This is a genomic window from Streptomyces sp. NPDC037421 (genome assembly GCF_055602105.1).
The window spans coordinates 55,933-105,740 of sequence record NZ_JBVJWV010000029.1 but is presented as its reverse complement, the minus strand read 5'-3'; the positions used below and the strand labels follow the sequence as shown (position 1 = coordinate 105,740).

Here is a 49,808-nt window from a genome sequence, read left to right as displayed (position 1 = left end):
CCGGCTCTGATCCGGGCCCAGGGGCTACCGCTCCCCACCCCCCGGCCCGCAGACGAGGGGGCGGGTGGGCAGCCACCGCCCCGCCCCACGGGGTCCAGGGGGAGATAGCGGGCCCGCGCCGCAAGCCCCGTACGTCCCCCTACCCCAGGATCCGGGGGCTCAGGGCCCCGCACGGGAGCAGCTCCACCTCCGCGCCCGCGTCGCGGAGGTCGGTGAGGACGAGCTCGTCGTACATCAGGAGGCCCGTCTGTTCCGGCCAGACGATGGCCCACAGCCACAGGCCGCGCGCCTCCCCGGCGAAGACCGCCCGGTCGTCCGGGGCGCCCTTGACGTGCCACAGCGGGGTGGGGCGGCCCGCGGCGACGACCTTGGTGTGCGGCGGGGCGGAGACGTCGATGTAGGGGCCCGGGTCGGGGGAGTCGATGCCGGCGAAGCGGGAGCCGAGGCCGACGCCGAGCTCCTCCGCGACCAGCAGCAGCTCCCCGAGGCCGCCGAGCGGCCCCGGGCCGGTGCAGGCCACGGCGGTGGCGCGGCCGCCGCTGCGGTCGTCGCCGGCGCTCGCGACGCCGGTGAACAGCCAGCCGACCGGCAGCGGCCACGGCATCCACACGGGCACTTTCGCCCGGTTGGCGACGACCTCCAGCCCCTCGACGCTGGGCGGGATCACAGGCTGTAGCGGATGGACGGCGCCGTGCACCGCGCACTGCCAGGAGTCGGAGAAGAGGCCGGGCGCGCGCACCCGGCCACCGCACTTCGGGCAACTCGGTTCGCCCCTCATAAGAAGCACGCTCCTCCCCGCCCGGGGCGTCGTCAAGACGCGATCACCCGTCCGGGCTCAGTCCAGTGCGACGGCCGTACGCAGAGGGTCCCGCAGATCCGTGCCGCGCGCGAGCCAGCGCTCCTGGAGCGCGGCGGCTCCGTGCACCCGCTTCCAGGCGGCCTCGTTCGCCGTCATGGGGAGCAGCGGGAGGAAGCGGACGGGGTCCATGGGCTCGTCGAGCTCCAGGTCCTCGACGAGTCCGCCGGGCTCGGCGACGAGTACGGAGCTGAACGGGGCGCCGTCCCAGAGCGGTTCGCCGACGTCGAGGGAGGCGCCGGGGGCGACGATGAGCCCCTCAACCATCGGGGAGGCCGCCAGTACCGCCAGCGGCCGCAGCAGCTTGTCGGTGGGCGCGAGGCCCGCCCGTACGGTCAGCACCAGTTCGGCGCGCGGGCCGCGCACCGGGTCGGCGACGACGGCGGTGGGGTCGGTCATCGGGTGGGCGGACATGCCGAGGGTCGCGTACCGGACGAGGTCGCCGTCGGTGAAGCGGAGGACCTCGATGCGGTCGGTGCCAAGGAAGGTGACGGAGGCGCGGGCGTCGGGTTCGCCGAGCGTGCTGCGCAGCCGGGCTTCGACGAGGGCCAGAATTTCTGCCATGCAGCGAGCATAGAACTCGTATCCGCCGGGTAAAGGGCGGGTCTTGACCATCCGTCGGCTGATAGTGTTGACAGCTGGTCGGGGCCGCACTCAGAAGAGTTGTTTCAGGGCTCCGGCGACAGGACGTCCCCCACGGGGGACCGGCCGGAGGAGGTGGGGCTGCGATGGACCGAAGTCGATCGTGCAGTACCAATCGCTCTTCGGCGTCCGTCAAGGGCGGCTCCAGCCACCTTTGATCTTCTGATCAGCAGAAGAGCGACGGCAGAACTTTGTCCTCCCGTCCTGTTTCCCTCGGCCGGCCCCGGGCTGCCCGCCTCCGGTCCGCAGAGGGCCTCCCACCCGTACGGTCCGCAGCCGTGCGCGAGAAGGAGCCTGCCATGTCGATGCTGCCCTACCTCCGTGCCGCCGTCCGTCCGGCACTGCGCAAGTCCACCCCCGTACAGCCCGGCTACGACACCACCCGCGACCCCTCCGCCAGCAGTGCGGTCGTCGACTGCGCCGTGTACCGCGACGGCCGGCGCGCGCAGGGGGACTGCCTGACGCCCCGTGAGGCCCTGCGCCGGGTCCGCGAGGACGGCGGCTTCGCCTGGATCGGACTGCACGAGCCCACCCACGACGAGTTCGCCGGGATCGCCGCCACCTTCGGGCTGCACCCGCTCGCCGTGGAGGACGCGGTGCACGCGCACCAGCGGCCGAAGCTGGAGCGGTACGACGAGACCCTCTTCACCGTCTTCAAGACGATCCACTACGTGGAGCACGCCGAACTCACCGCTACCAGCGAGGTGGTGGAGACCGGCGAGGTGATGTGCTTCACGGGCCCCGACTTCGTCATCACCGTCCGGCACGGCGGCCAGGGGTCCCTGCGGAGTCTGCGCCACCGCCTCCAGGACGATCCGGAGCTGCTGTCGCGGGGCCCCTCGGCGGTGCTGCACTCGATCGCCGACCACGTGGTCGACGGGTACATCGCGGTCGCGGCGGCCGTGCAGGACGACATCGACGAGGTGGAGAGCGCGGTCTTCGCCGCCCCCGCCAAGGGCGTCGCCCGGGGCGGTGACGCGGGCCGCATCTACCAGCTCAAGCGCGAGGTGCTGGAGTTCAAGCGGGCGGTCTCGCCGCTGCTGCGGCCGATGGAGCTGCTGAGCGAGCGGCCCATGCGGCTGGTGGACCCCGACATCCAGAAGTACTTCCGGGACGTGGCCGACCACCTGGCCCGGGTGCACGAGCAGGTCATCGGCTTCGACGAGCTGCTGAACTCCATCCTCCAGGCGAACCTCGCGCAGGCCTCCGTCGCGCAGAACGAGGACATGCGCAAGATCACCTCCTGGGCGGCGATCATCGCCGTGCCGACGATGATCTGCGGCGTGTACGGGATGAACTTCGACCACATGCCGGAGCTGCACTGGAAGTACGGCTACCCCCTGGTGATGGCCGCCATCGTCGGCAGCTGTTTCGCCATCCACCGCACCCTGCGCCGCAACGGCTGGCTGTAGCCGCCGGGAGCGCACCGCCTACGCTGTGCGCATGACTCTCAGCGCGCTCGACCTGGCCCTCGTCGAGGAGGCCTCCAAGAAGTCCGGCCTGATCTGGGTCCGCGGCACCGGTGCCGACAGGGCCCTGTGGCACGCCTGGGTGGACGGCGCCGCGCACGTGCTCGGTGACGGCCCCGGTGAGCAGCCCTTTCCCGGGCTCGCCGACGGCACCTCGGCGGAGGTGACCGTACGCAGCAAGGACAAGGGCGGCCGGCTCGTGGCGTGGACCGCGGCCGTACGGGAACTCGTGCCCGGCAGCGAGTCCTGGGAGGCCGCCGTCGCCGAGCTGAAGGGCAAGCGGCTGAACGCGCCCGACTCGGAGCGGATGACGGAGCGCTGGGCCCGCGAGTGCCGGCTGCTGCGCCTGGAGCCGGTGGCGGTGGCCGACGGGCTGCCGACCGGTTCGCTGGCCGCGCGGCCGGTGGGCTCCCCGGCCGTCACCCGCGGGCCGATCCCGGCGGGCCTGCCGAAGCTGCTGCTGAAGCGGAAGAAGGCCAAGGGCTAAGGGCTCAGCCCGTGGGGTCGGAGCCCTGGCCGGGGGACTTCGACGGCGCCGGAGAGGCGGTGGGGGCGGTGCCCTTGCCGTCCTTGGTGGTCGGCAGCTGGCTGCCGTAGTCCACGGTCTGGTCCTGCGCGGGCGCCTCCAGCGGGAAGGGCTTGCCCCACTCGGACAGCTCCACCCGGCCGGCGCCGCCCGCCCGCTCCATCAGCAGCGGGTACGGGGTCCCCTCCAGGGACACCGACAGCTTGCCGCCCTTGCCCGCGTCCGCCGAGACGGGGACCGCGCGGGTGTGCCCGACGGTGGTGTAGGCGCCCTTGCTGAGCGTGCCCTGGAGGCCCAGCAGCCCGTCCAGCAGGACGTGCATGTCGGTGAACCCGCGGAACTGCTTGTAAGAGGGGTCGCCCTCGGGCACCTTCACGTACTTGTCGCCGAGCTTGCCCGCCGAGTCCGACTTCCCCCAGAAGGCGGCGCTGGCCTTCAGGTACAGCTGTTCGCCGACCCGCAGCAGCTGGAAGGTGTCCTCGGCCGACTTCACCTCGCCGGAGCCGCCGTCGGCCTTCAGCCGCATGTCGAGGGTGAAGGTCTTGCCGCCGGTGACGAGCGTGCCCGACAGGTGGACCGAGTTCGCCGCGGTCGCGGCGGCCTTCGCCTGGCCCTCGATCTTGTCGGCGGTGAGCTTGCCGACGCCGTTCGTGCCCTTGTCGGGGTCCTTCTTCTCCGCGCAGCCCGTTCCGGCGACGGCGAGGCCCGCGCAGAGGGCACCGATGAAGGCGGCCCGGCGCAGCCGTACGGCGGGGGTGTGGGCGGTCACGGGCGTGTGCCTCTCGTCGGGGGTCGGCGGCAGCAGGCAGCGTACCCGTCCGGGGGCACGGCCCCGGAGGACCCCCGGACGCACCCCGGCCGGACGGCCCCACCAGGACGCCTTCCCCCGCCACGGGCTAGCCTGAGGCACGGCACGACTGTTGATGGACGCTCTAGGAGGCGCACGGATGGCTGCAGGCGCCCCGCGGATCTTCGTCTCGCATCTGTCGGGTGTGCCCGTATTCGACCCCAACGGCGACCAGGTCGGCCGCGTCCGCGACCTCGTCGCGATGCTCCGGGTCGGCGGCCGCCCGCCCCGGCTGCTGGGCCTGGTGGTCGAGGTCGTAAGCCGTCGGCGGATCTTCCTTCCCATGACCCGGGTGACGGGCGTGGAGTCCGGCCAGGTCATCACCACCGGTGTCGTCAACATGCGGCGCTTCGAGCAGCGCCCCACCGAGCGGCTGGTCCTCGGCGAGCTGCTGGACCGGCGGGTGCGCCTGGTGGACGGCGGTGAGGAGGTCACCGTCCTGGACGTGGCCATCCAGCAGCTGCCGGCCCGCCGGGACTGGGAGATCGACCGGATCTTCGTGCGCAAGGGCAAGGGCGGCGCCCTGCGCCGCCGGGGCGAGACGCTGACCGTGGAGTGGTCGGCGGTCACCGGCTTCTCCCTGGAGGAGGAGGGCCAGGGCGCCGAGAGCCTGGTCGCGACCTTCGAGCAGATGCGCCCGGCGGACCTGGCGAACGTCCTGCACCACCTGACGCCGAAGCGGCGCGCCGAGGTGGCCAACGCCCTCGACGACGACCGGCTCGCGGACGTCCTGGAGGAGCTGCCCGAGGACGACCAGGTGGAGATCCTCGGCAAGCTGAAGGAGGAGCGCGCCGCCGACGTCCTGGAGGCCATGGACCCGGACGACGCGGCCGACCTTCTCTCCGAGCTGCCGGAGGAGGAGAAGGAGCGGCTGCTGACGCTGATGCAGCCGGACGACGCGGCCGACGTGCGGCGCCTGCTGTCGTACGAGGAGAACACCGCGGGCGGTCTGATGACCACCGAGCCGATCGTGCTGCGCCCGGACGCCACCGTCGCGGACGCGCTGGCCCGCGTGCGCAAGTCGGACCTGTCGCCGGCGCTGGCCGCGCAGGTCTACGTCTGCCGGCCGCCGGACGAGACGCCGACGGGCAAGTACCTGGGGACGGTGCACTTCCAGCGGCTGCTGCGCGACCCCCCGTTCACGCTGGTCAGCTCCCTGGTGGACGCGGACCTGCCGCCGCTGCGCCCGGACGCCTCGCTGCCCGCGGTGACCAGCTACCTGGCCGCGTACAACATGGTCGCGGCGCCCGTGGTCGACGAGAGCGGATCGCTGCTGGGCGCGGTCACCGTCGACGACGTACTGGACCACCTGCTGCCCGACGACTGGCGGGAGACGGACTTCCACTCCGAGGAGGCCCTGCGTGGGCACTGAGCGCGGGCGCGGCGATGCGGCGCGCGAGCGGCGCCGGGAGAGGCGCGAGCAGGCCCGGGAGGGGCTCTCGGAGCGCCTGGAGGAGGCTGCCGAGCGGCTCCGCAACGAGCGGACGGAACGTTCCGCCGAACGGTCGAGGAGCGCGGCGCCCGCGGGGGCGAGCGCGCTGACGCGGTCGCGCGTACGGCTGGACCAGCCGCGCCCGGACCGCCGCAAGCTGCTGCCCGAGTACGACCCGGAGGCCTTCGGGCGGCTGTCGGAGCGGGTGGCGCGGTTCCTCGGCACGGGCCGGTTCATCGTCTGGATGACCCTGGTCATCGTGGTGTGGGTGCTGTGGAACATCTTCGCGCCCGACGACCTGCGGTTCGACCAGTACCCCTTCATCTTCCTGACGCTGATGCTGTCCCTCCAGGCCTCGTACGCGGCCCCGCTGATCCTGCTCGCGCAGAACCGGCAGGACGACCGGGACCGGGTCACCCACGAGCAGGACCGCAAGCAGAACGAGCGCTCCATCGCGGACACGGAGTACCTGACGCGGGAGATCGCGGCGCTGCGGATGGGCCTGGGCGAGGTCGCCACCCGCGACTGGATCCGCTCGGAGTTCCAGGACCTGATCAAAGAGATGGACGAGCGGCGGCTGTTCCCCGGTGAAAGTGACGAAGGCGACCGCTGATCGGCTTACCCGAGCCCTGCTACCGAGCCGTACCATCGGGGCATGGCTACCGAGACACCCTCCGCCGCCGTGCCGGAGCAGGACGCGATCCTGGACGCGCTGGCGACGGTCAACGACCCCGAGATCCACCGGCCGATCACCGAGCTCGGCATGGTCAAATCGGTGGAGATCGGCGACGGCGGCGCGGTCGCCGTCACGGTCTACCTGACGGTGTCGGGCTGCCCCATGCGCGAGACCATCACCAAGAACGTCACCGAGGCCGTCGAGAAGGTCGCGGGCGTCACCTCCGTCGCCGTCTCCCTGGACGTGATGAGCGACGAGCAGCGCAAGGAGCTGGCGGCCACCCTGCGCGGCGGCACCGCCGAGCGCGAGGTGCCCTTCGCCAAGCCGGGGTCGCTGACCCGCGTCTACGCGGTCGCCTCCGGCAAGGGCGGCGTCGGCAAGTCCTCCGTCACGGTCAACCTGGCCGCGGCGATGGCGGCCGACGGCCTGAAGGTCGGTGTGGTCGACGCGGACATCTACGGGCACAGCGTGCCGCGGATGCTCGGCGTCGAGGGCAAGCCCACCCAGGTCGAGAACATGATCATGCCGCCGTCCGCGAACGGCGTGAAGGTCATCTCCATCGGCATGTTCACCCCGGGCAACGCCCCGGTGGTGTGGCGCGGCCCGATGCTGCACCGGGCCCTCCAGCAGTTCCTGGCGGACGTGTTCTGGGGCGACCTGGACGTGCTGCTGCTGGACCTGCCGCCGGGTACCGGCGACATCGCCATCTCGGTCGCGCAGCTGGTGCCGAACGCCGAGATCCTGGTCGTGACCACCCCGCAGCAGGCCGCTGCCGAGGTCGCGGAGCGGGCCGGCTCGATCGCGGTGCAGACGCACCAGAAGATCGTGGGCGTCGTCGAGAACATGTCCGGCCTGCCGTGTCCGCACTGCGACGAGATGGTCGACGTGTTCGGCTCGGGCGGCGGCCAGAAGGTCGCCGACGGCCTGACCAAGACGGTCGGCGCGACGGTGCCCGTGCTCGGCACGATCCCGATCGACGTCCGGCTGCGCGAGGGCGGCGACGACGGAAAGCCGGTCGTCCTGTCCGACCCGGACTCCCCGGCGGGCGCGGCCCTGCGCACGATCGCCGGCAAGCTCGGCGGCCGCGCGCGTGGCCTCTCGGGCATGAGCCTGGGCATCACGCCGCGCAACAAGTTCTGAGTACGCGGGCGGGGGCATTCGTTCCGCACACCGGAACGCGCACCCGCAGGGGCCGCGCAGCGTGAAGGGCACCGCCGTCGGGCGGTGCCCTTTCCCGTACCCCGGCCTACTCGTACGCCGAGAGGTCCGCGATGGCGGAGAACCCCAGCCCGTACGCGCTCATCCCCCGCCCGTACGCCCCCAGGTGCACCCCGCACCCGGTGGAGCCGGCCAGCACCCACCCGAACTCCGACTCCCGGTAGTGGAACGGCATCGGTTCCCCGTCCACCGGCAGCGACAGCTTCGACCAGTCCGGCCCCGCGAGGTCGTCGGCGAGCTCCCAGGCGGCCTCGGTCTGCTGGTCGAGCCAGTCGTCGCGCCGGGTGTGGTCCATCTGCGGCGGCCAGCTGTAGGACAGCAGCCCCGAGCCGGCCAGCCAGGCCGCCGAGGAGACCGAGGTGGCCTCCAGGACGCCGGTGCCGTCGCCGCTGCGGCGCGGCGGGTTGCCGGCGACGGTGATCACCACCGCGAAGCGGTCCTTCTCGCCGGTGGCGATCTCGCCCCGGGCGGACGGCTCGTCGCCGTGGCCGGTGGAGCCGTGCTCCACGCTGCCGTCGGCGCCGGTGCCGACCTGCATGAGCCACCGGGGGCCGGTGAAGGCCCCGTCCAGGCCGTACCAGGGGAACTCGGCGCTCAGGTAGCCCGCCGCCCCCCGGCGGGCCGCCGGGACCGGCGCGGCGGCCTCCGGGGGCTGGCCGGGGGCAGCCTGGCCGCCGGTATGTTCCGGGGGCTCGGTCTGCGCGGGTGGTGCGTCTTCGGGGGCTTCGGCAGGCTGCGCGCCTACACGGCTGCTGCTCGTCGTCTCCATGGGCGGCCTCTCGTTCCGTGGGGTCCGGAACGGCCCTCCCCTTCGCTTGGCTGGGGGGACCCCCGCCCTCGGGCGTCCTCGGTCCGGACAGATGGAGGATAGCCATCCGGCCCCGGATCGACGGGCAGGCTGCGGATCAGGTGGCGTCGGCGTCGAAGGGGGTGCGGGGCTCCCGGGCCGGTGCGGCGGGCTTCTTCAGCAGGTCCGGACCGGTGCCGGCGGCGGGCGTGGCGGACGGCGCCGCGGCGGCCTGGGCCGCATCGGCCTCCCGGCCGTTGACCGCGTCGGTGACCTCGTTCAGCTCCTTGCGGAGGTCGAAGCTGGTGCGCAGCTCCTGGAGGTCCTCGTTCTCGGTCAGCTGCTTGCGGATGAAGGTCTTCGGATTCAGGTCCTCGAACTCGAAGTCCTTGAACTCGGGGCCCAGTTCGGAGCGGATGTCCTGCTTGGCGCTGTCCGAGAACGCGCGGATCTTCCGGATGAAGCCGGAGACGTCCTGGATCACCTTCGGCAGCTTGTCCGGGCCGAAGACGAGGATGGCGAGCACCACGATCGTGACCAGTTCGAGTGCGCCTATGTCGTTGAACACCTTGCCGCTCCTCGGCTCTCTCCACATCCGGCCCGGTCAACGGTACCCGGCGTTCCTTGCGCTCCCCTACGCCGGTGCGCGACGGTTCACGGATTCACCCGGGCGTCATCCGGTATTCGTGTCGCGGACCGGCCGCCGGGGGTGCCTCCCCCGGCGGCCCGGGGTCCTCTCAGGAGCCGCTCGCCGAGCCGAGGACCACGTCCAGGGTGCGTTCGGCGCCGTCGCGCAGCACGGTCAGGCCGAGGCGGTCACCGGGCCGGTGGGCCCTGATCTTGATGATCAGCTCGTCGCCGCCGTGTACGCGTACCCCGTCCACCTTGGTGATCACGTCGCCGGGCCGGATCCCGGCGCGGGCGCCGGGCCCGTCGGCCGCCACGGAGGGCTTGCCGTCCTCGCCCTTGGCGTCGACCCGGGCTCCGTCGCCCTTGTACTCCATGTCCAGGGTGACGCCGATGACGGGATGGGTGGCGCGGCCGGTGCGGATGAGCTCCTCGGCGACCCGCTTGCCCTGGTTGACGGGGATGGCGAAGCCGAGGCCGATGCTGCCGCTCTGGCGGGTGGGGTCGTCGCCGTCGTCGCCCTTGTCGGCGCCGCGGATGGCGCTGTTGATGCCGATCACGTGGGCGCGGGAGTCGAGGAGGGGGCCGCCGGAGTTGCCGGGGTTGATGGGGGCGTCGGTCTGGAGGGCGTCGACGTAGCTGATGTCGCTGCCGTCGCGCTTGCCGCCGCCGGCGGTGATGGGGCGGCCGGTGGCGCTGATGATGCCCGAGGTGACGGTGTTGGAGAGGTCGAAGGGGGCGCCGATGGCCACCACCGGGTCGCCGACGCGGACGTTCTCGGAGTTCCCGAGCGCCAGCGGGCGCAGGCCCCGGACCCCGCTGACCTTCACCACGGCCAGGTCGTAGCCGCCGTCGCGGCCGACGAGCTCGGCGGTGACGCTCTCGCCGGTGCTGAAGGTGACCGTTATGTCGCGGGCGTCGGCGACGACGTGGTTGTTGGTCAGGATGTGGCCCTGCCCGTCCAGTACGAACCCGGTTCCGGTGCCGCTGCCGCCGCCCCCGCTGACGTGCAGGGTGACCACCCCGGGCAGTGCGGTGGCCGCGATGCCGGCCACGCTGTCGGGGGCCCGGCCCTTGTTGTCGGCGGCGGCCTGCGGGAGCTCCAGGCGGGTGCCGGTGCGCCGCTCGGCGAGGATGCCGAGGTAGCCGCCGGCGCAGCCCGCGAGGAGGGCGATGACGGCGCCGACGACCGCCAGCTGCCACAGCGCGGGGGCGCCGCGCGGTGCCCTGCCCTGGTCGACGACCTGGAGCGGGCCGGCGGCCCACGGGTCGTAGCGGGGCCCGGGAGCGGATTCGGCGGCCGGGGCCGGGGCGGGATCGGGCGCGGCCGGGGTCCGGGCGGTGTCCGCTTCCGGGCCCGGCTCCGGCATGGCGGCGGGCCGGCTCCACCAGGTCGGAGCCGGACCGTTCTGCTGACTGTCGGACATGGGCGCTCCCCCGCGGGCCTGGCGCACCGCGGGGCGGCGCGTGTGCCGCAGATTCAACCAGGTACCCGGGCCCCTCGGGGCCCGGGTCAGCGGGAGAGCGACACCGGCTGCGCCGTCGCCGGGGCCGAGGAGGCCGCCGTGGGCAGCTGTCCCACCGGGACCGGGCCGGTGGTCACGCCGGGGGTCGGTACCCGGTCGCGCACGAAGGCGTCGGTCAGCGGCACCGAGGGTCCGGGCCTGGTCGCCGGCGCCTCGCCCCGGGCGTTCGGCTCGATCCCGTCCAGCGGCAGCGAGCCGCCGAGCGCGATCGCGGCCAGCGACACGGCTCCCGCAGCCACGAAGGCGAAGCGGCGTCTGGGACGGCCCACCTCGTGGATGCGGAAACCCTCGCGCGGGGCGGCCGGAGCGGAGTACCCGAACGAGGAGAACGGGTCGACGCCCGGAGCCGGGGGCGCGAGCGGAGCCCCCGGTCCGCCGCCCGGCCCGGCGGGCCCGGCAGGCCCCTCCGGGCCCGCCCCCGGCAGCCCCTGGAGCCGGGCCAGCAGCCCGGCCGACAGCGGTGGCGGGGCGCTCTCCACGAACAGGGTCTTCAGCCGGCGCTGCGCGTCGGCCTCGGCCTTGCACTTGGCGCAGGTCGCCAGGTGCGCCAGCACCCGCTCGCGCGCGTCGTGCTTCAACTCCCCGTCCACCAGGGCGGCGAGCCGGTCGCCCAGGTGCTGTTCGGCGGGGGAAGGACTCGCTCCGCTCACTCGGCTCCGCCCTCTCCCCCGGTGCCCGGCGCGCCCACCGCCACGCCCGCCAGCGCGCGCTGCTCGGCGCGGGCCTCGGGAGAGCGGTGCTTGAGCGCCTTGCGCAGGTGCGAGCGGCCCCGGTGGATGCGGCTGCGGACGGTACCGAGCTTCACGCCGAGCGTGGCGGCGATCTCCTCGTAGGACAGGCCCTCGATGTCGCAGAGCACCACGGCGGCGCGGAACTCGGGCGCGAGGGTGTCCAGCGCCTGCTGCACGTCGGCGTCGAAGTGGGTGTCGTGCAGGACCTGCTGGGGGGACGGCTCACGGCTCGGCAGCCGCTCGGCGGCGTCGTCGCCCAGCGCGTCGAAGCGGATCCGCTGCTTGCGGCGCACCATGTCCAGGAACAGGTTCGTGGTGATGCGGTGCAGCCAGCCCTCGAAGGTGCCGGGCGTGTAGGTGGACAGCGAGCGGAAGACGCGGACGAAGACCTCCTGCGTGAGGTCCTCGGCGTCGTGCTGGTTGCCCGTCAGGCGGTAGGCGAGGCGGTAGACCCGCGCGCTGTGCGTGCTGACGATCTCCTCCCATGAGGGAGGGGTCCACGCCTGGGAGCCCGCATCGGCGGCAAAGGTCGCGGTGGTCGCGGTGTGGGCGGTGTGGAAGCGGTCAGCAGTGTAGGTCACGGATTTCGGCTCACCCGCCGACCAGAAGAGGCGTCTGAGAACGCCTCCACGATCCACAAGCGCAGCCGCACCTCCCCTGTCGGCTCTGGTGGTGTCCAGTGGAGCCCCTACCATAGCCACCCCTCCCGTCAGCTCTGGATAAGCATTTTTGCAGTAACTTTGCACGGACCTCGGGGTCCGGACCGGCGATCTGCCCGCAGCCGTCCCCTCTATCCCGCCTCTCACCCTCCCAACGCCCGGTCCCATCTGCGGGTTCCCGACGTCAGCGGATACAGTCACCGTTGCGCCAACTATGGGGACAGGAGAGGGTCATTAGCGGCAACCGGCAGACGAGCTGGGCGTTCGCCGACGCGTTTGTCGCCGAGGACGACGCTCTGCGATGGGCCCGAGACCGGTCCAGGGAAGCGGGCCTGCGGTCCGTGTCCCCCGGCACCGGGGCCGCGCTGCGCCTGCTCGCCGCCACCGCGGACGCCAAGGCCGTCGCCGAGATCGGCACCGGGACCGGCGTCTCGGGGATCCACCTGCTGCACGGGATGCGGCCGGACGGGGTCCTGACCACGGTGGACCCCGAACCCGACCGGCAGGCCTTCGCCCGCCAGGCCTTCCGCGCGGCCGGCTTCGCGGGGAACCGCGCGCGGTTCATTCCGGGGCGGGCGCTGGACGTGCTGCCGCGGCTCGCCGACGGCGGGTACGACCTGGTCTTCTGCGACGGCGACCCGGCCGAGTCCCTCGACTACCTCGCGGAATCGTTGCGGCTCCTGCGTCCCGGAGGTCTGGTCTGCTTCGAGGGCGTCTTCGCCGACGGCCGTACGGTCGACTCCGCGGCCCAGCCGGTGGAGGTGATCCGGGTGCGGGAGCTGCTGCGCAGCGTGCGGGAGAGTCCGGCGCTGGAAGCCGCGCTGCTTCCGGTGGGCGACGGCCTCCTCTGCGCCGTCCGCCGCTGACCCGGCCGGCCGGCGTCCGGTGCCGCTGCCCTGGCCGGGCGGTGTCCGGGGGTGCCGCTGCGCGGGGCCGGTCCCCCACCCCCCTACCGCCGTTCCCCGGGCTGCGCCCGGACCCGCTTCCTGGGGGTTCCGCCCCCGGACCCCCGCGCCTCGAACGCCGGCGGGGCTACATGCAGCCCGCCCCGCCGGCGCGATGAAAAAACCCCGCCCCCGCCGCGGTGGGCGGCAGGGGCGGGGGCAAGATCAAGTGGCGAGGCTCAGCCGACGACCTTCTTCAGGGCGTCACCCAGGGCGTCCGCCTCGTCCGGCGTCAGCTCGACGACAAGTCGGCCACCGCCTTCGAGCGGTACGCGCATGACGATGCCTCGCCCCTCCTTGGTGACCTCGAGCGGGCCGTCGCCCGTCCGCGGCTTCATGGCCGCCATGCTCGTTCCCCTTCCTGAAACCAGCTCATCGTCAGCCGACGGCCCCGTTCAGGCGCCTAGTACCCGGCATCGAACACATTGCTTCCCAGCCATTATCCCGCATGTCAGGACCCGATGACCAACATCGGAAGGGAACGCTTGCGCAACGCGCTCGACCAAAACCACTCATTTCGGGGATCCGCCTGCGATACTTCGCCGCCGCCCCCGGGGATGGGGCTCCGCTTTGTTTGACGCACATCACATGCCCGCCCCCGGTCGCGTCCGCCATGCTGGCCATTGCACCGGCCGGTACCGGCCGGTAGCCAAGCCCGCGACGAAGGGGGACCCCCGCCATGGCCGACAGCGTGCTCTACGAAGTGACCGACGGACTCGCGACCGTCACGATCAACCGGCCCGACGCGATGAACGCCATGAACACGGAGGCCAAGGTCGCCCTGCGCGACGCCGTCCGGGCGGCGGCCGCCGACGCCGCCGTACGGGCGGTCCTGCTCACCGCCGCCGGGGACCGGGCCTTCTGCGTGGGCCAGGACCTCAAGGAGCACATCGGCAACCTCGCCGCGGACCGCGAGAACGGCTCGACGCTCACGATGAGCACGGTCTCCGAGCACTACAACCCGATCGTGCGGGCCCTGACGGAGATGCCCAAGCCCGTGGTGGCCGCGGTCAACGGCGTCGCCGCCGGGGCCGGCTTCGGGTTCGCGCTCGCGGCGGACTTCCGCGTCGTCGCCGAGACCGCGTCCTTCAACACCTCCTTCGCCGGGGTCGCGCTGACCGCCGACTCCGGGGTCTCCTGGACCCTGCCCCGGCTGATCGGTGCCTCCCGGGCCTCCGACCTGCTGCTTTTCCCCCGCTCGATCAAGGCGCAGGAGGCCTACGAGCTGGGCATCGTGAACCGGCTGGTGCCGGCGGAGTCGCTGCGCGCGGAGGCCGAGAAGGTGGCCCGCGCCCTCGCCTCCGGCCCGACGGTGGCCTACGCGGCCCTGAAGGAGTCCCTGGCGTACGGGGCCTCGCACTCCCTCTCCGAGGCCCTGGAGCGCGAGGACGTCCTCCAGACCCGCGCCGGGGCCTCCGAGGACCACTCCATCGCCGTGCAGGCCTTCCTCGCGAAGCAGCCGCCGCGGTACCTGGGCCGCTGACGCCTCACCCCTCGCGGGAGACGCAGCCCGCGAGGTGGTCGTTGACCAGGCCGCACGCCTGCATCAGGGCGTAGGCCGTGGTCGGCCCGACGAAGCGGATGCCCGCCTTCTTCAGGGCCTTGGCCAGGGCCGTGGACTCCGGGGTCACCGCCGGCACGTCGGCGGTGCTCCTCGGGGCCCGGCCCGGCTTCTCGGGGGCGTGGGACCAGATCAGTTCGTCCAGCTCCCCCGCCCCCCAGCCGGCCAGCACCTTCGCGTTGGCGAGGGTGGCCTCGATCTTGGCCCGGTTGCGGATGATCCCCTCGTCGCCCATCAGCCGCTCGGCGTCGGCCGGGCCGAACTCCGCGACCGCCGCGATCTCGAAGTCCGCGAAGGCCTTGCGGAAGCCCTCCCGGCGGCGAAGGATCGTGATCCAGGACAGCCCGGACTGGAAGGCCTCCAGGCACAGCCGTTCGTACAGGGCGTCGTCGCCGTGGACGGGCCTGCCCCATTCGGTGTCGTGGTAGACGACGTAGTCCTCCGTGGACAGCCCCCACGGACAGCGCAGCCCGCCGTCCGGGCCCGCCGCCAGTCCCGCGCCGCTCACCGGTCGTCCTTCGTGAGGTCGACCCGGTCCGCCGGGGCCTGGGCGCGCGCGGCCGTCAGCTCCGCGATCCGCGCGTCCCGCTCGGCCAGCTCGGCCGCGAGCCGGTCCAGTACGTCGTCCACCTCGGCCATCCGGTAGCCGCGCGGCGCGACCGGCAGGCGCAGCGCGTCGATGTCCGCCCGTACCACCGGCCGGCTCTCCGGCAGCGCGTCGGCCACCCGGTCCGGCTCGGCGTCGGGCAACACCGCCTCGGCGCCTCCGCCGACCACCGCGAGGGTGACCGCGGCCACGACCACGACCAGCGCGATCAGCAAGAACCAGAACACGATCAACTCCCCTGAGAGACTCCTGTCACTCAGGTTAAGGTCGCAGACGAGGCGCGAGGGTCGCCGAAGGAGGAAAAGAGCAGGATGCTGCGACTGGGCAGGCGCGAGTTCGACACCCACGAGCCGGTGATCATGGCCATCGTCAACCGCACCCCGGACTCCTTCTACGACCAGGGCGCCACCTTCCGCGACGAGCCGGCCCTCGACCGGGTGGAGCAGGCCGTGGCCGAGGGCGCGGCGATCATCGACATCGGCGGGGTCAAGGCGGGTCCCGGCGAGCACGTGGACGCGGCCGAGGAGGCCCGGCGCACGGTCGGCTTCGTGGCGGAGGTGCGCCGCCGCCACCCGGACGTGGTGATCAGTGTGGACACCTGGCGGCACGAGGTCGGCGAGGCGGTCTGCGAGGCCGGGGCGGACGTGCTGAACGACGCGTGGGGCGGGGTGGACCCGAAGCTGGCGGAGGTCGCCGCGCGCCACGGCGCGGGCATCGTCTGCACCCACGCGGGCGGGGTCGAGCCGCGCACCCGGCCGCACCGGACCTCGTACGAGGACGTGATGGAGGACATCCTGCGCGTCACGGTCGCCCTCGCGGAGCGGGCCGAGGCCCTCGGGGTGCCCCGGGAGTCGATCATGATCGACCCGGGCCACGACTTCGGGAAGAACACCCGGCATTCACTGGAAGCCACCCGCCGGCTCGCGGAGATGGCCGAAACCGGTTGGCCGGTGCTGGTGTCCCTGTCCAACAAGGACTTCGTCGGCGAGACCCTCGACAAGCCGGTCAAGGAGCGCCTGCTGGGCACCCTGGCGACCACGGCCGTCTCGGCCTGGCTCGGCGCGCAGGTCTACCGCGTCCACGAGGTCGCCGAGACGAAGCAGGTCCTCGACATGGTCCGCTCGATCCAGGGGCACCGGCCGCCGGCCGTCGCCCGCCGCGGACTGGCCTGAGGCCGGCGGGGAAGGGGCGCGCCGCCGTGGCGGCGCGGCCCCCGCCGCTACTTGCCGACTTCCTTCGTCACCAGCGCGATGGCCTCGTCCACGTCGTCCGTGACGTGGAAGAGGTAGAGGTCCTTCTCCGAGGCCTTGCCCTGGGCGATGACCGTGTTGCGCAGCCAGTCGATCAGGCCGCCCCAGTACTCCGTGCCGAAGAGCACGATGGGGAACTTGGTGATCTTCTGCGTCTGGACCAGGGTCAGCGCCTCGAACATCTCGTCCAGGGTGCCGAGTCCGCCCGGCAGCACCACGAAGCCCTGGCTGTACTTCACGAACATCGTCTTGCGGACGAAGAAGTACCGGAAGTTCAGCCCGAGATCGACGTGCTGGTTGAGCCCCTGCTCGAAGGGGAGCTCGATGCCCAGGCCGACGGAGATGCCGTTCGCCTCGCGGGCGCCCTTGTTGGCCGCCTCCATCGCGCCCGGGCCGCCGCCGGTGATCACCGCGAAGCCGGCCTCGACGAGCGCGCTGCCGAGCCGTACGCCCGCCTCGTACTCCGGCGAGTCCACCGGGGTCCGGGCCGAGCCGAACACGCTGATCGCGGGCGGCAGCTCCGCCAGGGTGCCGAAGCCCTCGATGAACTCCGACTGGATGCGCAGGACCCGCCAGGGATCGGTGTGCACCCACTCGGAGGGCCCGGCCGAGTCCAGCAGCCGCTGGTCCGTCGTACTGCCCGCCTGCACCTGGCCCCGCCTGCGCAGCACCGGCCCGAGCTGCTGCTCCTCGGGCCGACGGCGGGCCGAACCTTCAGGGTTGCCCATGATGTGCTCCCTCCAGCTGATCGTTGGATCAGGTTAGGCGCACAAAAGTGACGGGAGGGGGAATTTACGAGGTCAGCCAGGCGCGGAGTCGTTCCTCGCAGTGCAGGATGGCCTTCGTCTCGACGCGCTCGTCGACCTTGTGGGCCAGCAGCGCGTCACCCGGTCCGTAGTTGACCGCCGGGACGCCGAGCGCGCTGAAGCGGGAGACGTCCGTCCAGCCGAACTTGGGCATCGGCCGTCCGCCGACCGCCTCCATGAAGGCCGCCGCGGCCGGGTGGGACAGGCCCGGCAGGGCGCCGCCGGAGGAGTCGTCGACCACGAACTCGGCGATGTCGCAGTCCGCGAAGACCTCCCGGACGTGGGCCAGCGCGTCGGCCTCGCTGCGGTCGGGGGCGTAGCGGAAGTTCACGGTCACCGTGCAGGCGTCCGGGATGACGTTGTTGGCGACCCCGCCCTCGACGCGGACCGCGTTGAGGCCCTCGTGGTACTCCAGGCCGTCGATGACCGGCTTGCGGGGCTCGTACGCGGCCAGCTTCGCCAGGATCGGGCTCGCGGCGTGGATGGCGTTGGAGCCCATCCAGCTGCGCGCGGAGTGGGCGCGCTCGCCCTTGGTGCGCAGCAGCACGCGCAGGGTGCCCTGGCAGCCGCCCTCGACCTCGGCGTTGGAGGGCTCCAGCAGTACGGCGAAGTCACCGGCCAGCCAGTCGGGGTGGGCGTCGGCGACCTTGCCGAGGCCGTTGAGGTCGGCGGCCACCTCCTCCTGGTCGTAGAAGACGAAGGTGAGGTCGCGGTTGGGCTCGGGAACGGTCGCCGCGATCCTCAGCTGTACGGCGACCCCGGACTTCATGTCCGTCGTGCCGCAGCCCCACAGGACGTCGTTCTCGTCCAGGCGGGACGGGACGTTGTCGGCGATCGGCACGGTGTCGAGGTGGCCGGCCAGTACGACGCGCTCGGCGCGGCCGAGGTGCGTACGGGCCACGACGTTGTTGCCGAGGCGGTCGACGGTGAGGTGCGGGAGGCCGCGCAGCGCGTCTTCCACCAGGTCGGCGAGCACCTTCTCGTCGCCGCTCACGGAAGGGATGTCGACGAGCCGGGCGGTCAGCTCGGCAGCGTCCAGGGTGAGGTCCAGCTCGGATTCGGACATGGAACTGACCCTAACGCCCCGGGATGGGCGGGAAGCGGGAGCGTCCGGCCGGTGGACGGTTTATCGGCCTCAAGTACGGTGGGCCGCGTGTCCGAGACCGATCGCTCCCGCCCCCGCCGCCGCCGGCCGTTCCGCAAGGCCGTCGGCCTGGTCGTCCTGCTCGGGGTGATCGGGTACTTCGTCGTCCAGCGGGATTCCAACAACGGCGCCGCCTACTGCACGGCTTCGGCGACCGGGACGGGTTCCGCGGGCGCGGGGACCGTCCAGACGTACGAGATGACCCCGGAGCAGGCGGCGAACGCGGCGACGATAGCCGCCGTCGGGATCGCCAAGGGGCTGCCGGACCGGGCGTTGACCATCGCGCTGGCGACGGCGATGCAGGAGTCGGCGCTGCGCAACCTCGACCACGGGGACCGCGATTCGCTGGGGCTGTTCCAGCAGCGGCCCTCGCAGGGCTGGGGCACCCCGGAGCAGATCACGGACCCGGTGTACTCGGCGGGGATCTTCTACGACCGGCTCGCGGAGATCAAGGGCTACACCCGGCTGCCGCTGACGGTGGCCGCGCAGAAGGTGCAGCTCAGCGGTTTTCCGCAGGCGTACGCGAAGCACGAGCCGGACGCGACGGTCCTGACGGCCGCCTTCGGCGAGAACGGCACGCCGGCCTCCCTGGCCTGTTCCGGCCCGGCGCCCTCGGCGGGCGACCCGGAGAAGGTGCGGGCGGAGCTGGCGCGGGCCTTCGGGGCTCCGGCGCGGGAGGCGCTGGGCGCGGGCCGGGCCGGCGCTCCGGCCGGGCGGTCGGCGTCGGGCGGTTCCGTCCCCGAGCCGGAGGTCGGGCTGCGGCTGAAGGAGGGCGGCGGCCCGGCCGAGGCGCGGCGCGGGCGGGCGATGGCCCACTGGGCGGTGGCCCGGTCGAAGGAGCTGGGCATCGCCCGGGTGTCGTACGACGGTTCCTCGTGGGTGGCCGGCCGGGACGGCGGCGCGTGGCAGGGCAGGGGCGGCGGCCGCAAGGGCGGTGCCGGGGACCCGCACGACGCGGCTCCGGGCGAGGTGCGGATCTTCATGGCCCGCGCCACCACCCGCTGAGCGCCACCGCCCGCTGAGCTCCACCGCCCGCCGGCCTGCCGCCGTCGGGCCGCCGGCCGCCCGGAGCCCCCGCGCACGCCCCCGGCGCGCGGGCGGCCGGGCGGTGACACCCCGGCGGCACGGTCACGCGTACGGGCCGTCACCCGGGAGGGGTGTCCACGCGTTCGGCCCGTACACCCGGAAGGCGGACAGAACCGCAGGTGGGCGCGGGTCCGGTGGTCTTGTCACGGAAGCCGATTAAACGATGCGTTACTGATCCTTTACCCGGGGGGTCCGCAACTCCCCCCACCCCGGGAGCGGTTGTACACGGCGTACTCAGCCGCTACCGCTTAGGAGCATCATGACCCTCCCCCTGACCCGTCGGATCGCCCGCGCCGCGCTTCTCCTCGCAGCCGGTACCGCTCCCGTGGTCGGTGCGGCAGGCGCCGCCAGCGCGGCCGACGCCGTGGGCCTGGAGTCCCTGCCGAAGCTGAACACGCTCACCGCCCCCGACACCGGCGCGGCCACCGGCGCCGCGCACACCGCCACCGAGGCCCTCCCGGCCGCCGCCCCCGTCGCCGCTCCCGCCACCGAGGCCGTCGGCGGCGCCGGCGCCGCGGGCCAGACGCTGGGCGGCCTGCCGGTCGCCGGCCAGGCCCTGGGCGGCCTGCCGGGCGGCCTGCCGCTGGGCGGCTGACCGACCGGCGCACACGCGAACGCCCGAGGGGGCCGGGAGCCGTTGCTCCCGGCCCCCTCGGGCCGATTCCCGCGGGCCGCGGGTCAGCCGAGACGCTTGACCGCGGCGGCGACCCGCTCGTCGGTGGCCGTGAAGGCCACGCGGACGAAGTTCGCGCCGGCCGCGCCGTAGAAGTCGCCCGGCGCGACCAGGATGCCGAGCTCGGCGAGGTGCGCGACGGTGTCCCAGCAGGGCTCGTCGCGCGTCGCCCACAGGTAGAGGCTGGCCTCGCTGTGCTCGATGCGGAAGCCGTGCGCCTCCAGGGCCGTGCGCAGCGCCTCGCGGCGGGCGGCGTAGCGGCCGCGCTGCTCCTCGACGTGGGCGTCGTCGCCGAGGGCCGCCACCGTGGCCGCCTGCACCGGGGCGGGGGTCATCATGCCGCCGTGCTTGCGGATCTCCAGCAGCTCGCCGAGGACGGCCGCGTCACCGGCGATGAACGCGGCCCGGTAGCCGGCCAGGTTGGAGCGCTTGGAGAGCGAGTGGACCGCCACCAGGCCCTCGTACGAGCCGCCGCACACGTCGTCGTGCAGCACGGAGACGGGCTCGGCCTCCCAGCCCAGCTCCAGGTAGCACTCGTCGCTGAAGACCAGGATGCCGTGCTCGCGCGCCCAGGCGACGATCCTGACGAGGTCTTCCTTCGGGATGACCTTCCCGGTGGGGTTCGACGGGGAGTTGAGCCACAGCAGCTTCACGCCCGCCGGGTCCAGCTCGGTCGGGTCGTCGTAGACGACGGCCTCGGCGCCGCACAGCCGCGCGCCGACCTCGTAGGTCGGGTACGCGAGCCGCGGGTAGGCGACCTTGTCGCCGGCGCCCAGGCCCAGCTGGGTCGGCAGCCAGGCCACCAGTTCCTTGGAGCCGACCACCGGCAGGACGTTGCGGTGTCCGGCGGCGCTCGCGCCGAGGCGGCCCCGCAGCCAGCCGGTGATCGCGTCGCGCAGCGCGGGCGTCCCCCACACGGTCGGGTAGCCCGGGGAGTCCGCGGCGGCGACCAGGGCGCGCTGGATCAGGTCGGGCACCGGGTCCACGGGGGTGCCGACGGACAGGTCGACGATGCCGTCAGCGTGGGCCGCCGCCGTGGCCTTGTACGGCTCGAGCCTGTCCCAGGGAAAGGCGGGAAGACGGTCGGAAACTGCGGCCACGGTGCTCTCTGCTCTCTCTGAGGTGCGGGGGCTGTGTCGTACGGGGAAACGGCTCGGTCCCGCGCGGCAGCAGTGCCGTACGGGACCGAGGGGCGCGTCTGCCGTGAACGGTCAGTGCTCGCCGGCGTTGATGTCGGCGGGCAGCGCCGCGACGAAGGGGTGGTCGCGCTCGATCAGGCCGAGCTTGGAGGCACCACCGGGCGAACCGAGCTCGTCGAAGAACTCGACGTTCGCCTTGTAGTAGTCCTTCCACTCCTCCGGGGTGTCGTCCTCGTAGAAGATGGCCTCGACGGGGCAGACCGGCTCACAGGCGCCGCAGTCGACGCACTCGTCCGGGTGGATGTACAAGGACCGCTGGCCCTCGTAGATGCAGTCGACGGGGCACTCTTCGATACAGGCCTTGTCCTTGACGTCGACACAAGGCTCCGCGATGACGTAGGTCACGCTCTCGTTCCTCCTCGGTAGGGCTGTCCATTCGCGCGGGAGCGCGGCGTCGTCGATGCCCGCACCTAGTATCTCCGTTCCCGGGCACGATCCGAACAGGAGGGGCGGACAGAGCTGTGGAAATCACTGCCGGTGGGCTGCTGGAGATCCGTATTACCCCGGCTGACGTGGGTAAACGAGTCTCTGTACGACGGGTGGAGGACGGCGGGAGCGGTGCCCCGGCGTTCGCGGACGCGGTAGGGGTTCTCACATCCTGGACCGGGGGTGTGCTGACGATCACACGCAAGGACGGCGTGTCCGTCCACATCGCGGAATCGTCGCTGGTGGCGGGCAAGATCGTGCCGCCCGCGCCGGCCCGGCGCAGGGGTCCCGCGGCCTCCTTCGAGGAGCTGGCGCGGGTCACGGCGCGGGCCTGGCGGCCGCTGGAGAGCGAGCCGCTCGGCGAGTGGACGCTGCGGGCCGCCGCCGGGTTCACCCGGCGCGCCAATTCGGTGCTCCCGCTCGGCGACCCCGGCATACCCCTGGACGAAGCACTCGCGCGGGTGACCTCCTGGTACGCGGAGCGCGACCTTCCGGCGTACGTGCAGGCCGCGACGGGCGCCGCCGGGACGCAGGAGCTGCTCTGCGCGGAGCTGGAGCGGCGCGGCTGGGTGAACGAGGTCTCGGCGCAGGTGCGCGTAGGGGCGCTGGCCCCGGTGGGCGACCGGGACGCGGACGTGGCGGCGGTACGCCTCACCCGCGAGCCGGACGAGCAGTGGCTCGCCCGCTACGGCAGGGTCCGGGACCCCGAGCTCGCCCGGCGGATGCTGGTGGAGGGCCCGTCGGTGTGGTTCGCCTCGCTGGACGGCGGCCGGGCGATCGGGCGCTGCGTGGTGGACGGCCGCTGGGCCGGTTTCGCGGCCGTCACCGTCGCCCCGGAGGACCGGCGGCGGGGGCTCGCGACGGCGGTGATGACGGCGCTGGCCAGGCGGGCGCTGGAGGAGGGCGCGTCGGCGGCGTGGCTCCAGGTGGAGACGGACAATCCGGCGGCGCGGGCCCTGTACGACGGGATGGGCTTCGCCACGCACCACTCCTACCACCACTTCCGGGCGGCGCGGTGAACATCCGTGAGCTGTTCGCGGCGGAGGCCCGCGCGGAGCGGCCCGACCTGGCCCGGCTGTGCCTGCTGCTGGCCGCGGAGGCGGATCCGGAACTGGACGAACGGGCCATGGACCGGGCCGAGATCGAACTGGACCGGCTCGCGGGGATGCTGCCGTACGGGCTGCGGGACGCGCGGTCGTGGGCGGCGGCGGTGACGGAGCTGCTGGGTGGCCGGCTGGGCTTCCACGGCACCCCGAACGACTACGACCGGCTGTCGTCCTCCCTCCTGCACGAGGTGCTGCTGCGTCGGCGGGGCCTGCCGATCCTCCTCTCGGTGGTGTGGCTGGAGGTGGCCCGGCGGGCGGGCGCGCCGGTGTACGGGCTGGGGCTGCCGGGGCACTTCGTGGTGGGCTTCGGGGACCCGGAGGAAGCGGTGGTGGTGGACCCCTTCGCCGGCGGCGCCTCGCTGGGCGCGGGCCCGGCGGAACTGGCCGCCTCCCCCAAGACCCCGGCCCGCACCCTGGACATCGTGCTGCGGATCCTGAACAACATCCGCGCCTGGGCCTCCTCCCGGCCGGAGCACTCGGCGGTCGCCCTGTGGGCCCTCGACCTGTCCCTGCTCCTGCCCTCCCACCCGGCGGCCCTGCGCTACGAGCGGGCCCGGCTGCTGGTGGAGCGCGGTTCCTTCCAGGAGGGTGCGGCGGAGATGGACGCGTACGCGGTGGTGATGGACACGGTCGACCCCGAGTCCGCGACCCGGATCCGCGGCGAGGCCGTGGCCGCGCGGGCGCTGCTGAACTGAGCGGGGCCGGTGGTTCGGGTGCGGGTGGCTGCCGCTGCGCGGAGCCTGCCCCTGCCCGCCCTTCAACCGTTCTCGCCTCGAACTCTCCCAGCGGTAGCTGGGGGAGTTCGAGGCGCGGGGTCTGGGCGGAGCCCCAGGGAACGGGCGAAGGGCGGGCAGGGGTCCGCCCCGCGCAGCGGCAACACCGCCCGGTCTACAGCCAGCCCTTCTCGCGGGCCACGCGCACCGCTTCGGCGCGGTTGCGGGCCGCGAGTTTCTGGATGGCCGTCGAGAGGTAGTTGCGGACCGTGCCCTGGGAGAGGCTGAGGCGGGCCGCCAGTTCGGCGTTGGTCGCGCCGAACTCCGCCGCCCGCAGGATCTCCCGCTCGCGGTCCGTCAGGGGGTTCGCGCCCTCCGCCAGGGCCGCCGCCGCGAGCGTGGGGTCGATGACGCGCTCCCCCGCCAGGACCTTGCGTACCGCGTCGGCGAGCTGGGCGGCCGGGGCGTCCTTGACCAGGAAGGCCGAGGCGCCCGCCTCCATCGCCCCGCGGAGGTAGCCGGGGCGGCCGAAGGTGGTCAGGACCACGATCTTGAGGGCGGGCAGGGCGGCCCGCAGCTGCGCGGCCGCCTCGATGCCCGTCATGCCCGGCATCTCGATGTCGAGGAGGGCGACGTTCACGTCGTGGGACCTCGCCGCCGGCAGGACCTCGTCGCCGCGGGCCACCTGGGCCAGGACCTCGATGTCCGGTTCCAGTCCGAGGAGGGCCGCGAGGGCCTCCCGGACCATCGACTGGTCCTCGGCCAGGAGGATCCGGATGGGGGCTGCGCCGGCTTCGCTCATGACCCGGATCCTAGGGGGACCCGCGCCAGCAGGCGGAAGCCGGTCTTGCCCGCCGGGCCGGCCGACAGGGTGCCGCCGACCGCCTCCAGGCGTTCCGTCAGGCCGGTCAGGCCGTTGCCGGGGACGGCGGGGCCGCCCGTGCCGTCGTCGGACACCGTCAGTTCGACGACCGGGCCCGCGAGGGTCTGGCGGGTGGCGAGGGTGACCGTGCAGCGCCGGGCCCCGCTGTGCCGGACCACGTTCGTCACCGCCTCGCGCAGCGACCACGCCAGCGCGGACTCCGTCTCCTCCGGGAGCGCGGCGTCCTCGAAGTCGGCCGGCAGGTCCGCCGCCACGCCCGCCGCCGCCAGCGCCGTGCGCGCGCCCGCGAGTTCGCCGGGCAGCGTCGGCCGCCGGTAGCCGCTCACGGCCTCCCGTACGTCGACCAGCGCCTGCCGGCTGACCCGCTCGATGTCCGCCACCTGCTGGGCGGCCCGCTCGGGGTGCTCGGGCAGCATCCGGCCCGCCAGCTCGCTCTTGAGGGTGATCAGCGACAGCGAGTGGCCCAGCAGGTCGTGCAGGTCGCGGGCCATCCGCAGGCGCTCCTCGTTGGCCGCGAGCTCGGCCACCGTGGCCCGGGCCTGGCGCAGCTCTATCGTGGTGCGGATCATCGCCCGGACCCCGACCATCGCGAACCCGCCCATCAGCGCCGGGATCACCAGCCCGGCCAGGTACTCGGTGCCGCCGGGGACCGCGAAGGCCACCGCCGTCAGCAGCGCGGTCGCGCCCGGGACGGTCCAGCGGGACACCTCCCCCGGCAGGGCGGCGCCGGAGGAGATGGACACGTACACGAAGAGCACCAGCCACTCGCGGCCCAGGGTCAGCGACAGCACGGTGGCCTGCGCGGCGAGCACCGCCAGGGAGACCAGGACCCTGGGCACCGGCATCATCCTGACGGTGCGGAAGACCAGCACCAGGTACCAGCAGGTGAAGGCCAGCAGGCCCAGGCCGCCGAGCAGCCGGGCCCCGGTGCTGTGTCCGCCGCTGACCAGGTCGGTGACGGGGGCGCTGAGGTAGAAGAGCCAGATGCCGATCCACAGGCTCTTCACCACCTTGTGGGTGGTGGTCTCCGGTGCCTGGCCGATCCGGTGCGGACCGTCGGTTTCCTGCGTCAGCGCCACTGTCTCAGGCCTTCAGTGAGTCCTTGCGGTACAGCCAGGCGGCCGCACCGGTGAACAGTACGAAGTACACGGCGAGGATCGCCACGTCCTTGGCGTGCGGCGCGCCCCCGAGCTCGATGGCCTGGCCGAGGCCGGCGTACGCGCGGGTCGGCAGCCACTCGCAGATGTCGCGGAGCCACTGGGGGAAGTTCGCGGTGGGCATCCACAGCCCGCCGAGGATGGAGAGGCCGAAGTAGAACAGCATGGTGATGGGGCGGACGTTGTCCCCGCTGGCGAGGTAGCCGATGGCCACGCCGAGGGCGGCGAAGACGAGGCTGCCGGCCCAGATCGCGCCGGTGAGGGCGAACCACTGCCAGGCGGCGAAGCGGACGCCCTTGGCCCCGGCGGCGACGGCGAAGACGACCAGGACGGAGGGCAGGGACAGGACGCCGGCGCTGGCGGTCTTGGCGAGGACGTAACCGTGTCCGGGCAGGGCGGTCAGCCGCAGCTGGCGCACCCAGCCCTTCTCGCGCTCCTTGGCGATGCGCTCGCTGTTGCCCATCAGCACGGCGGTGAGGGCTCCGAAGGAGGCCATGGCGACCATGTAGAAGGCGGGCATGGTCAGTTCGGTGCCCATGACCTTCGTCGTGCCGTCCAGGGTGCCGCCGAGCATCAGGAAGAGCGCGGCCGGGTACATGACGGTGAAGAACAGGTACTTCTTGTTGCGCAGGGCGCGGGAGATCTCCAGCTTGACCAGCCGCAGGGTGCCGGCGTTGACCGTGTTCGTCATCGGGTGGCCTCCTCGGCCTCGGTGAGGGCGATGAAGGCCTGCTCCAGGCCGAGGCCGGCGACCTCCAGGTTGCGGGGGTAGAGCCCGAGCGCGTACACGGCCCGCACGGTGGCGTCGGCGTCGCGCGACTGCAGCCGTACGGACCGGCCGGTCAGGCCGAAGGCGGTCAGGCCGGGCAGTGCGCGCAGCGCCTGCTCGTCGACCGGCCCGTCGAGGTCGAAGGCGACCTTGCGGGCACCGGCCTTGGCCTTGATCTCGGCGGCGGTGCCGTCGGCGAGCAGCCGCCCCTTGTCGAGGACGAGGACGCGGTCGGCGATCGCGTCCGCCTCCTCCAGGTAGTGGGTGGCGAACAGGACCGTGCGGCCCTGGGCGGCCTGCTCCCGCATGGTGGCCCAGAAGGCCTGGCGGGAGGTGACGTCCATGCCGGTGGTGGGCTCGTCGAGGACGATCAGGTCGTTGTGTCCGGCGGTGGCGAGCGCGAAGCGCACGCGCTGCTCCTGGCCGCCGGAGAGCTTGTTGACGAGCCGGCCGGCGATCTCCTCGATGCCGGCCCGGCTGAGCACCTCGTCGACCGGGTACGGGCGCGGGTGCAGGGCGCAGCCGAGGGTGACGAGCTCGTGTACGGTCACGTCCTCCATCAGGCCGCCGCTCTGGAGCATGGCGCCGACCCGGCCGGAGGCGATGGCCTCGCGGGGGGTGGTGCCGAAGAGGCTGACGGTGCCGGAGTCGGCGGGGCGCAGGCCGAGGAGGAGGTCGAGGGTGGAGGACTTGCCGGCGCCGTTGGGGCCGAGGAGCGCGACGGTCTCGCCCGGGTGGAGTTCGAGGGAGAGGCCGTCGACCGCCCGGACCTTGCCGTAGCTCTTGGTCACGTTCCGGAAGGACACCACGGTGCCGGTGTCGCCGGATCCGCCTGCGGGGCCCGGGGCGGCGGGGTGTGCCGCGGTCGTCGTCGTCATGGCTCAAGGTTCGCCCGTACGGGGGTGGGCGCGGCAGTGTCGCGGGTCGTGACTCCCGCATGACGGATGTCATGCGCTTCGGGTGACGTGGCCGGCGGGGCGGGTGCCGGGAATGCGGCGAAGCCCCTTCCCGGGGCTTCGGGGAGGGGCTTCGCGCGGGTGGTCCGGGCCGGTCAGTTCGCGTTGGTGTCGATCGTGACGGTCCGTTCGGCGGGGGTCTTGCCGACGAGGGCCTTGCCGAGGGCGCCCGCGACGTCCTGCGGGGTGACGGGGGTCTTGGCGCCGGTGCCCCGGGTGATCAGGACCCCGTCGAAGGCGTTCCCGTAGGTGGCCTTCAGGGCCTCCAGGTCGTACTTCTCGACGAGGCGTCCGTCCACGGCCGACATGCTGAGGATCTTCGGCAGGGACTTGGGTCCGAAGGGGATGGACTTGGTGCCCGCCTTGACCGTCGCCACGCCGGACATCGCGGGCTCCGCGAACTCCTTCATGGCGCGGTCCAGTTCGGCCTGGGTGACCGTGGGCTCCTTCTTGGCGACCGGAAGTTCGACGGCCGGGGACGTGCCGTTGGCGACGAGCTCGCGGAAGGCCTTGGTGACCTTGTCCACGGAGCCGTCGACGTCGAGGCCCTCACCGGCCTTGCCGGGCACGGCGACGGCCTTGCCGGTGTCGAACTTGATGGTGCTCTCGGAGGCCGAGCCGGCGGCGCCGGCCAGCTCCTGGAGGGAGACCCGCAGCTTCTCCTCGTCGACCGGCATGACGGCGGTGGCCGTGCGCTCGACCCCGAAGAGGGAGCCGATGACGGTGACGGGGTTGTAGTCGCTGCCCGTGGCGTTGCGGACGGTGGTCTGGCTGTCGAGGGTCAGGCCGGCCTTCTCGGGCTTCAGCTCGACGGTCTTGCCGCCGACGCTGAGCTGGAGCGGGGCGGCGGCGCGCTTGCCGAACGCGGTCTGGAGCTTGGCGACGGCGTCGTCGCGGCTGCCGCTGATGTCGACGCCGAGGACGGTGGTGCCCTTGGGGACGTCGGAGTGGTTCATCAGCAGTCCGGCGCCGTACGCCACGCCGGCGAGGACGACGATGCCGCCGCCGAGCAGGACCAGCTTGGAGCGGCCCTTCTTCTTGGCGGGCTTGCCGGCCGGGGCCGCCTTGCCGGACTTGCCCGCGGGGGCGGGCGGCGGCGTGGTCTGGCGCGGCGGCTTCGGTCCCGGCGGCGGGGCGGCCGGGCCGTGCGCGGGCACGGGCGCGGGGGCCGGGGTGTCGAAGGCCTCGGGGCCGGGCCAGCTCGGGGGCGCCTCGGCGCCGACGGGTACGGTGCCCAGCGCGGGTCCGCCCGTCGGCCCGGCGGGCTCCGGGAAGGCGGGGAAGGGCTCGGTGACGGGGCCGTTGCCGTACCCGGCGTACCCCTGGGGCGCGCCGACTCCGGGTCCGCCGACGGCGGGGGCCGGTGCGAAGCCGGCTCCGCTGCCGTGCGCGGCCGGGGGCCGCGGGCGCCCGGGCTCGGCCGGGGGCGCGAAGCCCGCGCCGGTGCCGGGCACGCCGGAGCCGTAGCTCGCGCCGTGGCCGCCGGGCGCGCCGCCGGGCGCGGCGGGGCCGCCGGAGGCCACGGGCACGCCGGCCGGGGGCGTCGCGGCCGGCGGGGGCGTCGCCGCCGGCGGGGGCGTCGCCGCCTTGCGCGGGGCGAACCATCCGCCGGCCGGCGCCTCGGCGGGCGCGGGGGCCGGCTCCGGCGCGGCCGGCGCGGGGGCCGGTGCCGCGGGGAGCGCGGGGGCCGAGGCCGCGGGCCGTACCGGCGCGGGGCGCCGCTCGGGCGTGCGCGGGGACGCGTCCGGGACCGGCCCGGCGGCGGCCGGGGACGCGTCCTGGCCGCCGTCCTTGACGGGCTTGCGCACGACCACGGGCGGGATCGGCCGGGATCCGGGGATGTTGATCCGGATCCGGGTCGTCAGGTGGGTCTCGGTCTTCGGCCCGTCGGTGTCGGGCGTGGACGGGTTCGAGGTCACTGGGTTCTCCTCCGGGACGGTCGCGGCGCCGGGACCGGGTGGCACGGACGGATACTGGCCGGTTCCATACGGCGGCGTACCCGAGGGGTAGGCGGCTCCACCGTGCCCTTGGGGCCCGGGGGACGAACTGTCGGTTTCACGACTCAAGGCAGGTTCTCCCGGTTGGCTCCGCCGCCCGTCATTCCGTGCGCGGGCAGCTCGGCGGCCCGTCCACCATACTGGCCGCCGCCCGGGTGCAACTGTCGGCCAGGAATCCCAGGTTCCTCTTCTGCTTCCGCGCGCCCCCGCGCGAGGGCCCGTCAAACCCCCGCAACCCGTCCCCGATCGGCGGATGCGGGAGTTCAGCGGCCTGTCATCCGCGGGACCCGGAGGCCGAAACGGGCCCTTGCGCGGGGCCGCGCATCGTGGCGCAGATCACAGCGGCCGCACTTCCCCCCAAAAGGTATGCGTACATGCCGATTCCGGAGGAACCGAGCAGGAAGTCCCCTTCGGGGCGGGGGAAGCTGAGGAGGACGTAGGAAAGGAACCAGCCGGCCGCCGGGGCGCCCACTCCGAGGCCCCCGCCGACCGTCAGCCGGCCGGCGAGGAACAGCCCGAGGAGGGCCAGCAGCGCGAGCAGCAGCCCGCCCGGAAACCACAGGTCGACCACGAGCCAGCCGGCCGCGCCGGTCAGCGCGCCGAGGACGAGCAGGCCGAGCAGGGCGGCGATCCGCCCGGGGGTCAGCGCGGTGGTCACGCCTCCACCCCCGCGAAGAGGTCCCGCTCGCGCTCGCCGGCCGGGGCGCCGGAGCGGCCCGCGGCCAACTCGTAGTACTCCCGGGCGAACAGGGGCTGGCCCAGGTCGTTGGAGAGGGCGAAGAAGGGGCCGTCGACGGCGATCTGGGTGACGTGCGCCCGCATGGCGGCCGCCTTCGCCGCCACCAGCACGGTCACTCCGTCCTCGTCGCCGATCTCGGCGGTGATCCGCTCGTCGGGGACCACGCCCGGCACGTCGTCCGGGGTCGCGATGCCCGGGAAGGCGGCGCCCGCCGCGCGCAGCCGCTCGAAGCCCTCCTCGACGACCGAGGCCGGCACGCGGTTCCAGTAGAGCTTCGCGATGGCGTGCGGGGCGCCGAGCTCGGGGCGGTAGCCGGCATCGGCGGCCAGCTCCGCGCCGCGCGTGGCGACCCGGTGGGCCTGGATGTGGTCGGGGTGGCCGTAGCCGCCGTCGGGGTCGTAGGTGACCAGGACCTGCGGGCGCAGCTCCCGGATCACCTCCACGAGGTACCCGGCGGCCTCGTCCAGGTCGGCCGACCAGAACGAGCCGGGGCGGGCGTTCTGCGGGGCACCCATCATCCCGGAGTCCCTGAAGCGGCCGGCGCCGCCGAGGAAGCGGTGGTCGGCGACCCCGAGTTCCTTCATTGCGGCGGCGAGCTCGCCCACGCGGAAGGGGCCGAGGGCGTCGTCGCGGTCCGGCGCCAGGTGGGCCAGCTCGGCGGGGATGACCTCGCCCTCCTCGCCGAGGGTGCAGGTCACCAGCGCGACGTGGGCACCCTCGGCCGCGTACTTGGCCATGGTGACGCCGTTGTTGATCGACTCGTCGTCCGGGTGCGCGTGCACGAGGAGCAGACGACGGGCGGGAAGACCGTTCATGGGTCCCACCCTACGAGCAGGACCGAGGGGGTGTCTTGCAGGTCAGGCCGGATCAGGGAGCGGCGTCCGGCCTGCGGGACACCCCCTACAGCTTGAGGCCGCTGATCATGCTCGCCACGTTGGACGTGAGCTGGCTGAGGGTGGGCGCGACCGTGGAACTCGCCAGGTAGAACCCGAGCAGTACGCAGACGAACGCGTGCCCCGCCTTCAGACCCGACCTCCGGACCAGAAGGAAGACGACGATCGCCAGCAGCACCACGGCCGAGATCGAGAGTGCCACGGCGTTTCACCTCCACGTCGAGCGGACATCGGTATGCGTACTCTTGCTCGGCGAATTCATACCCACCGTGCGCTACGGATCATAACTATCCGTACCAGCGCATCGATCGAATTCCGGCAGCACGAGGGGCGCATGCCGCGCACGGCCGGGGGCATACGAAGACCGGCCGGGAGGGCTGGACGCCCTCCCGGCCGGCTGTCGGCACCCGCACGGCCGCACACGGCCCAGACTGCATGCCCCAGATCTCGGGGCAGAAACGGTCAAGTTGCCCCTGTGTTAAGCGTGTTGGGTCAAAGCGGGCCCGACCGGGCGCCCGCGCGCGGGGTGGCTGGAAATGATCGCTCACCCGGGCGTCCGAAACCGTTCGCTACTCCTTCGTCAGGGGGGCCGGCGGGGGCGGGAGTTCGCCCGGGGGCGGGACCACCCGCTTCTCCGCAGCGAAGTGGCAGGCCGACGGGTGGGCGGCCGGGCCCGGGGGGAGGGCCTGCGGGACGGCCAGCAGGGGGACCTCCGCCGCACAGCGGGATTCGGCCTTCCAGCAGCGGGTCCGGAAGGGACAGCCCGACGGCGGATTGGCCGGGGAGGGCACGTCGCCGGTGAGGATGATCCGCTCCCGGTGGGCGCGGGCCCCGGGGTCGGGTACGGGTACGGCGGAGAGCAGGGCCTGGGTGTAGGGGTGGGTGGGGTGGTCGTAGATCTGGGTGTCGGTACCGATCTCGACGACGCGGCCCAGGTACATGACCCCCACCCGGTCGGAGATGTGCCGGACGATGGACAGGTCGTGCGCGATGAACACGTACGAGAGGCCGAACTCGTCCTGGAGCCGCTCCAGGAGGTTGACCACCTGCGCCTGGACGGAGACGTCGAGCGCGGAGACCGGCTCGTCGCAGATGATGATCTCCGGGTTCAGCGCGAGGCCGCGGGCGATGCCGATGCGCTGGCGCTGGCCGCCGGAGAACTGGTGCGGGTACCGGTTGATGTACTCCGGGTTCAGGCCCACCACGTCCAGGAGCTCCTGGACCTTGCGGCGCCGGTCGCCCTTGGGAGCCACCTCGGGGTGGATCTCGTACGGCTCGCCGATGATGTCGCCGACCGTCATCCGCGGGTTCAGCGAGGTGTACGGGTCCTGGAACACCATCTGGATGTTGCGGCGGACGGCCTTCAGGGCGCGGCCCGAGAGCTTGGTGATGTCCTCGCCCTTGTACGAGATGGCGCCGGCGGTGGGGCGTTCGAGGTTGACCAGCATCCGGGCGACGGTGGACTTCCCGCAGCCGGACTCGCCGACGATGCCGAGGGTCTCCCCCGGGGCCAGGGAGAAGGAGACGCCGTCGACGGCCTTGACCGCGCCGACCTGCTTCTTGAACAGGATGCCCTGGGTCAGCGGGTAGTGCTTGACGAGGTCGCGGACCTCCAGGATGGGATCAGGCAGCACCGAGGCACTCCTTCCAGAAGAAGCAGGCGCTGGAGCGGTCCGGGGCGACGTCGGCCAGCGGCGGGACCTCGGCGCGGCAGACGGCCTGGGCCATCGGGCAGCGCGGGTTGAAGGCGCAGCCGGGCGGGATGGCCAGGAGGTTCGGCGGGAGGCCCTTGATCGCGTAGAGCTCCTGGCCCTTCTGGTCCAGGCGCGGGATCGAGTCGAGCAGGCCCCGGGTGTAGGGGTGGGCGGGCGACTTGTAGATCTCGCGCACGGGCGCGGCCTCGACGATCCGGCCCGCGTACATGACGGCGATCTTGTCGGCGACGTCGGCGACGACGCCGAGGTCGTGGGTGATCAGGATGAGGCCCATGTTGAGTTCGCGCTGGAGCTCCGCGAGCAGGTCCATGACCTGGGCCTGGACGGTGACGTCGAGGGCGGTGGTGGGCTCGTCGGCGATGATCAGGGAGGGTTCCAGGGCCAGCGCCATCGCGATCATGATGCGCTGGCGCATGCCGCCGGAGAACTGGTGCGGGTAGTCCCCCACCCGCTGTTTCGCGGCGGGGATCTTCACCCGGTCCATCAGCTCCACGGCCTTGGCCCGGGCGTCCTTGCGGGACGCTCCGCGGTGGACCTCGAACATCTCGCCGAGCTGGGCGCCGACGCTGAGCACGGGGTTGAGGGAGGACAGGGCGTCCTGGAAGATCATCGCCATGTCGGCGCCGCGGATCCGGCGGCGCTCCTCCTCCTTCATCTTCAGGAGGTCCTTGCCCTTGAAGAGGATCTGGCCGCCCGTGATCCGGCCGGGCGGGACGTCGAGGATCCCCATCACGGCCTGGGCCGTCACCGACTTGCCGGAGCCGGACTCGCCGAGCACGGCGAGGGTCTCGCCCTCGTCCACCGAGTAGTCGACCCCGTTGACGGCCTTGGCGACTCCGTCGCGGGTGGTGAACTCGACGTGCAGGTCCCGGACTTCGAGCAGCATCTGGCGGCTCACACTCCTCAGCGCAGCTTGGGGTCGAGGGCGTCGCGGACCGCGTCGCCGAGCATGATGAAGGCGAGCACGGTCAGGCTCAGGGCGCCCGCCGGCCAGAGCAGCATGTGCGGGGCGTTGCGGATCTGGGTGGCGGCGTTGGAGATGTCGATGCCCCAGGAGACCGTGGGCGGGCGCAGGCCCACGCCGAGGAAGGACAGGGTGGCTTCGAGGGCGATGTAGGTGCCCAGCGCGATGGTGGCGACGACGATGACGGGGGCCACGGCGTTGGGGGCCACGTGGCGCAGCAGCATGCGCCCGTTGCCGGCGCCGAGGGCCCTGGCGGCCTGGACGTAGTCGTTCTGCTTGGCGGTGATCACCGAGCCGCGGGCGATGCGGGCGAGCTGCGGCCAGCCGAGCAGCACGATGAAGCCGACGACGGGCCACACGGTGGTGCTGGTGACCACGGACAGGAAGACCAGGCCGCCGAGGACGACGGGGATCCCGAAGAAGATGTCGGCGACGCGGGAGAGCAGGGAGTCGCCCCAGCCGCCGAAGAAGCCGGCGAGCCCGCCGAGTACGGAGCCCAGCAGGGCGGCGCCGACGGTCGCGCAGACGCCGACGGTGATGGAGGCGCGGGCGCCGTAGACGGTGCGGGTGTAGACGTCGCAGCCCTGGGTGTCGTACCCGAAGGGGTGTCCGGGGGCGGAGCCCTGCTGCGATTTGGACAGGTCGCACTGGAGGGGGTCGCCGCTCGCGATGAGCTGGGGCCAGATGGAGATGGTGACGAGGAAGAGGATGAGCAGCGCCGAGACGATGAAGACGGGGTTGCGGCGCAGCTGGTGCCAGGCGTCGGACCACAGGGAGCGGGCCTTCTCCCGGGGGCCGGCCGCTCCGGCGGGGCCGGACTCCTCGGCGACGCCTTCCACGCTCTCGGCCTCCTGGAGGGCCAGGTCCATGGCCCCGCCCTGGCCGGTGGGCGACATCGCCTCGCCGGGGCGGGGGCCCACCGGGTCGTAGCCGCCGGGGCCTTCGGGGCGCTCGGGCTCAGGCATAACGGATCCTCGGGTCCAGGACCGCGTAGAGCAGGTCGACGAGCAGGTTCGCCACCAGGAAGACGATGACGAGGATGGTGACGAAGCCGACCACCGTGGGCGAGTTGTTGCGCAGGATGCCCTGGTAGAGCTGGTAGCCGACGCCGTGGATGTTGAAGATCCGCTCGGTGACGATGGCGCCGCCCATGAGGGCGCCGATGTCGGTGCCGATGAAGGTGACCACGGGGATGAGGGAGTTGCGCAGCAGGTGGCGGGTGATGACCCGGCGGCGCGGCAGGCCCTTGGCGACGGCGGTGCGGACGTAGTCGGCCTTGACGTTCTCGGCGATGGAGGTCCGCGAGAGCCGGGTGACGTACGCGAGGGAGACCAGGGCGAGGACGATGCCGGGCAGGATCAGCTCGTTGAAGGGTGCGTCCGGGGAGACGGTGGGGCGTACCCAGCCCCATTTGACGCCGAAGACGAACTGGAGCAGGTAGCCGGTGACGAAGGTGGGCACGGAGATGACGACGAGGGTGAGGACCAGCAGGGTGGTGTCGATCGTCTTGCCCCGGCGCAGTCCGCTGACCACGCCGAGGGTGATGCCGACGACGATCTCGATGGCGATGGCCACCAGGGTCAGGCGCAGGGTGACGGGGAAGGCCGTGGCCATCAGCTCGGTGACCTTCTGGCCGTTGAAGGCCGTGCCGAAGTCGCCCTTGAAGATCTGCCCCATGTAGTGGACGTACTGCTCCCACAGGGGGCGGTCGAGGTAGAGGTCCTTGCGGATCCGGGCGGCCGTGGCGGGGTCGGGTGCCTTGTCGCCGAAGAGGGCCGCGACCGGGTCGCCGAGCGCGTAGACCATGATGAAGATCAGGAAGGTGCTGCCGATGAACACGGGGATCATCTGGAGCAGCCGCCGGATCACGTAACGTCCCATGGACTGCTCCAGGATCGATCCGTCGGAGGGGTCAGCTGACCTTGATCTCGTCGTAGACCGGGACGCTGAACTGGTTCAGGGCGACGTCGGAGATCCGCTCGGAGTGGCCGGCGCTGCCGTTCTGGTACCAGAGGGGGATGGCCGGCATCTGCTCGGCGAGGATCTTCTCCGCGTCCTGGAAGAAGCCGGTGGCCTTGGCGGCGTCGGTCTCCTGGTTGGCCTGGTCGACGAGCTTGTCGAAGTCCGGGCTGCTGAACTTGCCGTAGTTGGAGGAGGCTCCGGTGTAGTACAGCGGCTGGAGGAAGTTCTGGATCAGCGGGTAGTCGGCCTGCCAGCCGGAGCGGAAGGGCCCGGTGAGCTTGTAGGCGCTCTGCTGGTTGCGGAAGTCCGCGAAGGTGCCGACCGGGTTGACGGTGCAGACCGGGCCCTCGCCGAGGGCGTTGTTGACGCTGTTGCAGACGGCGTCCATCCAGTCGCGGTGCGAGCCGGTGTCCACGTTCGAGGTGAGGGTCATCTTGCCGCCGGGCAGGCCGCCGCCCTCCTGGATGAGCGCCTTGGCCGCCTTGGGGTCGTACGTGCAGGCGTCGCCGCAGAGGGTGGACTTGAAGCCGCCCTTGTCGCCGAGGGCCGGGGAGGTCCAGTCCTTGGCGGGGGTGCGGGTCTCGCGGAAGATCTGCTGGGTGATCTCGTCGCGGTCGATCGCCATCGAGATGCCCCGGCGGACCTTCTCCATGCCCTCCTTGCCCCACTGGGGGTCGTACAGCGGGAAGGTGAGGGTCTGGATGATGAGGGCCGGCTGGTTGATGTAGCGGTCGCCGAGGTCGTTCTTGACGTTCTTCAGCTGCTGCGCCGGGACGTCGTCGACGAGGTCGAGGTTGCCGGAGATCAGGTCCGTGTAGGCGGTGTTGTTGTCGGTGTAGACCTTGAGGTCGACGCCGCCGTTCTGCGCCTTGTCCTCGCCGGGGTACCCCTCCCACTTGCGCAGCTTCATGCCGGTGCCCTTGGTGTACGAGTCCACCGTGTACGGGCCGTTGCCGACGGGCTTGTCGAGCCAGGCGGAGTGGTCGGTGAAGAAGGCCTTGGGCAGCGGGGAGAAGGCCTGGTAGCCGAGGGTCTCGGGCCAGGTGGAGAACTTCGACTTCAGGGCGACGGTGAAGGTCTTCGGGTCCTTGACCACCAGCCCGGACATGGTCTTGACCTTCGGCTCCCCGGAGGCGGGGTGCAGGTCGGCGTAGCCCACGATGTCGGCGAAGAAGGGCGCGTTGTTCTGCTTGTTGCGCACGTCCGCCGCGTAGTTCCAGGCGTCGACGAAGGACTGCGCGGTGACCGGCTCGTCGTTGCTGAACTTCCAGCCGTCCTTCAGGGTGATCGTGAAGTTCTGGCTGTCGGTGGTCTCGATCTTCTCGGCGACCATGTTCCTGGCCTCGCCGGTCTTCGCGTCGTAGCGTTTGAGACCCCGGAAGAGCATGTCGAGGACCTTGCCGCCCTGCACCTCGTTGGTGTTGGCGGGCTCCAGCGGGTTCTGCGGGTCACCCCAGGAGGAGCTGACGATCCCTGCCGCGCCGCCGCCCCCGCCGCTGTCGCTCCCGCCGCCGCAGGCCGTCGCCGCGAGGGCGACGGCCACCGCACATGCGGCCCGCTTGGCGTGGGTGGCTCCGCGCATGGAGTGCCTCCTATGGCTCCCAAGACTCACTTAGGGGCAATGTCACCCCATGTCGGGTCCTGTGCACTCCCGGTTGGCCCGATTGCACCCTCGCGTCCCCCGCCTGTCACCCCTGGGGGTGCAACATGAGCTCCCAGGTGTCGACCGCGTAGTGCAGGGCCATGCCGTGCGCCTCGTACAGGCCGAGGGCGCCGCTCTCGTTGAGGGTGTCCACGCCGAGGCCCAGGGTGTCGCGGCCGCGGGCGGCGTAGGCGGCGAAGGCGTGCCGCAGCAGGTGGGCGCCGATGCCCCGGCCGCGCAGGTCCTCGCGCACGCCGAGGTGGCTGATCCAGCCCATGCTGGTGCGGTCGTCGCGGGTGACGAGGACGGCCGAGTCGCCCTTGCCGGGCAGGCTCGCGATCCACACGAGCGACCAGTCGAGGGCGCGGCCGTCGATGTGGTCGAGCCAGGCCCCGTACGGGCGGGCCGCGTGCCCGAAGTGGGCGGCGAAGGTCTCCTCCACCAGGGCGTGGGCACGGCGGCGGTCGGCCTCGTCGGCGGCGCAGTCGCGCAGGGTCAGGCCCTCGGGCGGGGCGGGGGGCAGGTCGGCGGCGGGAGAGAGGCGGCGGGTCATCACCTGGTAGCGGCGCACGCTGCGGTAGCCGCAGCCGGTGAGGAGGGTGAGGTCGAGGGTGGGCCTGACGTTGAGCTGGATCCGCAGCCGGGCGCCGGAACCGGTGCCGGCTGCCATCTCGCGGGCCCGGTCCTCCATCCGCCGCAGCAGTGCCATGGCGGCCCGGCCGTGGCCGGGCAGGACGTAGTGGTCGCCGTCGATGCGGCCGGGTCCGGAGTCGGCCCAGACGAGGGCGTAGGCGACGGGCCGGCCGCCCTGGAAGGCCAGCCAGGAGTCGGCGGCGAGGTCCACGTCGGGGTGGTTGAGGTCGGCCTCGACGGTGCCCAGGTCGGTCTCGGGTCTGCCGATCTCGATGACGTCGACGGCGTTGAGCAGTGCGCAGATGTCCCGCGCGTCCCCGGGCCCGGCCGGGCGGACGGTCAGCCTCTCGGTGGTCATCCGTCCACTGTCGGCGGCGCGGGGGCGCGGCCGCAACGGACTTTGGGCCCCGGGCGGGGAAACGCCGAGGGCGCCCGGGCAGGAGCTGGTGCTCCGGCCCGGGCGCCCTGGGACGCGTACGCCGTACGGGGAGGTCAGCCGGCCAGGACGGCCTTCTCCTCCGCGAAGTGGCACGCCGACTCGTGCGCGGCCGGGCTGTCGGAGCCCACGAAGCGCGTCGGGATCGCCAGCAGCGGCTCCTCCGTGGCGCACTTCTCCTCGGCCTTCCAGCAGCGGGTGCGGAAGCGGCAGCCCGACGGCGGGTTGGCCGGGGAGGGGACGTCACCGGTGAGGATGATCCGGTCGCGGCCCTCGCGGGCCTCCGGGTCCGGCACCGGCACGGCGGAGAGCAGGGCCTGGGTGTACGGGTGGGTGGGGTGGTCGTAGATCTCGGCGTCGGTGCCGATCTCGGCCATCTTGCCCAGGTACATGACGCCCACGCGGTCCGAGATGTGCCGGACGATGGACAGGTCGTGCGCGATGAACACGTAGGAGAGGTTGAACTCGTCCTGGAGCTTGCCCATCAGGTTGACGACCTGCGCCTGCACCGACACGTCGAGCGCGGAGACCGGCTCGTCGCAGATGATGATCTCCGGGTTCAGCGCGAGGCCGCGGGCGATGCCGATGCGCTGGCGCTGCCCGCCGGAGAACTGGTGCGGGTACCGGTTGATGTACTCCGGGTTCAGGCCCACCACGTCCAGGAGCTCCTGGACCTTGCGGCGCCGGTCGCCCTTGGGAGCCACCTCGGGGTGGATCTCGTACGGCTCGCCGATGATGTCGCCGACCGTCATCCGCGGGTTCAGCGAGGTGTACGGGTCCTGGAACACCATCTGGATGTTGCGGCGGACGGCCTTCAGGGCCGCGCCGGACAGCTTGGTGATGTCCTGGCCCTTGTAGAAGACCTCGCCGGCGGTGGCCTTCTCCAGGCTCATGAGGAGCTTGGCGACGGTGGACTTGCCACAGCCGGACTCACCGACGATGCCGAGGGTCTCGCCCTGGTAGAGGTCGAAGGAGACCCCGTCCACGGCCTTGACCGCGCCGACCTGCTTCTTGAACAGGATGCCCTGGGTCAGCGGGAAGTGCTTGACCAGGTTGCGCACCTGAAGGATCGGCTCGCCCTTGGGCTTGGTGAGATCAGCCATGGATCTGCTCCTTCCAGAAGTGGCACGCGCTGCCGCGGCCCGGCAGCTCGGTGCCGTCCCGCTCGGTCACCTGGTGCAGGACCGGCACGTCGGTGCGGCAGATGTCCTGGGCCTTGGGGCAGCGCGGGTTGAAGGCGCAGCCCGTGGGGAGGTGGAGCAGGTTGGGCGGCAGGCCCTTGATCGCGTAGAGCTCCTGGCCCTTCTGGTCCAGGCGCGGGATCGAGTCGAGCAGGCCGCGGGTGTACGGGTGTGCCGGACGGCTGTAGATCTCGTGGACCGGGGCGTTCTCGACGATCCGGCCGCCGTACATGACGGCGATCTTGTCCGCGACGTCGGCGACGACGCCGAGGTCGTGGGTGATCAGGATCAGGCCCATGTTCATCTCGCGCTGGAGCTCCGCGAGCAGGTCCATGACCTGGGCCTGGACCGTCACGTCGAGGGCCGTGGTCGGCTCGTCGGCGATGATCAGGTCGGGCTCCAGGGCCATCGCCATGGCGATCATGATGCGCTGGCGCATACCGCCGGAGAACTGGTGCGGGTAGTCGCCCACGCGCGCCTTGGCGGCGGGGATCTTCACCCGGTCCATGAGCTCGACGGCCTTGGCCAGCGAGTCCTTCTTGGACATGCCGCGGTGGACGCGGAACATCTCGCCGAGCTGGGCGCCGACGGTGTGCACCGGGTTCAGCGAGGACAGGGCGTCCTGGAAGATCATGGCGATCTTCGAGCCGCGGATCTTGCGGTACTCCTCGGGCTGGAGCTTCAGCAGGTCCTGGCCCTGGAACAGGATCTCACCGGAGGGGATCTTGCCGGGCGGCATGTCGAGGATGCCCATGATGGCCTGCGCCGTCACGGACTTGCCGGAGCCGGACTCGCCGAGGACGGCGAGGGTCTCGCCGGCGTTCACCGAGTACGAGACGCCGTTGACGGCCTTGGCCACACCGTCGCGGGTGTGGAACTCGACGTGCAGGTCGCGCACTTCGAGCAGGGGGGTGCCCTCCGGCGCCGAGCGGGGCGCGGGGACGTTCGAGGTCTTGTCGATGGTGGTCAACGTTACGCCCTTCCTCAGCGCAGCTTCGGGTCGAGGGCGTCGCGTACTGCGTCGCCGACCATGATGAACGCGAGCACGGTGACGCTCAGCGCGATGGACGGGAACAGCAGCACGTGCGGTGCCTGGAGCCAGCGGGCCGAGGCGTCGCTGACCATCAGGCCCCAGGAGATCTCCGGGGGCTGGACACCGATGCCGAGGTACGACAGGGCCGCCTCGGCGGAGATGTACACACCGAGGCTGATCGCGCCGACCACGATGACCGGGGCGACGGCGTTCGGCAGGATGTGGCGGATCGTGATGCGCATCGTCCCGGCGCCCAGGGCGCGGGCGGCCACGACGTAGTCGTTGTTCTTGTTCTGCAGCACCGAGGACCGCATGATGCGGAAGATCTGCGGCCAGCCGAGGACCGCGAGGACCAGCGAGACGGTCCAGGCGTTGCCGGGCATGGCGGACATGATCAGCATGCCGCCGAGCAGCAGCGGGATGGCGAAGAAGATCTCGGTGAAGCGGGACAGGATGCTGTCCACGAAGCCGCCGACCCAGCCGGCGATCAGGCCGAGGGCGCCGCCGACGAGCAGGACGAGCGTGGTGGTGACGACGCCGACGATCACGGAGTTGCGGGCGGCCCACACGGTACGCGTGTAGACGTCGCAGCCCTGGATGTCGTAGCCGAACCAGTGGGCCGCGCTCGGGGTCTTGAGCGAGTCCTCCAGCTTGCAGGCGCCGGCGTCGAACGGGCTGCCGTCGGTGAACAGCTGCGGCACGGCGGCGACGATCAGCAGGAACACCACGAGCACTGCACCGATGATGAAGATCGGGTTGCGGCGCAGGTCGTCGATCGCGTCGGACCAGAGGCTGGCCTCGCGGTCCTTCTTCTTCTTGTCCTGGACCTTGCCGGCCTGCTTGCCCCCGGAGGTGGCCGCGGCCGTCTGGGTGTCGGTCATCGAGTCCTCCACCGTATTCGTGTCACGCATAGCGGATCCTCGGGTCGAGCACGGCGTACAGCAGGTCCACAAGGAGGTTGGCGACGAGGTAGATGAGGACCAGGAGGGTCACACCACCCACGACGACGGCACCCTGCTTGAGGTAGACGGACTGGGCGAGCAGGCCGCCGAGGCCGTGGATGTTGAAGATGCGCTCGGTGATGACCGCACCGCCCATGAGGGCACCGAGGTCGGCGCCGAGGAAGGTGACGATCGGGATCAGCGCGTTGCGCAGCGCGTGGTTCACGACGACGCGGCGGCGGGGCAGGCCCTTGGCGGTCGCGGTGCGGACGTAGTCCGCGCGCATGGTCTCCATCAGGCTGGTACGGGTGAGTCGGGCCACGTACGCGAGCGAGGTCGAGGCGAGCACCCAGGCCGGGAGGAGGTAGGCCTGGAGTCCGTCGTTCTCGTTGAAGGAGACGGAGAAGAGCTCGATGCCCCAGCTGTTCTTCAGCTGGACGCCGAGGGTCAGCTGGAGGACGAAACCGGTCACGAAGACGGGGATCGAGATGACCATCAGGGTGGAGATGAGGACCAGCTGGTCGAGGAACTTGCCGCGGCGCAGGGCGGCCATGATGCCGGCCGCGACGCCCACGATCGCCTCGATCACGAAGGCGAAGATGGCGAGGTTCACCGTGTACGGGAACGCCTCGCCGATCAGGTCGGTGACCTTGCGCCCGGTGAGGGTCTCGCCGAGGTCACCCTGGAACACGCCGGTGATGTAGTTCCAGTACTGCAGCAGGAACGGGTCGTCCAGGTGGTACTTCTCTCGCAGCATGGCGGCGACGAGCGGGTCTGCCTTCTTCTCGCCGGCGAGGAGCTGAATCGGGTCAGCGCCGGGCATCGCGAAGGTGAGCAGGTAGATCAGGAACGTGGCGCCGATCAGCACAGGGATCGCCTGTATGAGTCGGCGGATGAGGTAGCGGCCCATCAGACCTCCAGCAAAGAACAGGGGGAAAGGGCGGGCGGACGGAAACCTGATTCCGTCTGCCCGCCCCCCGGAACTCCCCTAAGTGACGAGGGGTGTTAGTTGCGCTCGACGTTGGCCAGGTCCATCTGGCCCTGGGCGTCGACCTCGACGTTCTTCACGGACTTGGAGTAGGCCGCGGAGGACATGTACGTGAACACCGGGATGTACGGAAGGTCGCGGATGATGATGTCATCGGCCTTCTGGTACAGCTTCAGACCCTCGGCGGCGTCGGTGGCCTTGTCGGCCTCCGCCATGATCTTCTCGAACTCGTCGTTGCGGTAGTGCCCGTAGTTGGAGCCCTGCTCGATCGCGACCTTCGAGAAGACCGGACGCAGGTAGTTCTCCGCCGCCGGGTAGTCCATCGACCACGCCATGCGGAAGGCGCCCTTGTACTTCGCCGCACCGAGGTCGTCCAGCATGTCACCGAACTTGGCGTAAGGCTTGGCGGTGACCTCGATGCCGAGGTTCGCCTTCAGCTGGTTGGCGACGGCCTCGATCCACTCCTTGTGGCCGCCGTCGGCGTTGTAGCCGAGCTCGATCTTGTTGCCGGGGACCCCGCCGGCCTTCTCGAAGAGCTCCTTGGCCTTGGTCGGGTTGTACTGGCCGAACTCGCCCAGCGCGCCCTTGCGGTAGCCCGGGATGATGGGGCTGATGAAGTCGTCGGCCGGCTTGCGGGTGCCGTTGAAGATGGTCTTCGTCAGCGTGTCCCGGTCGATGGCCATGGAGATGGCCTGTCGGATCTCCAGCTTGCCGAACGCCTCGGGGTTCGTCTCCAGCGGGAGGCCGATGTAGCCGACGGCCGACTCGGGCTTGTAGATGTAGCGGTCGCCGAACTCCTGGGAGACGGTGGCCATCGCCGAGATCGGGAGCTTGTCGACGATCTGGATGTTGTCGGCGCGCAGGTCGTTGTACGCCGTGTCCATGTTGTCGTAGATCTTGAAGGTGACGCCCGCGAGCTTCGCACGGCCCTCGGCCGGGTACTTGTCGAAGCGCTTGACCTTGATCTGCTTGTTGTGCTCCCAGGCGCCGTCCATCTGGAAGGGGCCGTTGCCGATCGGGTTCTCACCGAACTTCTTCGAGTCCATGGTCTCGAAGGCCTTCGGCAGCGGGAAGAAGGCGTTGTAGCCCAGCATGGTCTTGAACTGGGAGAAGGGCTCCTTCAGCGTGACGGTGAAGGTCTTCTCGTCAACGACCTTGAGGCCCTTGAGCTCCTTGGCGGCGGGCTTCTTGTCCTTGCCCGGCGCGAGCTCGTCGGAGCCCTCGATCTTGGCGAAGAACGGCATGGCCTCGGCCACGTTCTCCTGGTTGGCGCCCCAGTTCCAGGCGCGGACGAACGACTGCGCGTCGACCTTCTCACCGTTGTGGAAGGTGAAGCCGTCCTTGACCTTGATGGTCCAGGTCTTCGAGTCCGTGCTCTCGATGGACTCGGCGACGTCGAGCTTCGGCTCGTTGGTCTTGGCGTCGTACTTGACCAGACCGCTGAAGACCGCGTTCATGACCTCGGAGCCCTCGGACTCGGCGGTGTCCTGACCGATCAGGCGGTGCTGCGGCTCGCCGAGCACAACCGTGATGTTGCCGCCCTTGCCACCGGCGTCGTTGCTACCGGTGCTGCAGGCCGTCGCGGCCATGGCCACGATCACGGCACCCGCGACCCACTTGGCGCTCGTTGCTCCGCGCATGGGTATTTGCCTCCTCAGGAGTCACTGTCGATTCGTGAAGGACCCGGTTCCCGCTGACACCCCTGACAGCGAAATCCGGTCCCATCGTGTGTGCTCGTGAGTCGACGCTCCCCACAGCGTGTGACCCATTGACCCGAGCTCAATGGAGCCAATCCTCAGGGACCGCCAGGCCGTAAACCACACTTAAGTGGTCTCGTTTTCACAACATCACCGCATGGCGAAAACCCGAAATCCGGACAAACGGATAGGAGACAGACACGTGCGAAACGGACGGTTAGCTCATCATCCGGAGCGTCACGGTCGGTATGCGGACACCAGAACTCAACAATCCGTTTGACAAACGCGAACGGCCCCTCCTCGCACCGGTCCGGTGCGGGGAGGGGCCGTCGTCAGCCGTACTGCTTTCGGCCAGAGTCCGACTCGCGTACTACTTGGCGGACTTGGCGCGCGAGGCGGTGCGCGAGCGCTCCTTCTGGTCCAGGACGACCTTGCGGATGCGGACGGCCTCCGGGGTCACCTCGACGCACTCGTCGTCGCGGCAGAACTCCAGGGACTGCTCCAGGGAGAGCTTGCGGGGCGGAATCACGTTCTCCGTGTTGTCCGCGGAAGCCGCACGCATGTTGGTGAGCTTCTTCTCCTTGGTGATGTTCACGTCCATGTCGTCGGAGCGCGAGTTCTCGCCGACGATCATGCCCTCGTACACCTCGGTGCCGGGCTCGGTGAACAGGACGCCGCGCTCCTGCAGGTTGATCATCGCGAACGGCGTGACCGCGCCCGAGCGGTCGGCGACCAGGGAGCCGTTGTTGCGGGTGACCAGCTGACCGAACCACGGCTCGTGGCCCTCGTGGATCGAGTGGGCGATGCCCGTACCGCGGGTGTTGGTCAGGAACTCCGTGCGGAAGCCGATCAGGCCACGGGACGGGACGACGAACTCCATGCGGACCCAGCCGGAGCCGTGGTTCGACATGTTGTCCATGCGGCCCTTGCGGACGCCCATGAGCTGCGTGACGGCGCCCATGTGCTCCTCGGGCACGTCGATGGTCATGCGCTCGACCGGCTCGTGCGTCTTGCCGTCGATCTCCTGCGTGACGACCTGCGGCTTGCCGATGGTCAGCTCGAAGCCCTCGCGGCGCATCTGCTCGACCAGGATGGCCAGCGCCAGCTCACCACGGCCCTGCACCTCCCAGGCGTCCGGGCGGTCGGTGTCCAGGACGCGCAGCGAGACGTTACCGATCAGCTCGCGGTCCAGGCGGTCCTTGACCTGGCGGGCGGTGACCTTGCGGTCCTTGACCGCGGACTTGGCGTCCGCGCCCTTGCCCGTGCCGCCGCGGCCGACCATCGGGGAGGTGTTCGTGCCGATGGTCATGGAGATCGCCGGCTCGTCGACCGAGATCAGCGGCAGCGCGACCGGGTTCTCCGGGTCGGCCAGGGTCTCGCCGATCATGATGTCGGGGATACCGGCGACGGCGCAGATGTCACCGGGGCCGGCGACCTCGGCGGGCTTGCGGGTGAGCGCCTCGGTCATCATCAGCTCGGTGATGCGGACGTTGGAGATCGTGCCGTCCCGCTTGATCCACGCGACGGTCTGGCCCTTGCGCAGCTCGCCCTGCTCGACGCGGAGCAGCGCGATGCGGCCGAGGAAGTTGTCGGCGTCCAGGTTGGTGACGTGGGCCTGGAGCGGGGCCTCCTCGTCGTACACCGGGGCCGGGACGTGCTCCAGGATGGCCGAGAAGAACGGCTCCAGGCTGTCGCTGTCCGCGGGGACCGTGCCGTCCTCCGGCTTGGTCAGCGAGGCGATGCCGTCACGGCCGCAGGCGTAGACGATCGGGAACTCGATCTGGTCCTCGTCGGCGTCCAGGTCGAGGAAGAGGTCGTACGTCTCGTTGACGACCTCGTCGATCCGGGAGTCCGGGCGGTCCGTCTTGTTGATGCAGAGGATGACGGGCTTGCGCTGCTGGAGGGCCTTGCGGAGCACGAAGCGGGTCTGGGGCAGCGGACCCTCGGAGGCGTCCACCAGGAGGACGACGGCGTCAACCATCGACAGACCGCGCTCGACCTCGCCACCGAAGTCGGCGTGGCCGGGGGTGTCGATGATGTTGATCGTGATCGGGGCCCCGCCGTCCTTGGGGTGGTACTTCACCGCCGTGTTCTTGGCGAGGATCGTGATGCCCTTCTCACGCTCCAGGTCGTTCGAGTCCATCATGCGGTCGTCGAGCTGCTGGTGGGCGGCGAAGGCACCGGCCTGCTTGAGCATGGCATCGACGATGGTCGTCTTGCCATGGTCGACGTGGGCGACGATGGCGACGTTACGGATGTCGTGGCGCGTGGGCACTTCGGCGCTTCTCCCGGGATCGTGGATGGCGTCGCGTACGGCCTGGCACGCGAGCCTCTGCCGGGCGGAAACCTGCCACGGCCTTACCCCATCGTACGTCGAGTGGCGGGAACCGCCTGCCGGGGGGTCTGTCAAGAGGCCGGACGGCTGAGGAACGCCGGGATTCGGGTGGGGGGTCCCGGCGGGGGTCGCGGCCTGTGTTCATGCGGGTCAATGGGCTGGTCAATGGGTTCGGGCACGACCTTGCCCGCCGGGGATCCGGCGGGCAAGGGACTTGAGTCACTTCTGAGCTTGCTACCCGGGGGTCAACCAGACAGGCCCCGTTTTTTCACCCGATGTCCGCGGCTACTTCTTCTTGCCGTCCTTGGTGTCCTTGGCGGCCGGCGGCTTCTTCCAGCCGATGTCCTGGTAGCGGGGCGCCCCGAGGCCGAAGGCGCCGGCGTTGGCCAGGCCCGGCTTCACGGCGACCAGCTCGGGGCGCTGGTAGAGCGGGATGGAGCCGGCCGCCGCCCAGATCCGGGCGTCCGCCTTGCGCATCAGCTCGCGGGCCTGCGCCTCGTCCAGCTCGCCGGCCGCCTGGTCGAAGAGCTGGTCGATGTGGTCGGTGCCGACCCGGGTGTAGTTCTGTTCGACGAGGAGCGAGCCGTCGGCGGCCGGCTCCGGCTTGGCGAAGATGGGGCGGGCGTCGGTGGCCGGGAAGGCCGTCGCGGGCCACGAGTACAGGGCCAGGTCGTACTGGCCCGAGGCGATGTGGTCCTTGAAGAAGCTCTCGTCGGCGACCTTCTTGATCTCCGTGCTGATGCCGATCTTCTGGAGCATCTGCGAGATCCGCTCGCCGACCGAGCGCAGTGCCTCCGAGCCGGGCCCGGCGGGCAGGACGAAGCGCAGGCTGAGGGGCTTGCCGTCCTTGGCGAGCATCGCGCCGGAGGTGCGGGCCTGCTTGGCGGGGACGGGGGCCGGGCTGGCGGCCGCGGGCTCCTTGGCGTCCTCGCCCTCCGCGGGAGCCTTGGCGTCCTCGCCCTCCGCCGGGGCCTTGGCGTCCTCGCCCTCGGCCGGGTCCTTGGCCTTCGCCAGGGCCTCCGCCTGGGCCAGCAGTACGTGCTCCTGCTGCGCGGCGAGCGAGGCCGGGGCCAGGGCCGGCGAGGGCCCGTCGGGGTGGCCGAAGGCGGCCAGGCCGTCTGCCGGGCCCTCGCCGAAGCCGCGCGCGGGCGCCTCCGGGAGGACGCGCAGCCCCGCGGCGGGGGCGCCGGGCAGGCCCGGGCGGGTCCGGCGGATGCCCAGGTCGGAGGCGGCCGAGCGCAGGTCGCCGTTGCGGCCGTCGTCGTCGCCCACGACGTAGAGGCCGTCGTTGCCGGTGCCGTCGCCCGGTCCGGGCTTGGCGCCCGCCGGGGTCTTGGAGTCGTCCTGCGAGCTCTCGGCGCTCTCGGCCCCCGCCTTCGCCCCGGCCGGCTCGTTCAGCTTGCCGCCCTTGCGCCAGCCCGCGTCCGCGAGCAGGGCCTGTGCCGCCTGGGTGTCCTGGCCTCCGAGGGCGTCGCTGTTGTCGGCGTACGCCTGCTGCCCGGCCAGCGCCAGGTGGCTGCCGACCGGCTTCGCGGGCAGCCCCAGGGGCTTGAGGACGATCTGGGCCAGCGTCTTGCGGTCCAGGGCGCGGGCCACCGCCCGGCGGACCCGCTCGTCCGAGAGCGGGCCGGAGGCCCCGTTCATCGCCAGCTGCGTGTAGGCGGGCTCCAGCGACTTGCGGACCGTGAAGCCGCGCAGCGCCGACTGCTCCTCCGCGTACTTCTTGACGGCGTCGGCGTTCTTCTGGCGGGTCTCCTGCTCCTCCTTCGCCCTGGCCTCGTCGGCGCCGTGGGCCAGCGCCCAGGAGAGGGTGGCCTGGGCGGGGGTGAGGGAGGCGCCCGGGCCGTGCGTGCCGTCCACCCGGCCGGCGTCCCGGTGGGCGAGGGCGATGCGGTCGGCGCCCGAGCGGTCGATCTCGGCCAGGTCGACCTTCCCGGCGGCCAGCGCCGCCGGGCGGCCCGCCCTGGGCACCGCCGCCAGCACGAGCGTGTCCAGCTTCGCGGGCCGGCCCCACCAGCGCGGGTTGCGGGTCAGCGCCGCGGTGCCGGTCTTCTTGTCGATGGCCCCGAGGCCGAAGGGCCCGGCGGTGACCTTGAGGGCGCCGCGGGCGCCCTCGTTGAAGGCCTCGGGGGTGCCCATGACCTGCTTGGGGTAGAGCGGGCTGAACAGGGAGCGCCAGTCGGCGTACGGCCTGACGAAGGTGACCTTGACCTCCAGGTCGGTCTTGCCGCGCTCGATCTTCTCGATCCGGTCGTAGCCGGCGTTGCGGGCGGTCCAGTACGCCGAGTCCTTGCCGTTCAGGGCCCGCCACTGGGCGACGAAGTCGGCGGCGCCGATCTCGCGCCCGTCGCTCCACACCGCCTGCTGGTTCAGCTTGTACAGGACGACCTGCTTGGGCTCGCGCTCGACGATCTCGGCCTTCTCCAGGTAGTCCGGATTGGCCACCGGCCGGCCCTTGGCGTCCAGGGTGAACAACTGGGGCAGGACCGCGCCGGCGATCCGGTTGGTGGTGGCGTCCGCGTCGGCCTGGAAGGTGTTCAGGGTCTCCGGCAGGGAGTCCACGGCCCAGCGCAGCACACCGCCGTCGGCGACCTGCTCCCGGACGGTCGTCGCGATGTCCGGTCCCGCGGCGGCCGGGCCGCCCTCGTCCTCACCCGCCCCGCAGCCCGCGAGGAGCGGCAGTGCGAGGACTCCCGAGGTGAGGAGCGCCAAGGACCTGCGCCTTCTCTGGGTCATGGGTGGTACCTCCGGGGCGGGGCGCGAGGGCCGTGAAAACAGGGTCTTGATCACGTTCGGCGGTATATGGAGCTGATCACACCGGTGTGGAAACCCACTGAAATCGACCACCGCCCGCGTCCTCCGCAGCGGCCCCTCGCCACGCCGCGAACCCCACCCGTGCGGACCAATCCGGCTTGCGCCCCCGGACGCGCCCCCCGCCCCCGGCCTCCGCCGCGCTCCGCGCCCAGGCGCGCGTTCCCTCGTTCGAGGGATGAAAATGGGGGCAGGGAGGGGCGCACGGTTTGCGCCTGCGCGCCCGGAATCGCTGCACGTCCCTTCACAACCGGGGACGTGAGGCGCGACACTCGCAGGCGCCCGTGAGCGTTGCCACCGCACCCTGCGGAAGTGAGGGCAAGTCATGTCCCTGCAAGACGATCTGACCGCCGTACGGCGCAGTCTCGACGAGCTGGTCCGCTCGGTGGAGCAGCTGGAGAAGGACGTCGCCCGGCAGGCCCCGGCCGCCGGCTCCAGGCCGCCGGAGAAATCCAGGATGGTGACCATCCCGGACACGCCGTACGACAACACGCTGTGGACGGACACCGACGACGAGGGCCTCGGCGCCCGCGACCGCCGCGCCCCCTAGAGCCCGCCGCCCGTC

At 71.9% G+C, this 49,808-nt stretch carries 48 protein-coding genes and 1 pseudogene; 13 read left to right on the top strand and 36 right to left on the bottom strand.

Annotation, left to right across the window (positions count from 1 at the left end):
• Nucleotides 1-139 precede the first annotated feature (139 nt).
• Nucleotides 140-778 carry a DUF6758 family protein gene (locus ACZ7IF_RS30930; RefSeq protein ID WP_470978094.1) on the bottom strand — a complete coding sequence of 213 codons (639 nt, stop codon included), beginning with the start codon at nt 776-778 and terminating at the stop codon, nt 140-142.
• Between the two features lie 57 nt (nt 779-835).
• Entirely contained in the window at nt 836-1,420 is a 585-nt protein-coding gene (locus ACZ7IF_RS30925) for a suppressor of fused domain protein (protein WP_470978092.1), read from the bottom strand.
• 377 nt (nt 1,421-1,797) lie between these two features.
• Between ACZ7IF_RS30925 and ACZ7IF_RS30920 the strand changes: the two genes are divergently transcribed.
• Both ACZ7IF_RS30920 and ACZ7IF_RS30915 read left to right on the top strand, forming a co-directional pair.
• A complete protein-coding gene (locus tag ACZ7IF_RS30920) occupies nt 1,798-2,910 on the top strand; it encodes a magnesium and cobalt transport protein CorA (protein WP_125818126.1) in 1,113 nt (370 codons plus the stop codon).
• A 31-nt stretch (nt 2,911-2,941) separates the two neighbouring features.
• Complete coding sequence (locus ACZ7IF_RS30915; protein WP_470978091.1) at nt 2,942-3,454, top strand: hypothetical protein; 513 nt, start codon at nt 2,942-2,944, stop codon at nt 3,452-3,454.
• Between the two features lie 4 nt (nt 3,455-3,458).
• Here the strand turns inward: ACZ7IF_RS30915 and ACZ7IF_RS30910 are convergent, their stop codons facing one another.
• Nucleotides 3,459-4,262: a hypothetical protein gene (locus ACZ7IF_RS30910; protein WP_470978089.1), complete on the bottom strand. Its 804-nt coding sequence runs from the start codon at nt 4,260-4,262 to the stop codon at nt 3,459-3,461.
• A gap of 178 nt (nt 4,263-4,440) precedes the next feature.
• On the opposite strand from ACZ7IF_RS30910, the gene ACZ7IF_RS30905 reads away from it, so the two are divergent.
• From ACZ7IF_RS30905 to ACZ7IF_RS30895, 3 genes are all read left to right on the top strand, one after another.
• Complete coding sequence (locus ACZ7IF_RS30905; protein WP_125602977.1) at nt 4,441-5,712, top strand: magnesium transporter MgtE N-terminal domain-containing protein; 1,272 nt, start codon at nt 4,441-4,443, stop codon at nt 5,710-5,712.
• Nucleotides 5,713-5,878: 166 nt separating this feature from the next.
• The gene (locus tag ACZ7IF_RS30900) at nt 5,879-6,385 is read left to right on the top strand and encodes a DUF1003 domain-containing protein (RefSeq protein ID WP_470978102.1); all 507 of its coding nucleotides are present in this window, start codon (nt 5,879-5,881) and stop codon (nt 6,383-6,385) included.
• A 42-nt stretch (nt 6,386-6,427) separates the two neighbouring features.
• On the top strand, nt 6,428-7,588 hold the full coding sequence (locus tag ACZ7IF_RS30895; RefSeq protein WP_470978087.1) for an Mrp/NBP35 family ATP-binding protein: 1,161 nt from the start codon (nt 6,428-6,430) through the stop codon (nt 7,586-7,588).
• 106 nt (nt 7,589-7,694) lie between these two features.
• Here the strand turns inward: ACZ7IF_RS30895 and ACZ7IF_RS30890 are convergent, their stop codons facing one another.
• From ACZ7IF_RS30890 to sigE, 5 genes and pseudogenes are all read right to left on the bottom strand, one after another.
• Nucleotides 7,695-8,435: a hypothetical protein gene (locus tag ACZ7IF_RS30890; protein ID WP_470978084.1), complete on the bottom strand. Its 741-nt coding sequence runs from the start codon at nt 8,433-8,435 to the stop codon at nt 7,695-7,697.
• Nucleotides 8,436-8,571: 136 nt separating this feature from the next.
• Entirely contained in the window at nt 8,572-9,021 is a 450-nt protein-coding gene (locus ACZ7IF_RS30885; RefSeq protein WP_470978082.1) for a sec-independent translocase, read from the bottom strand.
• A 169-nt stretch (nt 9,022-9,190) separates the two neighbouring features.
• On the bottom strand, nt 9,191-10,507 hold the full coding sequence (locus tag ACZ7IF_RS30880) for a S1C family serine protease (protein ID WP_470978079.1): 1,317 nt from the start codon (nt 10,505-10,507) through the stop codon (nt 9,191-9,193).
• A 254-nt stretch (nt 10,508-10,761) separates the two neighbouring features.
• Nucleotides 10,762-11,256 (bottom strand): annotated as a pseudogene (locus ACZ7IF_RS30875) (anti-sigma factor family protein); the annotation flags it as partial.
• Nucleotides 11,253-12,032, bottom strand: a complete 780-nt coding sequence (sigE, locus tag ACZ7IF_RS30870) for an RNA polymerase sigma factor SigE (RefSeq protein WP_470978077.1) — start codon at nt 12,030-12,032, stop codon at nt 11,253-11,255. The gene sigE and the pseudogene ACZ7IF_RS30875, both read right to left, overlap by 4 nt.
• A gap of 167 nt (nt 12,033-12,199) precedes the next feature.
• Here sigE and ACZ7IF_RS30865 point away from each other — a divergent pair, with 167 nt between their 5' ends.
• Nucleotides 12,200-12,862 carry an O-methyltransferase gene (locus ACZ7IF_RS30865; protein WP_125605621.1) on the top strand — a complete coding sequence of 221 codons (663 nt, stop codon included), beginning with the start codon at nt 12,200-12,202 and terminating at the stop codon, nt 12,860-12,862.
• A 257-nt stretch (nt 12,863-13,119) separates the two neighbouring features.
• On the opposite strand, the gene ACZ7IF_RS30860 is transcribed toward ACZ7IF_RS30865, so the two are convergent.
• A complete protein-coding gene (locus ACZ7IF_RS30860; protein WP_003966491.1) occupies nt 13,120-13,287 on the bottom strand; it encodes a DUF3117 domain-containing protein in 168 nt (55 codons plus the stop codon).
• 332 nt (nt 13,288-13,619) lie between these two features.
• Here ACZ7IF_RS30860 and chcB point away from each other — a divergent pair, with 332 nt between their 5' ends.
• On the top strand, nt 13,620-14,423 hold the full coding sequence (chcB, locus tag ACZ7IF_RS30855) for a 2-cyclohexenylcarbonyl CoA isomerase (RefSeq protein ID WP_470978074.1): 804 nt from the start codon (nt 13,620-13,622) through the stop codon (nt 14,421-14,423).
• Between the two features lie 4 nt (nt 14,424-14,427).
• On the opposite strand, the gene ACZ7IF_RS30850 is transcribed toward chcB, so the two are convergent.
• A complete protein-coding gene (locus ACZ7IF_RS30850) occupies nt 14,428-15,009 on the bottom strand; it encodes a DNA-3-methyladenine glycosylase I (RefSeq protein WP_470978071.1) in 582 nt (193 codons plus the stop codon).
• On the bottom strand, nt 15,006-15,341 hold the full coding sequence (locus tag ACZ7IF_RS30845) for a DivIVA domain-containing protein (RefSeq protein ID WP_470978068.1): 336 nt from the start codon (nt 15,339-15,341) through the stop codon (nt 15,006-15,008). Before ACZ7IF_RS30845 ends, ACZ7IF_RS30850 begins: the two co-directional genes overlap by 4 nt.
• A 78-nt stretch (nt 15,342-15,419) precedes the next feature.
• Here ACZ7IF_RS30845 and folP point away from each other — a divergent pair, with 78 nt between their 5' ends.
• A complete protein-coding gene (gene folP / locus ACZ7IF_RS30840) occupies nt 15,420-16,280 on the top strand; it encodes a dihydropteroate synthase (RefSeq protein ID WP_470978065.1) in 861 nt (286 codons plus the stop codon).
• 47 nt (nt 16,281-16,327) lie between these two features.
• On the opposite strand, the gene ACZ7IF_RS30835 is transcribed toward folP, so the two are convergent.
• Nucleotides 16,328-17,086, bottom strand: coding sequence for an LOG family protein (locus ACZ7IF_RS30835; protein WP_470978063.1), 759 nt, complete (start codon nt 17,084-17,086; stop codon nt 16,328-16,330).
• Between the two features lie 64 nt (nt 17,087-17,150).
• On the bottom strand, nt 17,151-18,230 hold the full coding sequence (dapE, locus tag ACZ7IF_RS30830) for a succinyl-diaminopimelate desuccinylase (protein ID WP_470978061.1): 1,080 nt from the start codon (nt 18,228-18,230) through the stop codon (nt 17,151-17,153).
• A gap of 87 nt (nt 18,231-18,317) precedes the next feature.
• Between dapE and ACZ7IF_RS30825 the strand changes: the two genes are divergently transcribed.
• Nucleotides 18,318-19,313, top strand: coding sequence for a hypothetical protein (locus ACZ7IF_RS30825; protein ID WP_470978058.1), 996 nt, complete (start codon nt 18,318-18,320; stop codon nt 19,311-19,313).
• A 340-nt stretch (nt 19,314-19,653) separates the two neighbouring features.
• Nucleotides 19,654-19,989, top strand: a complete 336-nt coding sequence (locus ACZ7IF_RS30820) for an ATP-binding protein (RefSeq protein WP_470978056.1) — start codon at nt 19,654-19,656, stop codon at nt 19,987-19,989.
• 83 nt (nt 19,990-20,072) lie between these two features.
• On the opposite strand, the gene dapC is transcribed toward ACZ7IF_RS30820, so the two are convergent.
• Nucleotides 20,073-21,167 carry a succinyldiaminopimelate transaminase gene (gene dapC, locus ACZ7IF_RS30815; RefSeq protein WP_470978054.1) on the bottom strand — a complete coding sequence of 365 codons (1,095 nt, stop codon included), beginning with the start codon at nt 21,165-21,167 and terminating at the stop codon, nt 20,073-20,075.
• Between the two features lie 111 nt (nt 21,168-21,278).
• Nucleotides 21,279-21,611: a ferredoxin gene (fdxA, locus tag ACZ7IF_RS30810; RefSeq protein WP_007266339.1), complete on the bottom strand. Its 333-nt coding sequence runs from the start codon at nt 21,609-21,611 to the stop codon at nt 21,279-21,281.
• A 116-nt stretch (nt 21,612-21,727) separates the two neighbouring features.
• Here fdxA and ACZ7IF_RS30805 point away from each other — a divergent pair, with 116 nt between their 5' ends.
• Complete coding sequence (locus ACZ7IF_RS30805; protein ID WP_470978051.1) at nt 21,728-22,711, top strand: GNAT family N-acetyltransferase; 984 nt, start codon at nt 21,728-21,730, stop codon at nt 22,709-22,711.
• Nucleotides 22,708-23,493 carry a transglutaminase family protein gene (locus tag ACZ7IF_RS30800; RefSeq protein WP_470978048.1) on the top strand — a complete coding sequence of 262 codons (786 nt, stop codon included), beginning with the start codon at nt 22,708-22,710 and terminating at the stop codon, nt 23,491-23,493. The genes ACZ7IF_RS30805 and ACZ7IF_RS30800 overlap by 4 nt, the downstream gene beginning before the upstream one ends.
• A gap of 193 nt (nt 23,494-23,686) precedes the next feature.
• Here ACZ7IF_RS30800 and ACZ7IF_RS30795 read toward each other — a convergent pair whose 3' ends face one another.
• From ACZ7IF_RS30795 to ACZ7IF_RS30695, 21 genes are all read right to left on the bottom strand, one after another.
• Nucleotides 23,687-24,313 (bottom strand): response regulator, encoded by a 627-nt coding sequence (locus tag ACZ7IF_RS30795; protein WP_470978045.1) that lies wholly within the window; start codon nt 24,311-24,313, stop codon nt 23,687-23,689.
• Nucleotides 24,310-25,473, bottom strand: a complete 1,164-nt coding sequence (locus tag ACZ7IF_RS30790) for a sensor histidine kinase (protein WP_470978043.1) — start codon at nt 25,471-25,473, stop codon at nt 24,310-24,312. Before ACZ7IF_RS30790 ends, ACZ7IF_RS30795 begins: the two co-directional genes overlap by 4 nt.
• Nucleotides 25,474-25,477: 4 nt before the next feature.
• Entirely contained in the window at nt 25,478-26,242 is a 765-nt protein-coding gene (locus ACZ7IF_RS30785; RefSeq protein ID WP_470978040.1) for an ABC transporter permease, read from the bottom strand.
• A complete protein-coding gene (locus ACZ7IF_RS30780; protein WP_470978039.1) occupies nt 26,239-27,198 on the bottom strand; it encodes an ABC transporter ATP-binding protein in 960 nt (319 codons plus the stop codon). The genes ACZ7IF_RS30785 and ACZ7IF_RS30780 overlap by 4 nt, the downstream gene beginning before the upstream one ends.
• A 173-nt stretch (nt 27,199-27,371) precedes the next feature.
• Nucleotides 27,372-29,342, bottom strand: a complete 1,971-nt coding sequence (locus tag ACZ7IF_RS30775; protein ID WP_470978037.1) for a hypothetical protein — start codon at nt 29,340-29,342, stop codon at nt 27,372-27,374.
• A gap of 205 nt (nt 29,343-29,547) precedes the next feature.
• Complete coding sequence (locus ACZ7IF_RS30770) at nt 29,548-29,931, bottom strand: DUF6113 family protein (protein WP_470978034.1); 384 nt, start codon at nt 29,929-29,931, stop codon at nt 29,548-29,550.
• On the bottom strand, nt 29,928-30,827 hold the full coding sequence (mshB, locus tag ACZ7IF_RS30765; protein ID WP_470978032.1) for an N-acetyl-1-D-myo-inositol-2-amino-2-deoxy-alpha-D-glucopyranoside deacetylase: 900 nt from the start codon (nt 30,825-30,827) through the stop codon (nt 29,928-29,930). Before mshB ends, ACZ7IF_RS30770 begins: the two co-directional genes overlap by 4 nt.
• An 85-nt stretch (nt 30,828-30,912) precedes the next feature.
• On the bottom strand, nt 30,913-31,107 hold the full coding sequence (locus ACZ7IF_RS30760) for a hypothetical protein (RefSeq protein ID WP_045952243.1): 195 nt from the start codon (nt 31,105-31,107) through the stop codon (nt 30,913-30,915).
• A 367-nt stretch (nt 31,108-31,474) separates the two neighbouring features.
• Nucleotides 31,475-32,536, bottom strand: coding sequence for an ABC transporter ATP-binding protein (locus tag ACZ7IF_RS30755; protein WP_470978101.1), 1,062 nt, complete (start codon nt 32,534-32,536; stop codon nt 31,475-31,477).
• Nucleotides 32,529-33,506, bottom strand: coding sequence for an ABC transporter ATP-binding protein (locus ACZ7IF_RS30750; RefSeq protein ID WP_470978029.1), 978 nt, complete (start codon nt 33,504-33,506; stop codon nt 32,529-32,531). The genes ACZ7IF_RS30755 and ACZ7IF_RS30750 overlap by 8 nt, the downstream gene beginning before the upstream one ends.
• A gap of 17 nt (nt 33,507-33,523) precedes the next feature.
• Complete coding sequence (locus ACZ7IF_RS30745; RefSeq protein WP_470978026.1) at nt 33,524-34,549, bottom strand: ABC transporter permease; 1,026 nt, start codon at nt 34,547-34,549, stop codon at nt 33,524-33,526.
• Nucleotides 34,542-35,465: an ABC transporter permease gene (locus ACZ7IF_RS30740; protein WP_470978023.1), complete on the bottom strand. Its 924-nt coding sequence runs from the start codon at nt 35,463-35,465 to the stop codon at nt 34,542-34,544. The genes ACZ7IF_RS30745 and ACZ7IF_RS30740 overlap by 8 nt, the downstream gene beginning before the upstream one ends.
• Before the next feature lie 31 nt (nt 35,466-35,496).
• The gene (locus tag ACZ7IF_RS30735) at nt 35,497-37,128 is read right to left on the bottom strand and encodes a peptide ABC transporter substrate-binding protein (RefSeq protein WP_470978022.1); all 1,632 of its coding nucleotides are present in this window, start codon (nt 37,126-37,128) and stop codon (nt 35,497-35,499) included.
• A gap of 106 nt (nt 37,129-37,234) precedes the next feature.
• On the bottom strand, nt 37,235-38,179 hold the full coding sequence (locus tag ACZ7IF_RS30730) for a GNAT family N-acetyltransferase (protein WP_470978021.1): 945 nt from the start codon (nt 38,177-38,179) through the stop codon (nt 37,235-37,237).
• Between the two features lie 134 nt (nt 38,180-38,313).
• Nucleotides 38,314-39,360, bottom strand: a complete 1,047-nt coding sequence (locus tag ACZ7IF_RS30725; protein WP_470978018.1) for an ABC transporter ATP-binding protein — start codon at nt 39,358-39,360, stop codon at nt 38,314-38,316.
• Nucleotides 39,353-40,408 carry an ABC transporter ATP-binding protein gene (locus ACZ7IF_RS30720; RefSeq protein WP_470978017.1) on the bottom strand — a complete coding sequence of 352 codons (1,056 nt, stop codon included), beginning with the start codon at nt 40,406-40,408 and terminating at the stop codon, nt 39,353-39,355. Before ACZ7IF_RS30720 ends, ACZ7IF_RS30725 begins: the two co-directional genes overlap by 8 nt.
• 14 nt (nt 40,409-40,422) lie before the next feature.
• A complete protein-coding gene (locus ACZ7IF_RS30715) occupies nt 40,423-41,382 on the bottom strand; it encodes an ABC transporter permease (RefSeq protein WP_405978767.1) in 960 nt (319 codons plus the stop codon).
• Nucleotides 41,375-42,322 (bottom strand): ABC transporter permease, encoded by a 948-nt coding sequence (locus ACZ7IF_RS30710; protein ID WP_405978768.1) that lies wholly within the window; start codon nt 42,320-42,322, stop codon nt 41,375-41,377. Before ACZ7IF_RS30710 ends, ACZ7IF_RS30715 begins: the two co-directional genes overlap by 8 nt.
• A gap of 95 nt (nt 42,323-42,417) precedes the next feature.
• Nucleotides 42,418-44,040, bottom strand: coding sequence for a peptide ABC transporter substrate-binding protein (locus ACZ7IF_RS30705; RefSeq protein ID WP_470978015.1), 1,623 nt, complete (start codon nt 44,038-44,040; stop codon nt 42,418-42,420).
• Nucleotides 44,041-44,467: 427 nt separating this feature from the next.
• Nucleotides 44,468-46,372, bottom strand: a complete 1,905-nt coding sequence (gene typA / locus ACZ7IF_RS30700; protein ID WP_470978013.1) for a translational GTPase TypA — start codon at nt 46,370-46,372, stop codon at nt 44,468-44,470.
• Nucleotides 46,373-46,717: 345 nt separating this feature from the next.
• On the bottom strand, nt 46,718-49,168 hold the full coding sequence (locus ACZ7IF_RS30695; RefSeq protein WP_470978012.1) for an ABC transporter family substrate-binding protein: 2,451 nt from the start codon (nt 49,166-49,168) through the stop codon (nt 46,718-46,720).
• A 400-nt stretch (nt 49,169-49,568) separates the two neighbouring features.
• Between ACZ7IF_RS30695 and ACZ7IF_RS30690 the strand changes: the two genes are divergently transcribed.
• Complete coding sequence (locus tag ACZ7IF_RS30690) at nt 49,569-49,793, top strand: hypothetical protein (RefSeq protein WP_470978010.1); 225 nt, start codon at nt 49,569-49,571, stop codon at nt 49,791-49,793.
• Nucleotides 49,794-49,808 lie beyond the last annotated feature (15 nt).

Bases quoted from the DNA above. Each gene is read 5' to 3' on its own strand.
- ACZ7IF_RS30705 (WP_470978015.1), bottom strand. From the start codon at position 44,040: ATGCGCGGAGCAACGAGCGCCAAGTGGGTCGCGGGTGCCGTGATCGTG.
- ACZ7IF_RS30750 (WP_470978029.1), bottom strand. From the start codon at position 33,506: ATGCTGCTCGAAGTCCGGGACCTGCACGTCGAGTTCACCACCCGCGAC.
- ACZ7IF_RS30795 (WP_470978045.1), bottom strand. From the start codon at position 24,313: ATGAGCGAAGCCGGCGCAGCCCCCATCCGGATCCTCCTGGCCGAGGAC.
- ACZ7IF_RS30785 (WP_470978040.1), bottom strand. From the start codon at position 26,242: ATGACGAACACGGTCAACGCCGGCACCCTGCGGCTGGTCAAGCTGGAG.
- dapE (WP_470978061.1), bottom strand. From the start codon at position 18,230: ATGTCCGAATCCGAGCTGGACCTCACCCTGGACGCTGCCGAGCTGACC.
- ACZ7IF_RS30695 (WP_470978012.1), bottom strand. From the start codon at position 49,168: ATGACCCAGAGAAGGCGCAGGTCCTTGGCGCTCCTCACCTCGGGAGTC.
- ACZ7IF_RS30880 (WP_470978079.1), bottom strand. From the start codon at position 10,507: ATGTCCGACAGTCAGCAGAACGGTCCGGCTCCGACCTGGTGGAGCCGG.
- ACZ7IF_RS30780 (WP_470978039.1), bottom strand. From the start codon at position 27,198: ATGACGACGACGACCGCGGCACACCCCGCCGCCCCGGGCCCCGCAGGC.
- mshB (WP_470978032.1), bottom strand. From the start codon at position 30,827: ATGAACGGTCTTCCCGCCCGTCGTCTGCTCCTCGTGCACGCGCACCCG.
- ACZ7IF_RS30930 (WP_470978094.1), bottom strand. From the start codon at position 778: ATGAGGGGCGAACCGAGTTGCCCGAAGTGCGGTGGCCGGGTGCGCGCG.
- ACZ7IF_RS30905 (WP_125602977.1), top strand. From the start codon at position 4,441: ATGGCTGCAGGCGCCCCGCGGATCTTCGTCTCGCATCTGTCGGGTGTG.
- folP (WP_470978065.1), top strand. From the start codon at position 15,420: ATGCTGCGACTGGGCAGGCGCGAGTTCGACACCCACGAGCCGGTGATC.
- ACZ7IF_RS30860 (WP_003966491.1), bottom strand. From the start codon at position 13,287: ATGGCGGCCATGAAGCCGCGGACGGGCGACGGCCCGCTCGAGGTCACC.
- ACZ7IF_RS30710 (WP_405978768.1), bottom strand. From the start codon at position 42,322: ATGGGCCGCTACCTCATCCGCCGACTCATACAGGCGATCCCTGTGCTG.
- ACZ7IF_RS30735 (WP_470978022.1), bottom strand. From the start codon at position 37,128: ATGCGCGGAGCCACCCACGCCAAGCGGGCCGCATGTGCGGTGGCCGTC.
- ACZ7IF_RS30895 (WP_470978087.1), top strand. From the start codon at position 6,428: ATGGCTACCGAGACACCCTCCGCCGCCGTGCCGGAGCAGGACGCGATC.
- ACZ7IF_RS30920 (WP_125818126.1), top strand. From the start codon at position 1,798: ATGTCGATGCTGCCCTACCTCCGTGCCGCCGTCCGTCCGGCACTGCGC.
- ACZ7IF_RS30745 (WP_470978026.1), bottom strand. From the start codon at position 34,549: ATGCCTGAGCCCGAGCGCCCCGAAGGCCCCGGCGGCTACGACCCGGTG.
- ACZ7IF_RS30925 (WP_470978092.1), bottom strand. From the start codon at position 1,420: ATGGCAGAAATTCTGGCCCTCGTCGAAGCCCGGCTGCGCAGCACGCTC.
- ACZ7IF_RS30725 (WP_470978018.1), bottom strand. From the start codon at position 39,360: ATGGCTGATCTCACCAAGCCCAAGGGCGAGCCGATCCTTCAGGTGCGC.
- sigE (WP_470978077.1), bottom strand. From the start codon at position 12,032: ATGGTAGGGGCTCCACTGGACACCACCAGAGCCGACAGGGGAGGTGCG.
- ACZ7IF_RS30730 (WP_470978021.1), bottom strand. From the start codon at position 38,179: ATGACCACCGAGAGGCTGACCGTCCGCCCGGCCGGGCCCGGGGACGCG.
- ACZ7IF_RS30820 (WP_470978056.1), top strand. From the start codon at position 19,654: ATGACCCTCCCCCTGACCCGTCGGATCGCCCGCGCCGCGCTTCTCCTC.
- ACZ7IF_RS30690 (WP_470978010.1), top strand. From the start codon at position 49,569: ATGTCCCTGCAAGACGATCTGACCGCCGTACGGCGCAGTCTCGACGAG.
- chcB (WP_470978074.1), top strand. From the start codon at position 13,620: ATGGCCGACAGCGTGCTCTACGAAGTGACCGACGGACTCGCGACCGTC.
- ACZ7IF_RS30740 (WP_470978023.1), bottom strand. From the start codon at position 35,465: ATGGGACGTTACGTGATCCGGCGGCTGCTCCAGATGATCCCCGTGTTC.
- ACZ7IF_RS30915 (WP_470978091.1), top strand. From the start codon at position 2,942: ATGACTCTCAGCGCGCTCGACCTGGCCCTCGTCGAGGAGGCCTCCAAG.
- ACZ7IF_RS30890 (WP_470978084.1), bottom strand. From the start codon at position 8,435: ATGGAGACGACGAGCAGCAGCCGTGTAGGCGCGCAGCCTGCCGAAGCC.
- ACZ7IF_RS30715 (WP_405978767.1), bottom strand. From the start codon at position 41,382: ATGCGTGACACGAATACGGTGGAGGACTCGATGACCGACACCCAGACG.
- ACZ7IF_RS30835 (WP_470978063.1), bottom strand. From the start codon at position 17,086: ATGGGCAACCCTGAAGGTTCGGCCCGCCGTCGGCCCGAGGAGCAGCAG.